At 45.3% G+C, this 50,068-nt stretch carries 39 protein-coding genes; 13 read left to right on the top strand and 26 right to left on the bottom strand.

The window, feature by feature from the left end; all coding sequences use genetic code 11:
- Positions 1 to 116: 116 nt before the first annotated feature.
- From MHN09_RS14465 to MHN09_RS14435, 7 genes are all read right to left on the bottom strand, one after another.
- On the bottom strand, positions 117 to 560 hold the full coding sequence (locus MHN09_RS14465) for a helix-turn-helix domain-containing protein (protein WP_014950967.1): 444 nt from the start codon (positions 558 to 560) through the stop codon (positions 117 to 119).
- Positions 561 to 569: 9 nt separating this feature from the next.
- The gene (locus tag MHN09_RS14460; protein WP_061096005.1) at positions 570 to 911 is read right to left on the bottom strand and encodes a DUF4258 domain-containing protein; all 342 of its coding nucleotides are present in this window, start codon (positions 909 to 911) and stop codon (positions 570 to 572) included.
- Positions 912 to 1,042: 131 nt separating this feature from the next.
- Complete coding sequence (locus tag MHN09_RS14455) at positions 1,043 to 2,044, bottom strand: hypothetical protein (RefSeq protein ID WP_014977571.1); 1,002 nt, start codon at positions 2,042 to 2,044, stop codon at positions 1,043 to 1,045.
- A 110-nt stretch (positions 2,045 to 2,154) separates the two neighbouring features.
- Positions 2,155 to 2,361 (bottom strand): hypothetical protein, encoded by a 207-nt coding sequence (locus tag MHN09_RS14450; RefSeq protein WP_014977570.1) that lies wholly within the window; start codon positions 2,359 to 2,361, stop codon positions 2,155 to 2,157.
- A 47-nt stretch (positions 2,362 to 2,408) separates the two neighbouring features.
- The gene (locus MHN09_RS14445) at positions 2,409 to 2,720 is read right to left on the bottom strand and encodes a helix-turn-helix transcriptional regulator (RefSeq protein WP_014950963.1); all 312 of its coding nucleotides are present in this window, start codon (positions 2,718 to 2,720) and stop codon (positions 2,409 to 2,411) included.
- Positions 2,717 to 4,984, bottom strand: a complete 2,268-nt coding sequence (locus MHN09_RS14440) for a peptidase domain-containing ABC transporter (RefSeq protein WP_239241197.1) — start codon at positions 4,982 to 4,984, stop codon at positions 2,717 to 2,719. The genes MHN09_RS14445 and MHN09_RS14440 overlap by 4 nt, the downstream gene beginning before the upstream one ends.
- 2 nt (positions 4,985 to 4,986) lie before the next feature.
- On the bottom strand, positions 4,987 to 6,240 hold the full coding sequence (locus tag MHN09_RS14435) for an HlyD family efflux transporter periplasmic adaptor subunit (protein WP_014977568.1): 1,254 nt from the start codon (positions 6,238 to 6,240) through the stop codon (positions 4,987 to 4,989).
- Between the two features lie 418 nt (positions 6,241 to 6,658).
- Here MHN09_RS14435 and MHN09_RS14430 point away from each other — a divergent pair, with 418 nt between their 5' ends.
- The gene (locus MHN09_RS14430; RefSeq protein WP_014977567.1) at positions 6,659 to 8,203 is read left to right on the top strand and encodes a hydroxymethylglutaryl-CoA reductase; all 1,545 of its coding nucleotides are present in this window, start codon (positions 6,659 to 6,661) and stop codon (positions 8,201 to 8,203) included.
- Positions 8,204 to 8,241: 38 nt separating this feature from the next.
- Here the strand turns inward: MHN09_RS14430 and MHN09_RS14425 are convergent, their stop codons facing one another.
- The 8 genes from MHN09_RS14425 to MHN09_RS14390 all read right to left on the bottom strand — a co-directional run bounded on the left by MHN09_RS14425 (position 8,242) and on the right by MHN09_RS14390 (position 20,079).
- On the bottom strand, positions 8,242 to 9,192 hold the full coding sequence (locus tag MHN09_RS14425; RefSeq protein ID WP_239241195.1) for a VWA domain-containing protein: 951 nt from the start codon (positions 9,190 to 9,192) through the stop codon (positions 8,242 to 8,244).
- Positions 9,192 to 10,250 carry a vWA domain-containing protein gene (locus tag MHN09_RS14420; RefSeq protein ID WP_014977565.1) on the bottom strand — a complete coding sequence of 353 codons (1,059 nt, stop codon included), beginning with the start codon at positions 10,248 to 10,250 and terminating at the stop codon, positions 9,192 to 9,194. Before MHN09_RS14420 ends, MHN09_RS14425 begins: the two co-directional genes overlap by 1 nt.
- A gap of 15 nt (positions 10,251 to 10,265) precedes the next feature.
- The gene (locus MHN09_RS14415; RefSeq protein ID WP_014977564.1) at positions 10,266 to 11,036 is read right to left on the bottom strand and encodes a MotA/TolQ/ExbB proton channel family protein; all 771 of its coding nucleotides are present in this window, start codon (positions 11,034 to 11,036) and stop codon (positions 10,266 to 10,268) included.
- 125 nt (positions 11,037 to 11,161) lie between these two features.
- Positions 11,162 to 13,144, bottom strand: a complete 1,983-nt coding sequence (locus MHN09_RS14410) for an SUMF1/EgtB/PvdO family nonheme iron enzyme (RefSeq protein WP_239241193.1) — start codon at positions 13,142 to 13,144, stop codon at positions 11,162 to 11,164.
- 11 nt (positions 13,145 to 13,155) lie between these two features.
- Positions 13,156 to 14,604 carry a hypothetical protein gene (locus MHN09_RS14405; RefSeq protein ID WP_069945062.1) on the bottom strand — a complete coding sequence of 483 codons (1,449 nt, stop codon included), beginning with the start codon at positions 14,602 to 14,604 and terminating at the stop codon, positions 13,156 to 13,158.
- 77 nt (positions 14,605 to 14,681) lie between these two features.
- Complete coding sequence (locus MHN09_RS14400) at positions 14,682 to 15,938, bottom strand: hypothetical protein (RefSeq protein WP_014950954.1); 1,257 nt, start codon at positions 15,936 to 15,938, stop codon at positions 14,682 to 14,684.
- A 22-nt stretch (positions 15,939 to 15,960) separates the two neighbouring features.
- Positions 15,961 to 16,506, bottom strand: a complete 546-nt coding sequence (locus MHN09_RS14395; protein ID WP_014977561.1) for a hypothetical protein — start codon at positions 16,504 to 16,506, stop codon at positions 15,961 to 15,963.
- A gap of 237 nt (positions 16,507 to 16,743) precedes the next feature.
- Positions 16,744 to 20,079: an amidohydrolase family protein gene (locus tag MHN09_RS14390; RefSeq protein ID WP_239241191.1), complete on the bottom strand. Its 3,336-nt coding sequence runs from the start codon at positions 20,077 to 20,079 to the stop codon at positions 16,744 to 16,746.
- A 170-nt stretch (positions 20,080 to 20,249) separates the two neighbouring features.
- Between MHN09_RS14390 and MHN09_RS14385 the strand changes: the two genes are divergently transcribed.
- From MHN09_RS14385 to MHN09_RS14375, 3 genes are all read left to right on the top strand, one after another.
- Positions 20,250 to 21,380, top strand: coding sequence for a PepSY-associated TM helix domain-containing protein (locus tag MHN09_RS14385; RefSeq protein WP_171337415.1), 1,131 nt, complete (start codon positions 20,250 to 20,252; stop codon positions 21,378 to 21,380).
- A gap of 89 nt (positions 21,381 to 21,469) precedes the next feature.
- Positions 21,470 to 23,587, top strand: a complete 2,118-nt coding sequence (locus MHN09_RS14380; RefSeq protein WP_239241189.1) for a TonB-dependent receptor — start codon at positions 21,470 to 21,472, stop codon at positions 23,585 to 23,587.
- Positions 23,588 to 23,717: 130 nt separating this feature from the next.
- Positions 23,718 to 25,934 (top strand): molybdopterin oxidoreductase family protein, encoded by a 2,217-nt coding sequence (locus tag MHN09_RS14375; RefSeq protein WP_239241187.1) that lies wholly within the window; start codon positions 23,718 to 23,720, stop codon positions 25,932 to 25,934.
- A gap of 76 nt (positions 25,935 to 26,010) precedes the next feature.
- Here MHN09_RS14375 and gorA read toward each other — a convergent pair whose 3' ends face one another.
- From gorA to MHN09_RS14350, 5 genes are all read right to left on the bottom strand, one after another.
- Positions 26,011 to 27,360 (bottom strand): glutathione-disulfide reductase, encoded by a 1,350-nt coding sequence (gene gorA, locus MHN09_RS14370; protein ID WP_239241186.1) that lies wholly within the window; start codon positions 27,358 to 27,360, stop codon positions 26,011 to 26,013.
- 244 nt (positions 27,361 to 27,604) lie between these two features.
- Positions 27,605 to 28,912 (bottom strand): response regulator, encoded by a 1,308-nt coding sequence (locus tag MHN09_RS14365; RefSeq protein ID WP_014977555.1) that lies wholly within the window; start codon positions 28,910 to 28,912, stop codon positions 27,605 to 27,607.
- A 70-nt stretch (positions 28,913 to 28,982) separates the two neighbouring features.
- Positions 28,983 to 30,650 carry an ATP-binding protein gene (locus tag MHN09_RS14360; protein ID WP_239241185.1) on the bottom strand — a complete coding sequence of 556 codons (1,668 nt, stop codon included), beginning with the start codon at positions 30,648 to 30,650 and terminating at the stop codon, positions 28,983 to 28,985.
- A gap of 10 nt (positions 30,651 to 30,660) precedes the next feature.
- Positions 30,661 to 31,485 carry a phosphate/phosphite/phosphonate ABC transporter substrate-binding protein gene (locus MHN09_RS14355; RefSeq protein ID WP_156078908.1) on the bottom strand — a complete coding sequence of 275 codons (825 nt, stop codon included), beginning with the start codon at positions 31,483 to 31,485 and terminating at the stop codon, positions 30,661 to 30,663.
- 23 nt (positions 31,486 to 31,508) lie between these two features.
- Entirely contained in the window at positions 31,509 to 32,069 is a 561-nt protein-coding gene (locus MHN09_RS14350; RefSeq protein ID WP_014977552.1) for a response regulator, read from the bottom strand.
- 316 nt (positions 32,070 to 32,385) lie between these two features.
- On the opposite strand from MHN09_RS14350, the gene prlC reads away from it, so the two are divergent.
- From prlC to MHN09_RS14310, 8 genes are all read left to right on the top strand, one after another.
- Positions 32,386 to 34,422, top strand: coding sequence for an oligopeptidase A (gene prlC / locus MHN09_RS14345; protein ID WP_202285959.1), 2,037 nt, complete (start codon positions 32,386 to 32,388; stop codon positions 34,420 to 34,422).
- A gap of 6 nt (positions 34,423 to 34,428) precedes the next feature.
- Positions 34,429 to 35,130: a DNA-3-methyladenine glycosylase I gene (locus MHN09_RS14340; RefSeq protein ID WP_239241184.1), complete on the top strand. Its 702-nt coding sequence runs from the start codon at positions 34,429 to 34,431 to the stop codon at positions 35,128 to 35,130.
- A gap of 172 nt (positions 35,131 to 35,302) precedes the next feature.
- Entirely contained in the window at positions 35,303 to 36,100 is a 798-nt protein-coding gene (gene ubiE / locus MHN09_RS14335) for a bifunctional demethylmenaquinone methyltransferase/2-methoxy-6-polyprenyl-1,4-benzoquinol methylase UbiE (RefSeq protein WP_014950941.1), read from the top strand.
- The gene (locus tag MHN09_RS14330) at positions 36,100 to 36,735 is read left to right on the top strand and encodes an SCP2 sterol-binding domain-containing protein (protein WP_239241183.1); all 636 of its coding nucleotides are present in this window, start codon (positions 36,100 to 36,102) and stop codon (positions 36,733 to 36,735) included. The genes ubiE and MHN09_RS14330 overlap by 1 nt, the downstream gene beginning before the upstream one ends.
- A 23-nt stretch (positions 36,736 to 36,758) precedes the next feature.
- Positions 36,759 to 38,387 (top strand): ubiquinone biosynthesis regulatory protein kinase UbiB, encoded by a 1,629-nt coding sequence (gene ubiB, locus MHN09_RS14325; RefSeq protein ID WP_239241182.1) that lies wholly within the window; start codon positions 36,759 to 36,761, stop codon positions 38,385 to 38,387.
- 293 nt (positions 38,388 to 38,680) lie between these two features.
- Positions 38,681 to 38,890: a cold-shock protein gene (locus MHN09_RS14320; protein ID WP_012519905.1), complete on the top strand. Its 210-nt coding sequence runs from the start codon at positions 38,681 to 38,683 to the stop codon at positions 38,888 to 38,890.
- Between the two features lie 402 nt (positions 38,891 to 39,292).
- Complete coding sequence (locus MHN09_RS14315; protein ID WP_239241181.1) at positions 39,293 to 39,931, top strand: hypothetical protein; 639 nt, start codon at positions 39,293 to 39,295, stop codon at positions 39,929 to 39,931.
- 79 nt (positions 39,932 to 40,010) lie between these two features.
- Complete coding sequence (locus tag MHN09_RS14310) at positions 40,011 to 40,493, top strand: Lrp/AsnC family transcriptional regulator (protein ID WP_239241180.1); 483 nt, start codon at positions 40,011 to 40,013, stop codon at positions 40,491 to 40,493.
- Between the two features lie 41 nt (positions 40,494 to 40,534).
- Here MHN09_RS14310 and MHN09_RS14305 read toward each other — a convergent pair whose 3' ends face one another.
- The 4 genes from MHN09_RS14305 to MHN09_RS14290 form a co-directional block, all read right to left on the bottom strand.
- On the bottom strand, positions 40,535 to 40,699 hold the full coding sequence (locus MHN09_RS14305; RefSeq protein ID WP_014950935.1) for a hypothetical protein: 165 nt from the start codon (positions 40,697 to 40,699) through the stop codon (positions 40,535 to 40,537).
- A 392-nt stretch (positions 40,700 to 41,091) separates the two neighbouring features.
- Complete coding sequence (locus MHN09_RS14300) at positions 41,092 to 42,099, bottom strand: cytochrome d ubiquinol oxidase subunit II (RefSeq protein WP_239241178.1); 1,008 nt, start codon at positions 42,097 to 42,099, stop codon at positions 41,092 to 41,094.
- Between the two features lie 11 nt (positions 42,100 to 42,110).
- Positions 42,111 to 43,484 (bottom strand): cytochrome ubiquinol oxidase subunit I, encoded by a 1,374-nt coding sequence (locus MHN09_RS14295; protein ID WP_239241176.1) that lies wholly within the window; start codon positions 43,482 to 43,484, stop codon positions 42,111 to 42,113.
- A gap of 11 nt (positions 43,485 to 43,495) precedes the next feature.
- Positions 43,496 to 44,053, bottom strand: a complete 558-nt coding sequence (locus MHN09_RS14290; RefSeq protein ID WP_014999724.1) for a MarR family transcriptional regulator — start codon at positions 44,051 to 44,053, stop codon at positions 43,496 to 43,498.
- 225 nt (positions 44,054 to 44,278) lie between these two features.
- Between MHN09_RS14290 and MHN09_RS14285 the strand changes: the two genes are divergently transcribed.
- Positions 44,279 to 47,002, top strand: a complete 2,724-nt coding sequence (locus MHN09_RS14285; protein WP_239241175.1) for an ATP-binding protein — start codon at positions 44,279 to 44,281, stop codon at positions 47,000 to 47,002.
- 247 nt (positions 47,003 to 47,249) lie between these two features.
- Here MHN09_RS14285 and MHN09_RS14280 read toward each other — a convergent pair whose 3' ends face one another.
- Together MHN09_RS14280 and MHN09_RS14275 are read right to left on the bottom strand one after the other, a co-directional pair.
- On the bottom strand, positions 47,250 to 48,275 hold the full coding sequence (locus MHN09_RS14280; RefSeq protein WP_039226834.1) for a transporter substrate-binding domain-containing protein: 1,026 nt from the start codon (positions 48,273 to 48,275) through the stop codon (positions 47,250 to 47,252).
- Positions 48,276 to 48,530: 255 nt separating this feature from the next.
- On the bottom strand, positions 48,531 to 49,892 hold the full coding sequence (locus tag MHN09_RS14275; protein ID WP_239241199.1) for a M28 family metallopeptidase: 1,362 nt from the start codon (positions 49,890 to 49,892) through the stop codon (positions 48,531 to 48,533).
- Positions 49,893 to 50,068: the final 176 nt, after the last annotated feature.

Raw genomic sequence — 50,068 nt, 5'->3', positions numbered from 1 at the left:
ACATTAAAAAATCCGATACCAGAGACTGATATCGGATTTTGAAGCCTTAAAAAGATCGGTCAACCGATCATGAAAATTTTCTTAACTGATCGGCATTAGACGTTAAGTCGGCTTTTTTACCATTCTACTTTTTCCCAATGGTCTTCGACTTCTTCAAGACGAATTATTTTTGCAGCTTCTTCCGCTTGGGTATTTGCTAGTAAATCAAGAAAGTAACTTACGGGATTATTCTTCTCTTGGCTTTCCATGTATAAGGCTCTTAAGGCAGCATCTGTTGTCCGTGGAATTTTTGTTTGACCTTTCTCATAACGCGCAATGGTCTGTTCATCAACACCAAAACGATTCGCCAGCATTTTTTGAGAAACATTTAGTTCTACACGTAAGAATTTAAACTCATCATGAGCAAGAGGCTTGTTGGTATTAACAATTGTCTGTGCTATCGCACTATGAAGACCGTTCATATCGTCAATGCTTGTATATTCTTCACCGTCTACAACTTCAACGGTAACACCGTTTTTCAGGTATACATTTGATAACCCGCTTTCAGTGTAATGGTACATTTTACCCTCTCAACTTATCCATACAGTAATTAGAAATGACATTGGACTATCATGATGATTTTTAAGTGCAACAGTGAGTTCGATAACTTTGCCCGCAGCTAAACCTTTCAAATTAAATTTCCAGTCTCCAGAAATATCAAGATATGGCCCCTCTCTAAATACTGAGTGCTTACTTTTTAATAAAGTGATCACCTGACCTGTAGTGATTCCTCGCTCATGCATGCGCTGTTTAACATGTTTAGTCCACCGAATCCGGTGAGTATAGTTTTCTGCAAGGTCATTCATTATTTTTCTGGCAGTTTCCTCTGTAAGAGGGAATTCATTAATTCCTTGGGGATTGTGATTAGCCATGAATGCCTTTTGAAATTCATCCTATCATATTGATAGGTAGCTGGGGTATTGTCAATGATTGCGTAAAGGCTTCTAAACAATCGCAAATTTGTTTTGGAAACCCAATTAGCCTCTAAACGTCCTGCTTGCTACTACGAAGTCTTCACCAGCAGTGCTACCAATTTTTCTGTTATATCTAGACCGGTATCGTTCTCTACTTTTAGGAAGTAAGGGCTGGGGTTTGCCTCTAGAAAAAAGTATTTTCCCTTCGCACTTTTACGCCAGTCGATAGCACACCAGTGCATACCTAATGCTTTGCATATTTTGATAGCTAACTGCTTAACGTCGCTGGGGACTAGGATCACCGATACGCTCGCATTGTCGTCATTCCTGTAATCTAATTCACTTGAGTCGATTTGTACGCTGAGTACGTCATTGCCAAGCACATAGCTTCGTACATTCACGCCTGCAATATATTTTTGAAAGGTAACAGGGCGCTCACCTAAAAGCGCATTGAGTAACGGGCGCATGTTTGGTTGTTTATTCACAAACTGCGCAGTTCGACCGCCGCGTACGGGCTTGTAAATAACGTCTCGCATATTGTTACAAAACTGCGAAGCAACCTCGGGTGCATTGCCAACAAAGGTGTAGGGAATATGTGCTCCTAGTTTGCCAGCAATACGCGATTGATAAGGTTTACACTGGTGGCTTCGAACAGCGTCGATAGAGTTCACCCATTTAATGTCGCTATAGCTGAACCAGCAAAGTAGCGTACTTGCTCGCTCCTGCTCAACCCACCCTGCGTTTTCTAGCAAAGTAGATTCACCATCATGAGGTCTATCACCTTGTGTTTGAGCATCTGCACTGGCATCGTTTTTAGCATTATCACGAGGGGCTTTTAGCGGTATGCCAGGTAGGTACTCATGCCAATAAGCGGCCTGGGTATTCGAGAACGTAACTCTAGGTTGGTCGCAAAGTGAAGGCGAATTGAAATGAATTAGCCCGTCATCGAAGTCAGGGTCATAGCTGATCTTCCAAGTAGAACCAAAATGTTGCGTATTGGCGAAATAAAAGGGCGTGTTATTTTGGTGAAGTGCTTTGGCTATATGTTGAATTTGTGGGTCTTGCTCACTGCCTAGTAGTGCGACGTGCATTTGCGTTCCTTGCTAGCGTTTTAAGTGTTCATAGAATCTAGTAGCCCTTAAAGCAACACATGGGATACTGTCTAAACCGTATCCATGTGTTGACTTTGATAAGCGGTAAGTTACGACAAAATATCAGGTAGTTTGCCGCCGCCTTCACCAATAGCCATGGTTATGTAAACGGGCTCTTTAGGTGTTGGACCGACTACCGGCACACTTTCACTTAGGCGAGCTCGTAGTCCGCCGGATACCTCAAATAGCTGAGATTCAGCAACGGTAGCAAGCTTAGTATTTGCTGGTTGGTTCTGAGTTAATGGATGGTTTTTCATAATGTACGCTCCTTGTAGTGGCGTGGTGAGTAATGAAGTGGACACGCTTACAGCGAAGCCACTTCTTGGTAAAGGGTTCTAAAACAGCAGGCAATAAGCACAGAACGGTTGCTAATGTTGAGCTTTTTGTAAATGTTGGCGCAGTGAAATTTGACGGTCCTTTCACTGATGAATAGCTCTGAGGCAATAACCTTATTTGAGCGTCCTTCCATTATTTTGTGTGCAACTTGTAGTTCGCGTTTTGATAAACAGTCAATGGGGATAACGCTGTTCCGGGCGGTAATGCCGTTCGCATCTATTTGCATGCGTTCAGCTGCTGTCATCAATACTGCGGGTTCTCTGATTTCATGTGTTTTCATAGTGTTTCTCCGTGTTTACCTGATGTTGCGCTTCCTGTTACTTCAGTGGGAGGGCATAGATGTAAGTTGCCGTTTTCCAGACGATAAACCTTGTCTGCCATGGCAATTGATTGAGGCCGATGTGCCACAATAATTCGCGTCATATTTAGAGACTTAAGGTGATGATTTATCTGAGCCTCGTTTTCCATATCTAGGTGACTGCTTGCTTCGTCTAAAAATAAAATGTCTGGCTCTTGGTAAAGCGCTCTTGCTAGAAGCAGGCGCTGTTTTTGACCACCACTTAAGCTGCTACCCATATCACCGACCAAGGAGTGGTATTGCATAGGCATTTGCATGATTTCTTCATGGATACAGGCAAGCTGAGCGACGTAAACCATTTTCTTGAGGTCGGGAGCTTCTTCAAAACAACAGATATTTTGCGCGATGGTGCCGCTTAAACAGGTATCCTCCTGAAGCACTGACGCGATGACTGGGTTTGTAGAGCTTGGGTGTTCGATATTGCCTTCTGAAACAGGGTACAGTCCCATCAGGCACTTAAGCATTGTGCTTTTTCCACAGCCGCTATCGCCTGTGATTGCGACGATCTCTCCGCTATGTACCGAGAACATTAGATTTTTAAACACCCACGCATTGGTTTCACTGTAGCGATAACTGAGCGCCGTCGCTTTAAGCGCTACAGGGCGAGTTTTGGCATCAAGAAGCGAGGGCGTACTTGCGCCATCAGGTGTTAAAACGTTAGGTGCAAGTGAGTTGGACGTGGATGAGTTGGGGACGTCTGCATTGCTAAAATGAACGTTTTGTTTTTCAAATGTATCGTCCTTAGTTTTTAACGACAGAGGCTTCTGCTGTGATGGTGTAAGTAAAATGTCGCTTAAGCGGTTGAAGTGAACACCTAACATACTAAGCTCAATCAGCTTGTTAACTACGCCATCTAATGCGCTGACAAAGCGAGCTTTGTACGCCATAAATGCCAGCAGCATCCCTATCGAAAGGGTTCCTTCCATAACCAGGCTGGCACCAATATACACAACGACCAAATTTTCAGCGCCAAACAATAGCTGATTGGTCAGTGCGCTGCCTATGCTGATTTTTCCAAGAGTGATGTCTTTGTTTAGCGTGGCGACAAGCTTGTTTTGCCACTGCCCGTGGCGCTGTACTTCTTGGCTGTATACGCGAATAGGTAGGATAGCGCGTACGCTTTCCATAAAGTGACTTTGTTCTAATGCTGCAAGCGCAATGCGTTCAGTTGTAAGACGTTTAATAAACGGCAGCAGTCCAAGACGAACGGCGAGGTAGGCAAGCATGATCGCCACTACAACCAGAGTGAGTTTGGGCGAATATAAAATCATTACTGCTAGTGTGATCACTGCCATGAGCCCGTCTAACAGCGCAGTAACCAGGCCGGTGGTTAGGAACTCACGAATACTCGCCAGTGAGCCAAAGCGGGATACCACATCGCCAATATGTCGCTTGTCGAAGTAGTCCAAGGGAAGCGATAATAAGTGCTTAAATACCGACGCCGACATTTGAAGCTGAAGGCGAGACGACACCGACAGAATAACGAACTTTCTTATCCCGCTAGTAAAAGTTTCTATTATTAGTAGCAGGGCAAACCCTATTGCCAGCGCTTTCAGTAATGCATCGTTGTTGTAAATCAATACATCATCTACGACTGTTTGCATGTAATAGGGTGAAGCAAGTGCAAATAACTGCAACACAATCGATAACGCAAAAAGGGTTAGAAGATTGCGCTTAAACCCTGTTGTTCGAGTGAAGAATTGACTAAGACCCAAACGTGGCGCGGACTTCTTGGGACTAAATGTGTCGCTAGGCGTGACTTCAAGTGCAATACCGGTAATGTACTTCGACGCCTCAGAATAAGTGAGTTTTCTTTCTCCAAGCGCGGGGTCGTGAATGGTAAGGGTTTTTCCTTTCACTTTAGTTAACACAACAAAGTGATTCATGTTCCAATGTAGAATTGCAGGGCAAGATAATTGCGCTAAGTGCTCCATTTCTATCTTGATGGCGCGGGTTTGGAAACCCAAATCACTTGCAATGCGCATTACGTCTTTTAACGTAGTGCCTCGTAGCGACACAGACACAGTCTGACGTAGAGCATTTAGATCACGTTTATCAGAATAGTACTGCGCAATCATAGTCATACAAGCAAGTCCACACTCAGCTGCTTCGCTTTGCAGTACAACGGGCACACGCTTTTTTGTATAAAGGATTTGCGTTGAAAGTGGGTGTGTAATGTTCATCATGATTACAGCTTCCCAGTAATGCTATACAGTGGTTCCATTAACCACTCCATCAACGTACGTTGACTTAAATCTACGTCTGCAGAAAATGTCATCCCAGCTTTCAGTGAAATATTGTTTCCATAAGCCAATATTTCTTTTGTATTTAGCGTTGCAGTAACAAGATAAGCGGGTTCACTAATAGAAATAGGGATGTCGGTAAGCTCACCAGGTAGCACCAACGAAGGTGAAATGTTCACTATCTCGCCTGACTGCACACCAAATTTTTGATAAGGAAATGCGTCGTATCGAATATGCAGGGCTTGGCCTTTGCGTAAAAATCCAGCAGACCGCACGGGAACTGCAATACGCGCTTGAATGTCAGCATTTTTAGGCAGTAAGGTAAGAAGCGGGCGAGAGCTATCGATGGTATATCCCGCCTTTACTTGAAGGCCGGATATCACGCCATTGTGAGGCGCATAAATCGTTTCTTCTGCGTTACTCTTGTGACTTACTATTTGCTGCGTGAGATCGCTCAAGGTGTTCTCCACGTTTGCCATTTCATTGGCCTGCTGTTGAGGCAAAGTGGCAAGTTCATGGTGGAGAGCAGCGATATTCGCCTTTTCGTCATTTTGGTCTTTTTGGGCCAACGTAAGCTGTTGTTCGGCGGTCAATCTTTGTAGCGTATGGTTTTCATAGTCTGCTTGGCTAATGTGCCCTTGATTAAGTAAGGTTTGCGCTTTCTCCCACTGCTTTAGTGCTAGTGCCCACTGGGTTTGCGACAATTCAACGATGGCGTCTAAAGCCGTTAATGCCCGTTTGGCTTGGCTTAGTTGTTCTTCTAAGCCTTGTCGCTGCGCTCTATGCAACACATCAAGACGTTGAATACTTTGACGTGTTCGATGCTGCTTTGCTTCAAGCTCAGCGAGCAACTGCGTGCTAACTTTATTACCTGATGCATCATCGCTACTGTAGTTGATCTTAATTAGCGGCGCGCCCTTACTCACTAATTGACCTTCACTGACCAATACATCAAGCACTTTGCCGCGCCTTGCATCCGCATAGAGCTTAAAAACGCCATGACTGGGTTCCAGCCATCCACTCACTGATGCCTTTCGTGCGTAGCTTCCCGTATTTAGATAAATAATCACTGCCAAAATCCAGACCACAAGCAGGCCAGCTATTGCAGAATAAACAGGTTTTGGGGTCATTAAAAAACGTCCATCAACAGCATTTGATTGCTCATCAATGACTTCCTTTCTAAACAGTCCTGTTCTCATCTCCATTCCTTTTTTGTTTATGCATTTGCGTTGCAGTGCTTATCTAACTTTGTTTGGGTCACGTTAAAGGTATCTGGCCGCCACTTCCGTTTAGGCTTTTTCTCCTTGGCATCACAGTCCTTGACGCCTCCGTTTTGTTACTACCAGATACCTTGTGGTCAACATTACTGCGGTGACGGTGTTCACTTTAGGTGGGTTGGGAACTTGATGAATTACTGCTAAGGTCTATATTTCAGTAGCACACGGTTTCACTGGTGTTGGCGCATTTTTGAAAGCGGCTGGCTCAAATTTAGAAGTGATTCAGACACAAATAATTGCCAGTAAAATACAAAGAAGTCATAGAGCTGTATAAAGAATGTGCTATAAAAAACAAAGGAATATGAAAATAACACGGTAAAAACACACAGAAGGAAGCCTCATGTTTGTGCCCAGCATACTTTTAAAGCAACTCTATACACGCGCAAGTCTTACGAAGACAGATAAAGGCTTATCTTTTTCTCTGAAAAACAGATTGAAAGACGCAACCATTAAAGAAGTAAAGTGGATATCTCTTGATGGCGAAAAAATTCCAGAGCATAAAATTTCACTCCAGTTAACTCCCGACTCCAGTATTTCCATAGAAGCATTAAATAAATCAGACGGAGAGCCCTTTGGCTTGCGTCAAACCATTACCGTGCATTTAGATATTGATGAAGCGCCGTGCCCAGAAAAGCGAAAACTGGGTATTTGCTTTTCTGCTTCGCCTTTTGGAAAGCTTAAATTTGAAGTGGAAGACAATATTACTGCGCCAGGACAACGCAGCGCTTTTATTCCTCGTGACGACATGGATGACTACGGCGAAAGTATTATAAAAACACGCCAAGAATATTTCGAAAGCGCCACCGGAAAGAAAATTGATCACGTAGGTAAGTACTCAATCGACCCACAAGCGCTTAAGGGGAATATTGAGCATTTTATTGGCGTGGCGCAGGTTCCTATTGGTATTGCAGGGCCGTTGAAGATAAACGGAGAGCATGCACAAGGGGAGTTTGTCGTGCCGTTAGCGACTACCGAAGGTACGCTGGTGGCATCGTACAACCGAGGCATGAAGCTGCTTAACATGAGCGGTGGCGTAACGGCAACGGTCGTCGACGATGCTATGCAGCGAGCCCCTGTATTTATTTTTGAAAATGCACGAGGTGCCAGAGATTTCGTTAAATGGATTAAAGCAAACTTTGAAAAGATTAAGGAAGAAGCAGAAGCGACCTCAAGTATTGCTAAGCTGACGTATATCGACCATTTCCTATCGAACAAATTTGCGTTTTTGCGTTTTAACTTTAAGACCGGTGACGCAGCGGGTCAAAACATGGTTGGCCGTGCTACCTTCGCAGCATGCGGGTGGATACTTGATCATTATGAGGGGATAGAGAATTTCTACCTTGAGTCTAACTTTGCTACAGACAAAAAGGCCTCTCAAATAAATATTATGCGTACCCGTGGTAAACGGGTGACAGCTGAAGCCACTATTAAACGCGAACATTTATTAGAAGTAATGCGCGTAGACCCCAAACAGATAGATTATCACGGCCGTGTAGCTGGCGTAGGATCTTTCTTGTCTGGTGTGAATAACACGGGTCTGCATTCACCAAACGGTATTACTGCTATGTTTATCGCCACAGGGCAGGATGTTGCAAACGTATCTGAATCGTCGGCGGCAATGATGTATTCAGAATTAACAGACGACGGTGACCTGTACGTGTCTATTACCATTCCATCGCTCATCGTAGCGACGTATGGCGGTGGTACAGGAATAGGTACACAGCGCGAGTGCTTAGAGTTGCTGGATTGCTACGGGCGAGATCGCGTGTATAAATTTGCAGAAATTGTGGCGTCTGTGGTGTTGGCTGGAGAGATATCACTAGCATCAGCCATTAGTTCGTCAGACTGGGTGTCGTCACACGAACAGTATGGCCGAAACAGATAAAACCTTGGCCAACGAGGCGATTCATCGGCCAATAGAGACTAAAAATATTGGCCGATGAAAGCGCCGCGGTTTCGCTTCGCCACCGCCTGCATAAATGCACTGAAGCGCTGTGCGTTTCCATTACTTCGGCTAAAGCCTACGCCGTGTATACGAATAACAGGCTGTCCATTGGCACCCTGGTTAGCTTGGGTAATCTGACTTACAACCTGATCTAAATTCGGCCTTTGATAATCATCACCAAACACGTAAAGACTCACGCGCCCCTTGGTGTTTTTATACAGCTTGATGGCTTTAAGGATCCCCGCTTCAGGCTGACTCGCCCCTCCTTTAAAGCTCTTCATTTGGCTCATTGCGGTATCTCTCATTGTTTGTCTGTCATCTAGCCATTGCCCAGCTCTACTGGAAAACATAAAGCTTCCGTCAGCAGACATAATCTGAAAACCTTTCATTTTAGGATGGTTTTTTAAAATGTCGTTTACGATGGTGATCACGCGATTCCAACCACTGCCAGAGGACATGGAACCCGAGTTATCGATAGCAAAAATAACGTACTCAGCATCGGTGGGAATTCCACCAACATCATCGTCAGGGGTATCTGTCGGATTCGGCGTATTTAACATAGCGGTTGCTTGGCGTATTTCGTTACGCAGCGACGAAGCTTTGTCTTTCAGTTGATTAATGGTTTGTTGTGCGCGTGGTATCGATGAGTCTAAATTGTCTTTCTGTTCCGTGACGGAAGCCGTTTTGCTTTGTGCTGCTTTCAGTTCTTGTTGCTTATCTGACAGTGCGCCTTTGAGCGTTTCCACATCAACTTGAGCCTGTAATACCTGGTCAATAAGAACGCTTACGTTACTAGGGCCGCGCTCGGTGTCTTCAGTACCGTTTTTGGCCAGAAGCACCAGCATAACTACGGCGCCGAAAGCACAGGAAATTATGTCGAGAAAGGCAATGTTGAATACCTCAACGGGGGCTCGTTGAATTTTGCGCATTAAGGCCACTCCGGAGCAGGTGATAGGAAAGTGCCGCTTGTTGCGCGGGTCCATTCCCAGTACATAGGTGAAGCAAAAGGATCGCCCTCAATGGGCAGCAAAATCACATTGTAATGCACGCCTTTCTTAGCGCGCTTAACGGTTTCAACAAATAAGGTCTTACGGCAATCTGATGAAATTGACTTTTTACTACTAATGAAGCTTTTGCAGCTCATAGGTAGTCCGTCACCCAAGGTAGGAAGGCCATCGGTGACAATATACACATCGGTGATGTTTGGGTTAGCTTTAAATAAAATGCTTAAACCTTCTTGAAGATTTGTTCCTCCATTGGGGACGACAGCACCGAGGTCTTTAACTATTGCGTTCATCGAACCGCTGACTTTGGCACTATTTACATCACGAAGGCCTAGTGTGGTAGCGGTGTCTGAAAAAGTCACTACGGTGACTCTTGATTCTAAAGGGACTCGCGCGAGCATCCATTGGGCTACCCGTTTGGTGCGTATCCACTTCGGCGTAGAGACCTTCTGGCTATCACTCAACGCTAACTTGCCTAAAATATCCACCAAGTTGTCGCCCATCATTGACGCACTTTTGTCAATTAGCAGACCTATTTCCGGGCCCTCTATTTTCATGCCAGTGATGTAGTTCTGTTCGCCGGTACCTTGCATTTGAATGTTGGCTGACTTTTCTACTTCTTTAGACAATGCGGCTAGCTGGTTTTCAAGATCAGCCACTACTGCCATTTCTGTAGAGATATCTTGCAGTAGTTTTGACTGGTCTTGCGTTGTATCTGCTTGCGCTTGCTGAGCATCGTCTTGCTTCGCTGACTCAAGGGCAATTTTATCGTTTAATTCGTCAATCGACTTTTTGAGTTTTTGTTGTTCTTGCTCTGCGGCGGCGAGTTCCTGCTCTAATTTTTCTTTCTCTTCAGTTGGTGTAGGTGTAAACGCTTTAAAGTCGACCAGAATGAAAATAAGAATAACCGCGCCAAGGCCACAGGCCATAACGTCTAAAAACGCCAGGTTAAATCCGTCTTCGGCTTTACGCACTTTAGGCATTACTGTCTCGCCTAATTAGTTGTGAAGGTGTGACAGAAGGTGGTGTTCACAAGACTCTTGTGTGCGAATTACCATAGTGTCTTGGCGACCATTTAACAGGTGCATTAACAACATTAATATAAGCGATATAAAAAGCGCGACGAGCGTAGAGTTGAACGCAACGCCCAGCGAAGCCGTCATTCCCGCGATATCACCATCTAGGGCTGCGTCTGCTTGCGCAAGGGCTGCGCCAATACCGCGAACAGTGCCAACGAAACCAATCGAAGGAATAGCCCAGATTATGTAGCGAATCACGTTATTACCACTTTCAAGCTGGGCAGCAATATTTTCTACCGAAGCGTGGATTGCATCGGCAGCATGCTGCACGTTCTGTGTGTTTTTAAAGCGTCTAATGCAGTTTATCCACGTGCTGTATGCGGGGGTGTCGCTATAAGATGAAGACGAAAGCTCATCTAACGCTTTATCTACATTTAGTGGCGTATCTTTGTTGTGCTCAGGCAGTAAGTCTCGTGAGTAAATCTCTTCTTCATCCAGCAGCTTCCAAAGTTTGTAAACCATTAGGAAAATGCAAAACAGCATCAGCGAGATACAAACCTGTTGCTCGATATCTTTAAGAATAACCCAGAAAGAGGATAGGGACGCTGTGCCAGCCGTTGCCATGACTTTTTCGGCCGCGGGGCGAATGACACCGGCAAATAGGAAATGTACCAAGGCAAATATAAATAGAAAGACCCCGCCACTTACAAGAAAGCTGGGGTTCATTGACAACGTATTCTCTTTATTCATCATCATTCCTTGATAGTTAAATGTTAGTTGGAAAGTCTTGCGGCGAATCTAACGATACAAAGTACGCACTTGCGGTGCCCGCAATGGCCAACAATACTGCAGCAATGATCAGTTTCTTTTTCATATTAATTCTCGTATCTCGCTATGCGAAAGCCTATATCGTCAGCAGGTTCAGTCTCACCGCTGCGCGCGCTTGCGCGAATATTTTTAAGCCGACCCGTTTGAAACGACGCGCCTTTTACTACGTGTTTACCTTGTCCAACAGGGCCTAGGTAGTCGTCAAAAGTACCAGACTGGTTTGATGGTGAATTCTGGTAAACATCGTGGACCCACTCACGCACATTGCCATCTAAATCGTAGAATCCACCGCGTTCAGCTTTGAACGAACCAACAGGGGCTTTGTCGACAAATCCGTCATCGTAGTCTTTTAAAATGAAGGTCTGTTTCCCACTTAGCGATGCATCAGCGAAGTTACCTTGTTTATCGCGAAGCCTAAACTGATTACCCCAAACAAAGATTGTTGGTGATGCTCGGCGATTCATTTTTGCAACGAATTCCCACTCGGCTTCCGTAGGTAAACGATAGCCTTTCGAGGTTTTATCAATACCCGTTACTCTGCCATTTTGAACAACATAAAACGGTGTTAGTCCTTCCTTCTCGCTTAGCCAATTTGTAAACGCAACCGCATCACTCCACGAAACATTCGTGATCGGTAGCTTGCTGCTAGGCCCTTTCCCTGCGAACGCGGCGAACTGCGCCTGAGTAACCTCGTGATTAGACATCCAGAATTTACGCGAAAAAGATACGTCTCTTTGCGTTTCATTGCGCTGGCGATCCTTTTCGTTTGCAGGAGAGCCCATAGTGAAGGCTTTGGGTGTAACAAGCGAAAGTTGAATACCCAGTGTATTTGCAAAAAGCGGCTTACCTTCACGCCGTCTTGCTTCAAACTCTGTAAGCATATCAGCGTGCACTTTCACCGGCTTGTTTGCGCTAGGTGTAATAGTCTTGGTAACACTGCGATATCCTTCACGTTCGAATGTTACTGTGTGCGGTAAAGCTTGAAGCGTTAAATTAAGCGGCGTTTGACCTTTAGGTGAACCGTCGATGAAAACTTTTGCACTTAACGACGCGCTTATATTCACTTGTCCTCGCTCTTCTTGAAGGTTGAAGGTAAGCGCTTTGTTCTCGCCGGGAGCTAGCGTGATCCGCTGGCTTTGTGAAATGAATCCGGTTTTTTCATACTTGACGATATGTGGCGTATTCGCATCCACACGAGATTTTGTATCAGTCGGTTTATTATTTACTGTAAGTACGCCGCCTTGAGGGTCTGTCGAAACTGTTATCTGTGCTTGAAGGGGTTGAAGGTTATAGTTTCTTGTCGGGTTAGGGCGTTGGCTAGTGACTTCAATGGTGTCTTCCAATGGCTCTAGCCCTGACTTCGTCACGACAATTTCGTACTTACCGCCATTCATATTAATAGAAAGTGGCGTGACACCCATATCTTTACCGTCAAGGGAAACATTGGCACCAGAAGGGCTTGAGTTTATGCTAATTGCGCCCTTAACTGGAGAAAGTGAAATAACTTGTTCAATTTCCTGCGCGATATCTGCATCAAATTGGATCTCACCCGTTTCATAATGCGGATGACTGGCGCTCGCTCTGTAGCTGCCCTTTTTTAATTCCGTTACGTAGGTTCTCGATACCGCTACTTTCTCAGCGTTTAAATGCCAGGTTATTTCACTCAACGAAGGGGAGGTTGATAGGGTGACTTTTGCCGGTAAAGGAACGAGCGTAACATTAATAGTGCTTGGCGAGTTGTTGTTAATAACAACCGTGGCGTCTTGATATTTTGGGGCCGAAACCTGGACTTTGGCATGGCTACCAAACACGTAAAGCTTGTCACTGATGAACATCGCACTACCACTTAAAACAGCAAATTGCGGATTTTGTGCTGCACGTTCTGGAGAAACCGCAAAGGCATAACCTTTGGTTAGAAACAGCCAGCCAAAATAAACAACGAGAACGGCGGCCAGTCCTATTAATGAAGCTATAGCAACGCCCTTTCTTCGCTTCTTTCCTTTGGCAATGGCGTCATCAATACTGCTCACTAGATAGGTCCTTATACTTTTTCAGTACATACAACATGTACTGATAGGTTGGTGTCTGACGGTGAAACAACAATCTCTTGAATGGTTGAGCGATAACCTTCGCGGCTCCCTTCAATGCGATATGTACCAGGTTTCAGCTGAATGGTTTTTGTTTTTACTTCCCCCACGAGGCCTACTCCAAGTACCTTAATATAGGTATCGTTATCCGACGTTATTGTTACGGAACGGGGCTGATTGATATTGTCGATCACTTGCTCAAGTGAAGATATTTGGGCACGCAGTTTTGCGCTCTTTTCTGCATGTGAACCTGCTCGCGCAATGTCTTGCAGGGCTAGATTTCTGACGTTGTTATCCGATAAACGTTCTGGCCGCCTTTGGTAAGCGCTCAAGCTTTTTTCTGCATCGAGTATGGCTTCGGCATTTTGTTTTGCCTCAAGTAAAGCAGGGCTGGCTGGAAAGCTAGCGAGGCCTTTATTAGCTAGCAGCTTTACGGTTTGCCATTCATCTGCGCTGACAAACAAGGCGACTTGATTTTCAATTTTCTGCTGCTCTTGTGAAGCAATTAAAGACGCGAGCTTTTTACTAATGGTGGCAAGCTCACTGCTTGAAGCTTTTAGACTTTTGGCGTCATTGAGGAATTCTGCGGCAGCAGGGTAGTCACCTTGCTCGATAGCTCGATTTGCCTGAGCTAGCAGCGTATCAAATCGGCTGTCTTGCAATTGCCGGTTAATAGCATCAAGTGCTTGCTGTGCGTCTTTACGGGCAGGATCTAACTGTACTATTTTTGCGTACGCTTCGCGCTGTTTGCTGATGTTGTTCTCGACCTTACCAATGCGCGCCTGCTCGTAGGCGTCTTGCACCTCGTCAAATACATCAATGCGTTGCTGCAAAATGTTAGCTTTTTCGAAATCAGGGTTTATCGTTAACGACGTTTTGTTTAGGTTAAACGCGCTTGAAACATTCCCGTTATTGAAGGCAAGGAGGGCGTCTTCATAAGGTTGAGTATAGGCGTTTTCGTAGTCAGTATTTATTGTGTCAACTGAGCTCTTTATATCATCCAGTGCATTTATAACTGCGCTGTAGTTGGACGCGCCATATTCATTAAACGCAGTATTCAACTTGCGCTCAACTTCACTCGCTTTTTCTAAGAACATCTGGGAGTGTGAAACGCGACTAACCAAGTCGTTTACACTTTGTTTTGACTCGCTAAGCGCCATTTGAAGGGCTTTTCGTTCTTCTGCATTAACTTCCACAGCGGGTGTAGCTTTTGCGGTTTGGGGTACTGCCGTCGTGTCATCCGTGGCGTCCGTAACGTTCGATGTGACAGTAGGCATATATGAGATAAGGAGCACGCCTGCGACGCCTATCAACATGACCAGTGAAAAACCGAGCAGTGACTTTTTTATGAGTGCCTTTTTCTTTGCTCTGCTTTGCTCTATTTGTTGCTCAACGCTTGGCATGCGTAACCCTTTACTCTCTAACTTAACAATAGAATAGATATCTTATTTAATGGTTTTGATAACACCAACGACTGGGCTTATAGCGCAGTCATTGGTGTGGATTCCATGTCATAGATATCTTTAAGGCGAGCGCGAAGCTGGTAGTATTGTTCGCTTGCTGTGCCTTGAAGCTCAATTCGTTGATTGTCTATTTCAACAATTTGATCGGCTACCTGAATATCAAGGTTTTGACCCATTTCATCGAATAGATCCCGTTGGGCGTGAAGCTCTTTGTTAGTTTTGATTGCTTCGCTCAGTGTACCAATTGCGGCAATACCAGCACCTGCAGCGGCTACTTGACCAGCCGTTGAGCTAGAGTTAGAGCCTAAAAGCACTGACGCGACTGCGAATAACCCTGCCGTGACTTGTTGTGTGGTGCGCTCTGCTTCAAGTTCTCTGATTTTCTTGGCTTCAGGAAGTGTCTCTTTCTGGTACTTACGGTATGGCTCTTCAGTGGTTACCCAAAAAGAATCATAGGTTTCTTGAAGGCTATCTATAAATTGTTCATCTTTTGCCTGTATGGCGCGCACGCGACGAAGCATTGGATCGCTATCTGAAGGCGCACTTACTAGCTCAATCTCACCTCTTCTGCCTTGAGTAAGGTATTGGCTAAACGACTCAGGGCTATACATTTGTGCGTAGCGCAGGTCTGACACCATTTGCACTTCTTGCTTGTAGGCATCGGATTTCTTTATAAGCAAATCATAAACGAATTTTGCAATTTGCTCGAAAACTGGGCCGTTAGGGTTTTCGCCGCGAGACATGGCATCGCGATACCAGCCTTCACTTACGCGGTATTCAAATTCTTCTTCACCCCATACTGTGTTTTTAGCGTCCATCACTTTCACGCCAATTTCTACAGTTTCAGTATCTGAGTAATTAATTTTGCCCAGCACGTAAACATCGGCAAGTGCAGAAGCATCTGGCGTTACGTTAATGCTGCCGAAAGATTTGGTTTCACCTAGGGCTTCTTTGGTTGCTATCGCAAAGCGGTTAGCTTCTAAGCGACGCACTTGAGGCCAAATCCCTTCCTCTTCTATTTCATCGTAATCGATAGTGCCATCACGTTCTGTAGGAAAGCCCGGGTCAAACACAGGTATGGCAACATCCATATAAATTTCGGAGTTGTAGTTGTAGGTATTTTTTTGCGCGCCTAACGCCTGACCGCCCCCTGGGCCTACCATAGATGGTCCTACACTGGTGACATTAGTCTGCGTTGAGCCACATCCGCTCAAGAGTATAAACGATGCTGTTGCGACCACGGTAAACAGGGCCTTGGGTTTAAATGAAGACATATCCTTTCCTTCCTCTGATTTTTTATTTACAACCGTATTGCTCTTTTAATGCTTGGAAATGCGCCTTTTCAGACTCAGTTGTTGCTCCTTGCAAGCCGGCAATTACGGCGTCACATACCGCTGAACTTCCACCTTTCGCTTGTCCTCCAACAGACTGTTTTGAAGGATCAGAACTTGAAGTGGTTGTTTGTGTATTCGTCGATGATTCTTGAGACGCAGTGCTGCTTTGTGAGCTAGACTGCCCAGCGCCTGCCCCCGAAGATGATGTGCTCGAGGTATTACCCGCACCAGCGCCTTGCCCTGTACCTTGACCCGCCGCGCTAGCTACGCTTTGTGCGCTCGATTGCGCCGCTGAGTTCATGCATTCTTCGCTTTGGTTTAGCGCGCCAAATAAGGAGTCGTCTAACGCTTGTATTTTCTCCGCTTCTGTCATCGTAGATAGATCTTGTTCGCCAAAATCGAGAACGGCGCAATCTTGATAATAGGTAGGGGCTTCGCTCGTTTGAGCGCCAGCTGAAGCAAAAATGAGTGCGTTAAGCAGTAATGCTAGTGGCAAATAATACTGCATGGCGAATAAGTCCTTTTAATCTGATTTGGGGTGGTTCATATATTACCCTCCATCCTTAAAGCAGTTATACCACTCTTTTACTTAAGACTAAACTCAGTTTTAAACATGCACAGGTAAGTTTTCATATTCAGAAAATAAAAAGCCGACGAAACAGGAAGCTTTCGTCGGCTTTAGCGTTGGGTTAATTAAGGCCTACTAGTTTATGTTATTTATTGCTACAGGCCTTTGGACGCAGAATTAATGCTCCCAATGATAGTGGTGCGCTTTCGCTTCCACATCATCTGCCGTTTGTTGCGGCATAAAGGTGGCATTGTCTTGTTCAAAGAAGAACGGTTTGCGTTTTTTCTTACTGCCCACTTCGTTCATGGTGGCCGACTCGTATACGCGTCCATTTAGTACAGTGTATTCTACGAATTCACTCTTTCTAATGTCGCTTAATACGTCGCCATCAATCACCACTAGGTCAGCAAGTTTACCTTTTTCGATACTGCCAAGATCTTTGCCCATACCTAGGTGTTTCGCGCCATCAATAGTACCGCCGCGTAGCGCTTCCCAAGGCGTAAAGCCGCCTTGTTCCATGATCCACAGCTCCCAGTGAGCAGCTAAGCCTTCACGCTGTCCGTGAGCACCAATATGTACACTGACCCCATTATCTCGGAGCTCTTTGGCGTAGCTTGCTACGTTTTGGTGGTTGTACTGATTTTCTGGCGCAGTAGGTCTTCGGATCGCACGGCTGTCTAGAATCGTCGACGGGGTATAGCGAAGAAGACGCGGGTTCTTCCACACTTCAGTTTTGTCGTACCAGTACTCTTCACCCATCATGCCGCCGTACGATACAACAAAGGTTGGCGTATAGCCGAACTCCGTGGCTTTCCATAGTTGAGTGACGTCGCTGTAGCCTTTTTCCACAGGAATGCTGTGCTCAAGACCCGTATGGCCATCTACCAACATAGTCAGATTCTGCTGAAGCTTACCGCCTCCTTCAGGCACTACCATCATCTCTTGATTTTTTGCTGCCCACAGCACTTGCTGACGCTGGTCACGACGCGGCTGATTGTAGCTTTTCACTGAAATAGCACCGGCTTCTTTCAAGCGCTCTACGTGGAAATAGGCATCTTCATAATTGTTGATAATCGCTTTGTAACCTAGTCCTTCTGCACCGTATAAAATCGTGCCGGTGGAGTAGATACGTGGCGCAACAATATCGCCTTTACGCTGTAATTCTGCCGCAGCAAAAATTTCTGTCGTGTCGTTTGAAGGATCATGAATGGTTGTTACGCCGAACGACACATTCGAGTACTGACTCCAGTTTTGCTGAGGAATAATCTCATTGCGGCCCTGCGAGCCGTGAGCGTGCGCATCAACAAGCCCTGGGATAATGGTTTTACCCGTTGTGTCTATTTTCATTGCATCATCAGGAATGGTCACATCGCCACGTTTACCCACTGCTTCAATGCGGTTGTCTTTAATCAGCACAACGCCATCTTCAATCACCTCTTGGGTGTTGTCGGCATCGCGCATGGTTACCACTTTACCGCCAACCAAAGCTTTGTAACCAGATGGCTTGTCAGCTTTAGTGGTAAACGACAAATCCATACCTTCAGCTACCGGCTCAGGCAGCGTTTCCGCTGCGCCATCAACAAAGGCAAAGGCTTCATCGAGTGAACGGCTAAATAGCGTAGGGCCGTTAAACCAGCTAAGGGTTCTATTGTCAGGCGACCACGTTAAGTATTCACCTGCACGGCTTGAGAGCTGCGTTACCGGCAGTGAGGTCATGTTCGGGCCTATGGTGATGCGCTTGCCATTTTCGACAAACGGCGCCACGTACGTTTTGAATTGGTAAACAAACGCAACCCATTTCTTATCGTGTGAAAGTTTGTACTCACTTACTTTATCTGCACCGTAAAGGTGAGTTCGCTTGTCGTTACCCTTAAGGTTAACGCTTGAAAGCTGGGTTTCGTAGTAAGCTTCGCCGCCCGCTGATTCGGTGAAATACACTCGGTCGTCGTTACCCGCGAAATGCGCGTTGTAGCCGCCCTCAGAGACTTTTTCTACGGTGTCTTCTTCAAGATCTGCTACGTAAATTCCTGGCTCAACCGAGTATTTGGGGTCTAATAAGTAGCCGCCCGTAAACTTGCGGAAGACGACTTTCTCGCCATCGGCAGAGAACGACGGCTCAATGTAGTGACCTGGCTGCTGGGTAATAACCTTTCCTTTCCCGCCACGAGCAGAAACCACGCGAACGGTGCCTAGGTCTTGGTCATTCCATGTCGTATAAACAATCGACTTTCCGTCGTTAGAGAAGCGCGGATAGTATTCGTCATGGTCGTTTTGTTTCGTTAAACGCTTAATTTTGCCAGATTTAACGTCGCGCACATAAAGTTTACCTAACGCTTGGAAGAGTACGGATTTACCGTTGGGCGACATTTGAGACCAGCGGATCATGCGAACGTCAAATTCATCAGGTGCGACATCTACGTCAAAACGTAACGCATCGGCAAATTTCACCGTGCCTTCAACGGTCACGTCCATGGTGCTGGTGGTTTTACCTTTCACGTTGATAGTGTGGAACTTACCGCCTGTCCAATATACGATTTCGCTGCTGTCTGGCATCCAGTCGAAGTAGGCAAAGTAACCTTCCGAACCAAAGCCTTCCTGCATATCTCGCTCTAGTTCTAACGTCAGTGGTGTTTCTACACCTGTCTTGATGTCTTTAATGAAAAGCGCGGTTCTATCTTTAACGCGACGCACAAAAGCGATGTATTTACCGTCAGGTGAAGGCGTAGGAACCACAGCGCCGCCCGTACCGCTAATATAGCGGCTCTCTTCGCCGGTTTCGCGGTCGTAGCGAGTGATAGCAAAAATGCCTTCTAACGGGTCGCGGTTATATTCAAAGCGGGCGCCCGGAACCGTATTTTCGGTAAAGTAAATATACTTGCCGTCATGAGAGAATACAGGGTCAGCAATGTTTTGTTGGTCGCGCTTTCCGCTGTTACGAGCTTTAATTTGTAGGCCGTCACCACCTGATTTGTGGTACATCCAAATCTCGCCCGCAGGAATACTACGGCTAGACATGATGCCTTTGGTTACCACTAGGTATTCGCCGTCTGGGCTCCATTTAGGAGAGTGGATAAGATTGCTTTTCTCTTTGGTTACCTGACGAAGATTACTACCGTCAATGTCCATAACCCATACGTTACTTAACCCATCTTTATCCGAGATAAATGCGATCTGTTTACCGTCTGGAGAAATTGAAGGGTGAATATTCCATGCGAAGTCTTGGGTCAGCGGGGTCGCATCGCCACCACTCATGCTCACTTTGTACAAGTCACCCAGCATGTCAAAAACCATAAACTCGCCGTTTGGTGCAACGTCTAAGCTAGACCACGTGGTTTCGTTTGTTTTGATAGTGACTTCGTTTAATGCATAAGGTGGGTTGCTGACTTCCCACGTTTCAAGCTCGGATTCTGTTTTTTCTTCACTGTCGTTTTGGGCGTATAAAGTAGGTGCGACGCCCAAGCCCAGGGCGCTTACTAGCGTGATGGCCAGTAAACTTTTCTTTGTCGTTATCATAATTGTGTTTCCAACCGCTTGTTATTTATTTTCTGTCTACATCAGAGTACATGACTTAACATGAAGATACGTACTCTTGAATTGTAAAACTAAGGTTAATCTTACTGCAAAGTAGGATAGATTCATTTAGCTTATGCGATTGTAAGCACGATTTTAGCGTTTAACTTTCATTGACCAATTTTCGAGAATCGTTACTATTCGCGTTTATTTCGCAATTTGTGAGCGCTGTTTTGAAACTTTGGGTACGACGACTGCACCTTCTATTAGCGCTGGTATGTGGGTTATTTATTATTTGCCTTAGCATCACCGGTGCATTGCTAATTTATGCAAAAGATATCCAAACCTTTGTCCAACCAGAGAAGTGGACCATAGAATCTCACGAATCGCCCTTACCCCTTTCTTACATAGTGAATGCGCTGGAAGACGAGACGGGTCAGAAAGTCGAGCTTTTAATGCCCGAGTCAGACCCTGAACTCGCTTGGCAAGGGAAGCTCAACAATGGCGAATACGTAAGTGTAAACCCCAACTCTACCGAAATACTTCATAGATACGATTATTACAGCACGTTTTATGGGTTCACCATGGCTATCCATCGATGGCTGTTGTATCAAGATGGTGACAACGAAAGGCCACTTAGAAATTGGGTGTCTGTTAGTGCCTTAGTTCTACTTCTTGAAGTAATTGTGGGTTTTTACCTTTGGGTAAAGCCAAAAAATAGAATAAAACGCCTTGCGATTAAACGCCGCGCCAAGTTTCGAATTCTCATGTATCAACTTCATACAGTGCTGGGCGTTTATTTGGCTATACCACTAATACTCATCGCTTTTAGTGGCATGGCGTTTAATTGGAAAAGCGCTACGCAGCAGGTGGTGGAAACCGTTACTTTTTCAAAAGTTGAGAAAAGGCCAGTACCTGAACCGTTATCCCACGATGCTAGTAGTGCTTCAGTGGCTATCGATACATCTTATCAAAACGCCATAGCGGTGTTTCCCAATGCGTCACTATTTCGCATTTACTTCCCAAAAAATTCAGGCGAACACATAGGTTTCAGAATGCAAAACCCCGGCGAGTCTCACGCCTACAGCTGGGTTTGGACAAACCCTCAAAATGGAGAAATAACGGGTTATTACGATGCATCAAAAGCGAATGTAGCGACGCAGGTTTGGAACTTCAAATACAAGTTTCACATTGGTGATTTCGCGGGCCCATTGCTTGAATTTATCTGGTTATTAATCGCATTACTCCCTGCGTTTTTTACGATAACAGGGTTTTACTTTTGGTATAAACGCCACTTTAGATAATGAGAATAATTTTCATTATCTTTACATTGTTCTTCTACACCTTTAGTATAACGCGCCTTTCGTAACCTTATTTTCTTAAAAGAGTTTTCATGTTTAGACCATCGCTTACGCTCATTGCCTTAGCCGTTAGTGCGCCTTCTTTTGCTAATGATGCCCAAAAGGATATGGAACGTATTATCGTTTCTGGAAGTCGTGTTATTGAAAGTATTGATGAAGTACCAGCGTCAATCACCGTTATTTCAAGAAAGCAGATTGAAGATCACCTAAAGGTAAATCCCGAGTTACAGAGCTTGTTAGCGCAGATGGTGCCGGGCTTAGCTCCAGATACAGGTAGTTCGAGCAATACTGGCCAGTCTTTGCGCGGACGAGCTCCGCTTGTGATGATTGACGGTGTGCCTCAGTCCACGCCGCTTAGAAATGGCTCGTTAGGTGTGAAAACGATTGACCCTAGCGCGCTTGCTAGAATTGAGGTAATTAAGGGCGCTACGTCTGTTTATGGCAATGGAGCGTCAGGCGGTATTATCAACTACATTACCAAACAAGCAACAGCGCAAGACACGCATGAGGGCCAAGTAAGTTTGTCTTCACGTTTCAGCGCAGTGAAGCTTGAAGAGTCAGCCGGTGCGCGTATTTCAGCTGCGATTAACGGCAAGGTGGAGAATTTCGATTACCTTGTTACCGCCAGTTACGAGGAAAACGGCGTTCAGCGCGATGCTGAAGGCGACATCTTAGGTTTGCAGTACGGCCTGTCAGACGCTGAAACACAGAACTACTTTACCAAATTTGGTTACGATTTCGATCAAGAGAAACGCCTTCAATTTAGCTACAACTACTTTAGCTCTCAACAAAAAACTGATTTGGGAGATGTTCCCGGAGACATCAACGAAGGCGTGAAAACCTACGCTATCCACGTACCTGAAGCTCTGCAAAAACGCGGTAAACCTCAGGGGCCTGACGGAAATGAGAACATCACCTTGAAATACACAGACAGCAATATCTTTGCAAACAGTGAAATGACGCTTGATGTGTACTCGCAAGATATTGAGAACGTATTCTTCTTTTCGCCTAACTTAGCTAACCCCGATGAGGGCTACGACGGCGGCCAGTCTATTATTCGCTCTGAAAAGCGCGGCGCTCGCGCGACGTTTAATACTGCCATTGATTTCGATGGCGTAGAAGCCACGTTTATCTATGGTATCGACGCGCTAAAAGACACTACCTCACAACCGCTGGTTGATGGGCGCGTGTGGGTTCCTGAAATGGAAATGGACAGCTTAGCTGGCTTTTTACAAACAAAATGGGTAATTCACGACGACGTTATTGTAAAGGCAGGTGTGAGAAGGGAGAGTATCGATTTATCGGTTGATGACTACGAAACACTGAAGCTGTGTCGCTCTGCAACTCAATGCTCTGTTCCTCTTCAAGTTAAGGGGGACACTATAGATTATGACGCAACCACTTATAACATTGCAATTAAGTATAACTGGAGCGACAGCTTTAGCCCGTTTTTCAATTACTCGCAAGGTTCAGATATCGCTGACATTGGCCGCCTATTGCGCGCTGCAACGGTAGATGATATTGGTCTTATTCAAACGGAAGCTTCTATCATCGATAACTACGAAGTGGGTTTCACTTCTCTTTTCGACCAGGTACGCCTTGAAGTTGCGGCTTACAGAAGTACATCTGAACTTGGTACGACCAATAGTTTCAACGAAGTGACAGGTGTGTATGAGCCTGTACGCGCACCACAGGAAATTTGGGGTTATGAAGGCTTAGTAGACTATCGAATCTCTGAAACGCTCAATGTGATAGCCACATATAGTTACGTTGAAGGGAAAAATACCGAAGCTGATGTGTACCTTGGCTCTCGCCAAATTAGTCCACCCAAAGCAACGGCAAACGTAAACTGGAAGCCATCAGACACTTTATCGTTAACAGTTAGCTATCTGTATGTGGGTGATCGTAAACGCTTCTCGCCAAATGCTGACGGCGACTATGTGGGCGATCAAGGACCTATATCGAGCTATAATATTGTTAACCTAAGTGGACAGTACCAGTTCGCTGAAAACTGGAACGCGTTTATGGGTGTCGAAAACCTGTTTAACAGCGACTACTATCCTGCGCGCGCTCAGTCATACACCTACGGTGGCTACAATATTAAAGGATTAGGCACCACAGCAACCCTTGGTGTGACTTACTCTTTCTAACCAATAGCACCTCGTCTAATTGTGGCGAGGTGCCTTCTCTTTATCATCACTTTCAGTGATGCTTGTCTATTACAGCAATAATCGATAATTTCGTAACAACTCATTAACAATGAATTGTGTAGGAATTACCGTGAGCAACGCTGAACAACAATTGCATTATTCTACTTGTACGCTTTGTGAAGCAATGTGTGGTATTGAGGTAGCGACGAAAGGCCGTCAAATACTGTCAATAAAAGGGGATAAAGAAAACCCATTTAGCCAAGGTCATATCTGCCCGAAAGCGAGTGCGTTAAAAGACTTGTACGACGATCCTGACCGCTTGAAGCGCCCGGTAAAAAGGGTACGAATTGACGGCGAAGACAGCGCCTGGGAAGAGATAGGGTGGGATGAAGCTTTTGATTTGGTCGCAAACAATTTACACCACATCCAGCAGGCACACGGCAATAATGCGGTAGGTGTGTATTTAGGAAATCCCAATGCGCACAATATGGGCTCAATATTATTCGGACCGTATTTCTATCGTGCCCTCAAGTCGCACAACCGCTATTCCGCTACCTCCGTTGACCAGTTGCCCCATCATATTGTTAGTCGACGACTGTTTGGTCATATCTCCCAAATTCCCATTCCTGACATTGATCACACGCAGCACTTTATGATCATCGGCGGGAATCCGCTGGCCTCTAATGGCAGCATTATGACCGTGCCAAACGTGAAAAAGCGTTTAAAGGGCATTCAAAAACGTGGAGGGAAGGTCGTCGTTATCGACCCTAAACGCAGCGAAACTGCCGATATCAGCTGTGAACATCACTTTATTCGTCCAGGCAGTGACGCGCTGTTACTGCTAGCTATGCTGCATGTATTGTTTGAAAAGCAGTTATACAAGGCGGATGAAATTTTACCTTATGCCGAGGATATAAAAGCGGTCGAAAAATACGTTCGCGATTATTCACCACAAAAGGTGAGCGAGCTTACCGGTATTACAGCTTCACAAATCACTCAGCTTGTTTTGGACTTCTGCAATGCTGAGTCTGCAGTTTGTTATGGAAGGATGGGGGCTAGCGTACAAGCGTTTGGTACGCTCACTCAGTATCTCATCATGCTGTTTAATATGCTCACCGGAAACCTAGATAAGCGGGGTGGCATGATGTTTACTCAGCCAGCCGCTGACGTATTACCTGTATCAGGCAAGGGCAGCATGGGCGGATTTACCTCTCGCGTAAGAGGGCTTCCGGCGTTTGCTGGTGAGTATCCGGTGGCGTGTTTAGCCGAGGAAATCTTAACCCCGGGAGAAGGACAAATTAAGGCCATGGTAATTGGTGCAGGTAATCCCGTGGTCACTACACCAAATGCAGAACAGCTTGATAAAGCATTTCCTCAACTCGATTTTATGGTTGCGGTGGATTTTTACGTTACCGAAACCTCCCGACATGCAGATGTGATCCTTCCTCCGGTAACCGCGCTAGAACGCGACCACTACGACATTGTTTTTCACAACTTTGCCGTGCGAAATTTCGCTAAGTATTCGGAAGCGGTGGTGGACATTGACGAATACCAGCTTAGCGACTGGCAAATATACCTTTCGTTAGCAGAAAGGCTCGATGCGCTAAACGGAAAAAACACCGCACACTATGCTGCGCTTTGGGACAAGCAGCCTAAAGGTGTGGTCGATGATTTGTTGCAAGCAGGTCTTTATGGTCGAGCAGCAAGTAAAAAAGAGGGCGCTGATGCTAACTTAAGCGAAACTTCAACCGCTATCCCGGAAGGCGGGTTGTCGATTGATACGCTTAAAGCACACCCACACGGTATCGACTTGGGGCCGCTACAGCCGTCTTTGCCTCATGCCTTGTTCCATGAAGATAAGAAGATTCACTTAGATTTTGATTACTTCATGGCTGATTTAGACAGGGTTAACACGCATTTTTTTGGAAAAGCGAACCATGGTACGCCGCAAAATCAGCCCGTTGTTTTGATAGGGCGCCGGCATATTAAAACTAATAATTCGTGGCTGCATAACAGCCCTCGTATGGTGAAAGGTAATAACCGCTGTACGCTGCAGCTTCACCCTGATGACGGGGCTAAATATGGCATTACAGATGGCGATGAGGTAAGTGTGAAATCGCGGGTTGGCCGGCTAACCATAGAGGCTGAAATCACAGATGCAATTATGCCTGGCGTGGTATCTATTCCCCATGGATGGGGGCACAACAAAAAAGGCATAAAGTTGTCTGTGGCAAGTCAGCACCCTGGGGTAAACACCAATATTCTTACTGACGATTTACAGGTAGACGAATTATCGGGAAATGCGGTGCTAAATGGCGTGCCCGTGGAGCTAGAAAAAGTAAGTTAAACACATAAAAAAGCCGGCATTAAATAAAAAGCTAATGCCGGCTTTTGTGAGAAAGTGCTCAATTGAGCGCGTCTCTCTAGGTCATAGTAACAAATTCTTCTGCACTGGTTGGGTGAATAGCTACACACGCATCAAAGTCAGCTTTGGTCGCACCCATTTTTATGGCAACGGCGAAGCCTTGCAGAATTTCATCCATGCCGTGCCCAATACCGTGAAGGCCTACCACTTTTTCGTCTTTACCCGCGCATACCAACTTCATCTTGGTCATTTGACGGTGGCGGGTTACCGCGGTGTACATAGACGCAAAACTAGAGGTGTACACTTTAACGTTGTCTTCACCGTATTCTTCAATAGCTTCTGGCTCGGTTAAGCCAATAGTGCCAATGGGTGGATGACTAAAGACCACGGTTGGAATCATTGAATAATCCATGTGAGCGTCTTTTTTGCCGTTGAATAAGCGTTCGCTTAGCAAGCGACCCGCTTTAACTGCCACCGGAGTAAGCTCTGCTTCACCGGTAATATCACCAACCGCGTAGATATTCTTCGCCGTGGTGTTTTGATATTTGTCTACCTTAACCGTGCCGTTGTCGTTCAGTTCAACGTCGGTATTTTCAATATCAATTTTGTCGGTAGAGGGTTTACGGCCAATCGCCCAAATCAAGCAGTCAGCTTTTAACACTTCGCCATTGGTTAAGTGTACTGATAGCTCGCCATCTTCAGCTTTTTCCACTTTCTCTACGCTAGCATGGTCGTGCAATTTGCAACCTTCAGCGTGGATCATATCCACTAAGGTTTCGTGAATAATAGGGTCGAAATTTCTAAGCGGAGCGTGTTTGCGAACTACCAGATGCGATTCTGTGCCAAGAGCGTGTAGTACGCCGGCTAATTCCACTCCAATGTAGCCTGCGCCAACCACGACAGCGCGCTTCGGCTGCTCTTTTAAGGCAAAGAAACCATCAGAATCAATACCGTACTCAGCACCTTCAATATCTGGGATGATTGGGCGGCCGCCTACAGCAATCGTAATATGATCAGCCGTGTACTTTTCGCCGTTGACTTCTACTGTGTTGTTATCGATAAACTTCGCGAAACCGCGAATTAAGGTAACGTCATTTGCGGTAAGAGCGCGGTCGTAAGAAGCATGAATACGCTCAATATAAGCCTGGCGGCTGGCAATTAGGCTGTCCCAGCTAAAGTGATTTACCGACAAATCGAACCCGTATTCAGGTGCATAGCGATGTATCGCTTCAGCCACCTGTGCTCCGTACCACATGGCTTTTTTAGGCACGCAGCCAACGTTCACGCAAGTACCGCCAATATCTTTCGCTTCAATGATGGCGGCCTTCTTTCCATGTTTAGCTGCACGGTTTGCAGATGCGATACCACCGCTGCCACCGCCAATACATATATAATCAAAATGTGTCATTCAAAAAGCCTTCTTTGTCGGTTAGGCGAACGTAAACGATAAGCATAAATGCCTTCGGAAGGTTCGCACAGCAAATCATTCTCTATCGGTCTTGTCATAAAGAGTAATCAAAAGACCGAGATTTGCTTTAGGGAATTTCATTTAGTTTATCAATGGGGACAGTGCAGCCTAATTAAAAGGCTAAGACAAAGCGAAGCATATTCATGCATCGCTCATCCTGCTTTCAGCACGTAATCTTTAAAGCTTATTCACTTATAGTAGCAGAAAGCTCTTCTGGTTCTATTTGAATACTAAACGCTTTTCCACGTTCTTCTTCAAAGTGTACGAGTTTTTGAATGGTGGCATCACTAAACACATGTCCCTCGGGAAGGATAAGGATGTGACTATCGTTATACAAATTTTGGGCTAGTACCATGCCTGCTTTGAGCTGCGAGGCTTTCAATGATGTAGAAAGCAGTTTAGATGTCGTTACATCTTCTGCTTCGAGCAACAGGTCCAAAAATTCACCGTCATAGCGGGTGTTTCTGTGCTTTTTCATTTCTAGTTTGGCATCGCGAGGGCTCATTTCGATGCCGCTCATTCTGCCAGTTACTAAGCGCCAGTAATCTCGGGCTATGGCCAAGATACGCGCGCCAGCAGGTATTTCTTTTGCAACTTTGTTATACAAGCCTGAGCCATTATAGTGCTCGAACTGAAATTCAATAATGTCAGAAACTTGATGTAGTTCGTGAGCCGGAGCAAGTATTAACGCAGCCTGCTTGGTTTGCGATAGATAGTTTTGCTGCTGTTGATATTTAAGCTTTGAAAATGGCGCCTTAAAATCTTCGCTTTCAAGCCCTAGTAACCCAAGCTCGCAGATAAGGCCAGCATAACGCACCTGTTTGATTTCTTCTTTCTCTAACCGAGCAATACGCGCCAGCTTTGATGCCAACTCGCTAACCTCAATGGCAAACTTACCATTAATGTCAGGGTTAATGCTTATCACGTTGAACAGCACCTGCTCCATTGCAAGGTTGTGTTTTTCGATTTTATTTAGCGCCGCTTTTATTTGGCGCGTGCGCTTTTGAACCACTTGTTCTAGTGAGGCATTTACGTCGCGTAGCTTTTTATTTTGCAGTCGTGTTAGTTTTTGTAGACGAAGGTTTTCCGCCTTTAACTTAACTCGCTCTAAGCCTTCTTCTACAACAGCGATAAGCTCTTGGTTGTCCCATGGCTTTTGCAGGTAACGGTGTATCTTGCCTTGGTTTACAGCTTTAATTGTTGACTCAATGTCGGCATAGCCAGTGAGCACAACTCTAAAAGTCTCGGGATAATTGATAGCGACCTGTTCGAGTAATTCCGCACCTGACATCTGCGGCATTTTCATGTCAGAAATAACTACATGAACATCGTGTTTACTCATTAGATCTAACGCTTTGGCACCACTATCAGCAAGCAGTAAGGTGATGTCCATAGTGAACAGCGCACGCTTAATAGCGCGAAGGATATTCGGCTCGTCGTCGACAAATAGAACCGTGTAGGTCGTGGCTTGTTCTGTAGTAGGCTCTGTCATAAATTATTATCCTTATAAGCGACGTTACAACTATTACACGCAATGCTGCTTGATAACACTATTAGTTGCTTCATCCTTCGCTCTCTAATGTTTTGTCTGAGTGTGAAACAAGGGGGAGCGCTAACGTAAATATGCTTCCTTCTCCCTCTTTGCTGGTGGCTGAGAGCGTGCCGCCATGCTCTTGAGCAATGCCAAACGAAATTGAAAGACCTAAGCCAGTGCCTTGCCCTTCAGGTTTAGTTGTAAAAAATGGATTGAAGAGTTTGTCTAAATGACTTGATGGAATACCGCAGCCAGTGTCTTCTACACGAAGCTCGACAAACTTGCCCGCAGTACAGGTGGTAATAGTTACCTTACCGTTCTTACCCGTGCTCTCTATCGCCTGCCCCGCGTTAATGAGTAAGTTGGTAACAACTTGAGAAACCTTGCCTACATTCATGGCAACGTCAGGGACTTTGCCCAAATGCGTTTCAACAGTACAAATATACTTTAATTGGTTGTTCACCATGGCAAGGGTAGTGCGTACACAATCATTAATGTTGTGCTGCTGCATGTGGTCACTGTCTACACGAGAGAATAGCTTTAACCCTTTTACAATTTCAGCAACCCGACTTAAACCGTCTCTCGAATCGCTGAGAAGGTCGGTGATATCTTCATTGATAAACGCCATATCTTGATTAGCTAACATTTTTTCTAGTTCTGATAAGGCAGAAGCACGCTTACCCTCGTCTTGCTCATTAAGCACCGCGTTAATTTGTGAGAATATCATTTGGTAGGTAGCAACGTACTCGCTTAAGGTGGATATGTTGCTGCTGACAAAACCGACAGGATTGTTAATTTCATGGGCGACCCCCGCTGCTAGCTGGCCAACTGACGCCATTTTCTCAGCTTGAAGTAGTTGTACCTGGGTCTCTTTTAGATCTTTATTGGCCTCTTGGAGTTGATAGTTTTTCTGATGCAGCAATGCGGTTCTATCCTGAACCTTTTCTTCAAGTAGCGTGTTAAGCTCTTTAAGCTCATCTTGCGCGTATTGACGCTGCGCATGTTCTTCCTTTAAACGCTCAACCAGTTGATTAAATGCCTCTGCCAGTTCGCTTAACTCATCAGTGCCGCGCACGGGAACAAAAACATCTTGATAGCTGTTGTTTTTCACTGCATCACCTAAACGTTTAGCGCCTTCGTGTAATTGATGAAGTTGCGACATCAGGTAAGAACCGAGTAAGTAAGAGCACAATCCGACCAAAATAAATTCTAGAAAAGCCAGTGTAACTGTCCAGTTTCTCACCCTTGACACAGATTCAGTTACTGAAGCAATGTTAAATCCAATCTCTACATAGCCGTACAAAGTCCTGTTTACCATGATGGGGGCTCGGGTGTCGTAAATACCATCATCAGCGTCTGAAACACTTGTGTCGGCAGTAAAAGGCCGGTTTAGTGCGTTGGTGTTACCCTTTTCTACGAAAACTCTGCCTAATTTGTCTTTAACTTTGACGTAAGCAATATTGGGGTTGGTAAGGATTTCTGAAACGTCGGCATCTAGAGCTGCAAGGTCGTAGCTTAAAAAGGCATTTTTTGTCGTCGAAACAAAAAGGGCAACCGTGGTGTCGGCTGACTTTTTTATGTTACTGTCGACAAGGTCATTAAGTAGCTGAAACACCGTCACAATGAGCACTAGCAGCAAAAGCGCTGCTATTGATGCGATGCCTGTTATTGTTTTTATACGCAACGACAGTTTCATACGAGTCTACTCATAAATGCGGCCTCGATAGCGACGCTATTCCCAATGCTCTCACGTCGTCCCAATCACTGTCGTTTGACGCTATAAAGCCGTTAAATCCAATACCTTTTAAAATCCAAGACTTACTTGTGTCATTCGACAAAGCAAGTAATGCATTAAGAATAGCTTGTCTGTCAGCGAGTGCCATATTTGGATGGGTTGCGATAGCATGAGGCGTATAACCTTTGCTCTTCCAAAGGACACGTAATTCTTGTTTAACGTCGTCAGGTGAACTGTTAAGCGTACGGACAATGCCACCCCCAGCATTGAAAAAGCCCCGTTGTACTGCGAGGTACACAGAGTCATGAGAATTGACGTAGCGCGGTACAAAAGCAATGCTTTTCATCCGCAAGTGAGCGCTTGTGATAATTGTGGCAGCAAACGCAGCTGGCGCTGGGAAGGCTACTTCAGTACCGCTTAAGTCATCCAGAGAGCGTATGGGGCTGTCTTTATGTACAACAAGTAAGCCGCGAATTTCTTTATCGCGTTGGCGCGCAAGCGCGCGGTATCCCGCAGATTCATTAAAGACCACAAAGTGGTAGGGGTTCATGTAGGCAATATTATATTTGCCGTCGGCGAGATTAGCCTCGAAGGTGGGAATGTCTTTTGCAGTTTTAAAATCAATCTTAAAACCGGTGTAATTGCTCACATAGTCGATTAAGGGTTGCCATGTTTCAGCCATTTTCTTGGCAGACTGCTGAGGTACAACAGCAAAAGTAAGGGGTTTAGCATTTGTCGGTAATGCGCAAACACCAGCAAGCAAACTTAAAAGAGCCAATCGCGATAACCAGGCCATAATGTCACTCCCTTCAAATCGATTTACATCGACATAAACTGCTCAAGGACCATTGTTAAGTCATGATTTGAGAACGGCTTTTGTAAGGTGGCATCAGCCCCTATCTCAAGCGCGCGCTCCAAGCTAATTTCATCGAGTGCCGATATGACCACAATTTTGAGATCTTTATATTTACTCTGATCTCGCGTGAATTCGATAACGCTGTAACCGTCCATGCCTGGCATACTTAAATCGAGGGTCATTACTTTGGGCTCGTATTGGCTTAGCATAATCCCCGCTTGGAAGCCGCCTGTAGCGATATACGACTCATAACCCGCCCGTCTGGCCACGCGCTGAATAGACTTGGCAACTGGCATTTCATCGTCAACAATTAATATTGAGGGCGTGGCAATGCCTTTCAATGAATCGGGAATTGGCATGTCGTGTCGTTCAAGAAAGGCGACAAAATCTTCTACTAATACTCTGTTGTTTCCACGCCCAGGAAGTTTGAAGCCTTTCAGCTTACCGCTTTCGATCCATCGAATTACGGTGCGCAGATTTACATCGCAATACGAGGCTATTTCGCCTGAGGTCAACGTTTTCATATCTATGCCTTGTAGATTTATTAATCGAAATTATAGACGCTGAACAGCGAAGGGACAAAGTAGACAAAAGGATGAAATGTGACATTTGTGACAGCGCTTGGCGGAGGCGGCTGTGTTGTTCAGTTTTTATGAGGGGCATTAAGAAAAACGGTGCAGCGGCATTCATTGAATTCGTAAATATAGGCAATAATCATGATCCATGCACGTTAACGGCTAGTAAGTTCAAAATAGGTCAACAGTGGCTAAAACAATAGCTTGCTTTTAATCAGCGAAGCCCCATCATTATTCTATCAAAGTGTTAAGAGTGAAAAAGATTATGACAACCCCTGCAATTGAAATGGTAGATGGTCTACCAATTTTTTCTGCTATTGAACCTGCCTCTATTAAGCCTGCAATTGAAAAAGCCATTGCGGCGTGCAAAAGCGAAATAGATGAGGTCGTGGCGTCGAAAGATTACTCTTACAAAAATCTAGTGCTGCGCCTTGAAGAGGTCGATGATCGTTTAAGCAAAATGTTCTCGCCGGTTTCTCATATGAATAGCGTGGTGAGCAGCGATGAATTGCGTGAAGCTCACGATGCGTGTTTGCCATTACTATCTGAGTATGGGACTTGGGTAGGCCAGCACGAAGGCCTTTACAATGCTTATGCTTCCCTCAAAGCGTCTGACGAATTTGCGACCTTAAGCGAAGAGCAGCAGAAAGTGATAGAAAACGCCGTTCGCGATTTCACATTGTCAGGTGTAGCGCTTCCCGCAGAGCAAAAGAAGCGTTTTGCAGAGATTCAGGCAAAGCTTAGCGAGCTATCGTCAACCTTTTCCAACAATGTGATGGACGCCACTATGGGCTGGACTAAACACATTACCGATGAAGTTGAACTTGCCGGTATGCCAGAGTCAGCCCTTGAAGCAGCGGCGCAAGCTGCGCACCAAAAAGACTTACAAGGCTGGTTGTTTACGTTAGACATTCCGTCTTATTTGCCAGTCATGCTTTACGCCGATAATCGCGAACTTCGGGAAGAAATGTATCGCGCCTATGCAACGAAAGCGTCTGATCAAGGCCCTAATGCGGGTAAGTGGGATAACACCGATATAATCAAAGAAACCTTAACGCTGCGTACTGAACTGGCTGAATTGTTAGGTTTTTCAAGTTATGCAGAGCGTTCACTAGCGACTAAAATGGCGGATTCTACCGATCAGGTCATCGGTTTCTTGCGTGATTTGGCGGCTAAGTCTAAGCCTCAGGCAGAGAAAGAGCTTGAAGAAGTACGAGCGTACGCGAAAGACAAGCATGGTGTCAGCGAGCTAGCGGCATGGGATTTACCGTATTACAGCGAGAAACTGAAACAGGAAAAGTACACGATTTCTGATGAAATGCTTCGCCCTTATTTCCCCGAAGATAAAGTGCTGTCTGGTTTATTCGAGGTTGTACATCGCCTGTACGGCTTAAAAATTATTGAGCAGCCTGGCATCGATACGTGGCATAGCGATGTACGTTACTTCACCATTACTGACGATGCCGATGTGATGCGCGGCAGCTTTTACCTAGACTTGTACGCACGAGCTAAAAAGCGTGGCGGCGCGTGGATGGATGAATGTCGCGTACGTCGTGAAAAAATGAATGGCGAATTGCAGCTACCCGTTGCGTACCTTACCTGTAATTTCAACGCACCTGTAGGGGATAAGCCTGCGCTATTTACCCATGATGAAGTGGTGACCATGTTTCATGAGTTTGGTCATGGGATCCATCACATGCTTACTAAAATGCGCGTAGCCGGTGTATCTGGTATTAACGGTGTGCCATGGGATGCGGTTGAACTGCCAAGTCAGTTTTTAGAAAACTGGTGCTGGGAAGAAGACGCACTTAATTTTATCTCTGGTCACTATGAAACTGGCGAACCGCTTCCTGCTGATTTACTGGAGCGTATGCTTGCTGCACGGGATTACCAGTCAGCGATGCAGATGGTACGCCAGCTTGAATTCAGTCTTTTCGATTTCTTACTGCATAGCGAAAAGGGCAGTGAGGTAGACGTACAGGGCACATTGGATAAAGTGCGTGAAGAGGTGGCCGTGGTCATCCCTCCATCGTTTAACCGTTTCCAAAACGGCTTTGGTCACATATTTGCTGGTGGATACGCAGCGGGCTATTACAGCTATAAGTGGGCAGAGGTGCTTTCTGCCGACGCGTACAGCAAGTTTGAAGAGGATGGCATCTTTAACCGCGATACGGGCAAAGCGTTCTTAGAAAACATTTTAGAAATGGGCGGTAGTAAGCCTCCTATGGACTTGTTTGTTGCTTTTAGAGGGCGCGAGCCCCAAGTTGACGCTTTGCTTCGTCACAGCGGTATTAAAGGCTAGGCACACATGAAAGAGTCTAAGTTAGAGTCTTTTCAATCTATCTACCTCCGAGCGTGCGAGCGCAAAGGCGGTGAAAGGGTGCTTGAAGCCATGCTCCAAGCGCCACTTTCTAAAGCGCAAATTGAAGCAATTCCTGACGACCGCTTTTTAGCGGCGATGACCAAAAAAGTGTTCCAGTCGGGCTTCGTGTGGCGAGTTATTGAGCAAAAGTGGCCCGACTTTGAAACCGTATTTTTCGGGTTCGACATTGATAAAGTGTTGTTGATGCCTGATGAAATGCTAGAGCAAAAAGCGTCAGATAAGCGCATTGTTCGCAACTATAAAAAAGTGATGACAGTGCGTGACAATGCCATGATGATCAAAGACGTAGCCCTGGAGCACGGTAGCTTTGGTAAGTTCGTAGCAGGCTTTGAAAAAGACAATATCACTGAGCTTTGGGCGTTTTTGAAAAAACGCGGTGCGCGATTAGGCGGTAACACCGGCCCCTACATGCTTCGTGCACTAGGCATAGACACGTTTTTATTCTCACGTGACGTGGAAGATTACTTGCGAAAGAATGAAATTATCGACGGTGGCTTAACCTCGAAAAAGTCGCTGTCGGCGGCCAATGCGGCATTTGCGCAATGGCATGAGGAAAGCGGCCGTTCTTTGCAAGAGATCAGTGCCATTGTTGCCTTTAGCTGGGGCACAAACAATCAGGTAGCGTAGAGCAAGCTGCTTTAGTCTTCTAAACAAGCGAGCTTGTGCCTTGCAGGCTCCGCTTTTGTAAAGGTCAAAGGCTTGATTTACATCAGGAGACAGTCAGGCATAAAGCTTTTGCTTGAGCACACAATCCTATACACTTCGGCATTAATAAAAATATTCAAATTACAGGACTGTCATGAGCGACAATCAAACTCCCGCTACGCAAGCAGACTCTGCAATCGACAATGCTACTGAGCATACAACGCACTTTGGTTTCAAACAGGTGGATAAAGGGCAAAAAGCCTCTTTAGTTGCTAATGTTTTTGACTCTGTTGCAGCAAAGTACGACGTAATGAACGATCTTATGTCGATGGGAGTGCATCGTTTATGGAAGCGTTTCACAATAGACTGCAGCGGTGTTCGCGCTGGCAATAAAGTATTGGATATTGCCGGTGGTACTGGCGATCTAACCGCTAAGTTCTCTCGCTTGGTAGGTCCTACAGGGCGCGTAACCCTTGCCGATATCAACTTGTCTATGCTGAAAGTAGGCCGTGATAAGCTTCGCGATCGCGGCTTGGTAAGCAACATCGATTATGTGCAAGCTGACGCGGAAGCACTGCCTTTCCCCGACAACCATTTTGATGTGGTGACCATGGCATTCGGCCTCAGAAACGTAACGGAAAAGCAAAACGCGCTTAATTCTATTTTTCGCGTGTTAAAACCAGGCGGCCGTTTACTGGTATTAGAATTTTCTAAGCCTACGTCAGAGCAGCTCAGCAAACTTTACGATATGTACTCGTTTCACATTTTGCCAAAAATGGGTCAGCTAGTGGCGAACGATGCAGAAAGTTACCAATACCTTGCGGAAAGCATACGTATGCACCCAGATCAAGAAACCTTGAAGGGGATGTTCGAGCAGGCTGGCTTTGAGCAATGTGATTACCAAAACCTGACTGGCGGTATTGTAGCGCTACATAGAGGTTATAAGTTTTAATGCCTACTTCTGCGCTGGTTACCGCAACGGCTGAATCGGTTTTAAACAAGTTGCTGTCTTTAGACGAAGACAGCGAAGCAAGGCTAAAAGCGCTTGCTGGCGCCAGGCTTACCGCGTTCATTTCGCCGTTTCCTTATGGTATTACGCTGTCGTTTTCTGACCGTATTGACGTACTCAGCGAACAAGGCTCGTTTGAAGACGCCGTCGCGTCCCTTGGGCCGAAAGACTGTTGTATTAAAACGTCGCTACAAACCTTGCCAGAGTTAAAAGAAACCAGCCAGTTGACTCGTCTTATTCAGCAAAAGTCCCTCTTTTTGGAAGGAGAGCTCAATGTTGCTCAGCAGGTCAGTGCCTTGTTTCAGCAGCTCGATATCGACATTGAAGAGTTGCTGGCCCAAAAGACCAACGATGTTATTGCCCATCAGACCGTGAAAACGGTGAAAACCGTGCATGAGAAGTCGATGTCAGCACTAGCGTCCATGGCGAAGGTATTCGGCAACGCCGTAGTAGAAGAAAAGCAGCTTGCTGCACACAAGCTGGCGGTTATGCACTTTAGTGACGAAGTTAATGCGCTTCGCGATCGAGCAGAAAGTGCCGATGCGAGACTGCGCCGCCTAGAAGAAAAATTTAAGTAAGATTGAGAGAAACAGGCTCATAAATGCGTATTGTTAGGTTATACCGAATTAACAAGGTATTGTTGGAACACGGCTTAGACGAACTTATTCCAGCAAAGTGGTTACCCTGGTACGCGCGGGCTATGCGTCATACCATTTTTTGGGTGCGAAACAAGCACAAGGGCAAGTCAGCCGGCGAGCGTATTACCCTTGCACTACAAAACCTTGGGCCTGTTTTTATTAAATTCGGCCAGATGCTCTCTACCCGCCGAGACTTGCTTCCCCCTGCCATTGCTAACGAACTTGCCCGTTTACAAGACAAAGTTCCGCCGTTTCCATCTGACGCTGCACAAGACATTATCAAGCAAGCGTTGGGGCTTTCTGATTTAAGCGAATTATTCAGTGAATTTGAAAAAGCGCCGCTGGCGTCTGCCTCTATAGCCCAAGTTCACGCGGCAAAGTTGAAGCATAACAACGAAGACGTCGTGGTAAAGGTATTGCGCCCAGATATTCGCGATACCATCGTGGCGGACATGGAGCTTTTATTTAGCTTGGCTAACGTGCTTCAACGCTGGCTTCCTGATGGCAAACGGCTGCGTCCTGTCGAAGTGGTTGTAGAATACCGCAAGACCATTGTTGATGAACTTGATTTACTGCGTGAATCTGCGAACGGTATTCAGTTAGGGCGTAATTTTGAAGGTTCAGACGCGCTTTATGTACCTAAAATTTACAGTGACTATTGCCGCAGTAATGTGTTGGTTATGGAGCGTATTTACGGTCTTCCAATCTCAAATATAGACGCATTACTTACCCAAAATACCAATATGAAAAAATTGGCCGAGCGCGGTGTGGAAGTATTCTTCACTCAGGTATTTCGCGACAGTTTTTTCCATGCAGACATGCACCCGGGCAATATCTTTGTATCTACCGAACACCCTGAAAACCCCAAATATATCGCCATCGATTTTGGCATTGTGGGTACGCTCAACCGTGAAGATAAACGCTATCTGGCTGAGAACTTTATTGCCTTCTTCAACCGCGACTATCGCAAGGTTGCCCAGCTTCACGCCGACTCAGGCTGGGTACCGCAAGATACCAATATCGATGAGTTCGAGATGGCCATCCGCACGGTATGTGAACCTATATTCCAAAAGCCATTAGCTGAAATATCCTTTGGTAACGTGCTGCTGCAGCTATTTAATACAGCACGACGTTTCAATATGGTTGTGCAGCCACAGCTTGTGCTACTGCAAAAAACATTGCTGTATATAGAAGGCTTAGGCCGTCAGTTGTATCCTCAGCTCGACCTTTGGAAAACCGCTAAGCCGTTTCTTGAAAACTGGATGAAAGAGCAGATTGGCTTTACCGCCATGATGGGGAAGGTGAAAGACAACTTACCTTTCTGGTCTGAAAAACTACCAGAAATGCCAGACCTGCTGTACGACAGTTTACAGCAAATGAAGCGCTTGCCATTGCAACAACAAAGGGCACATTTGGCACTGCTCCAAGAGCAAAAGAAAACAACTCAGACCACTCATTTAAGCGTAGTGGGCGCCACCTTTGTGTTAATGACAGCAATACTGCCAATGTACGATTTATCTTGGTATTTCCCAGCAAGTACAGGCGTAATTGGCGCAATTTGCTGGTATTTAGCCTGGCGGAAAGGGCATTAATTTTTGTTACGCTGCGGTGAAATATTTATGAAATCCGTAGTTTATCAATTAATTTGTATATTAATCGTCCCGAAGAGTGTTATAGTGGCTTTGGCTTTTAGCCAAAGTCTTTAAAGAGACGCGATTTTGTATTATTTGCTATATGTTAAACCACTCGAGTTACCCGGTAATTTGTTGTAAGTTGTTTGTCCATTCGTAAGTAAGACCCAATACTCCGCCAATTTAAAGACTCTAAAGAACTTAGTTACACGCGCTTATGCGCAATTTAATACGATATTTGAGGTCTATACGACATGTCTAAAGTTACAGGCACAGTTAAGTGGTTCAACGCTGATAAAGGTTACGGTTTTCTAACTCAAGATAACGGCGGTAAGGACGTATTCGTTCATTTCCGTGCGATCATCTCTGACGGTTACAAAACGCTTCCAGAAGGTCAGCGAGTAGAATTTGAAGTTGAAGAAGGTCAAAAAGGTCTTCAAGCTGCTAACGTGCAAGCTATCTAAGAATTCAAAAACGGCGGTCATTTGACCGCCGTTTTTCTTTCTATTGTCTGCATTTCCACACTCACGCTAAACGCGCGACAAAGCTTTTAGTCCATACCGCTATTGGTATATATCATTTTTAACGAATAACGCTTTCATCAATAGCTAGTCTACTACGTCGCTATCGTCATCCTCTCTCGGCTACACCACATAAGCACTCGTTCACTCCAATAAATTTGAAGCTCGCAGCATATTCCTAATATCAGTACGCCACGGTATTGCGTAGTCATAGCGTTTAATGCTTTACTCATTACAACGCCCATTTGGGTAATACCAGTCCGCACAGTTAATTACCCACTCAGCGAGACTCAAAGTGTTCGTAATCGCGGCGATAAATACGTCTACAGGGAGTGCTTAATGCGCATGACATCAACTATTCGATCTTCATTGGCCACCGCGCTACTTATTCTAAGTTCAAACCTTGCTTATGCTGCTCAGGCAAATGGACAAGTCGGTGAGCAGGGTGTTTTAGCAATGGTGCTTAATACTGAAATCCGTATGGCAGACGTCGTGCCCAGTGAAGAAGAACGTAAAAACTTAAAGCAGCAAGCGAAAGACAATTACGCAGGTATGCTTGATTATGTGGTCCGTGTAAATGCGTCTAACAGAATTTATGAGCTTGTTTTAGAGGACTATGCAAAACAAAAAGGCATAACGGTTAATCAAACACTGGTAAGCAAGTTTATCGAAAAGTTTGAAGGTCAGGTTTCAAGTGAAACGGCAACGAAACCCATTAAAGAGATAGCGGCCAAGCAGGTTATGCAGTTTCAAACAGAAAAAGCGATGTATGAAGAATTTGGAGGGCGTGTTATCTTTCGCCAGTCTAACCCGCAAATGCCGATTGACGCCTACAATACACTGCTATCTCGCTATCGCGATGCAGGTAAACTTAGCATAATAGACGAGGACTTGCGGGATGCATTTTGGGATGTATTCACGCCTCCCTTTCAGTACGAAATTACACCAGAAAATGTTGACTTTAATCAGCCTTGGTGGCTTTAAATAGCCTCCATAAAAGTAAAGCGCCTGACGTAATTCGCTGAAAAACTAAGAACATGGAAATAAAGGGCAACATCTCACTATGCGTAGTGAAAAAACAAGCGGTATAGACACAATAGATAAAGCCATTTTGGCCATGCTACAGAATAACGCTGACACGCCTGTCGCAGAAATCGCTGAGCAAATTGGGCTTACGGTAACGCCCTGCTGGCGGCGTATTCAAAAGCTAGAAGAGAAGGGCATAATCTCTAGGCGAGTAGCGCTGTTGCAAGCAAAACACCTGGGGCTGGCCATGACCGTTTTCGTGCAAGTAAAAGCGGGCAGACATGATGGAAAGTGGCTGGCAAGTTTCGCTAAACACGCCGCATCATTTGATGAAGTTGTTGAATGTTATCGTATGTCTGGCGAATACGATTACCTGCTAAAAGTCCTCGTTACCGATATGGATTGCTTTGATCATTTTTATAAGCGATTGGTTAACGGTTTAGAATTTTCCGACGTCACTTCAAGCTTTGCAATGGAGCAGATTAAGTACACAACCTCGGTACCGTTAAACCACATTTAAAATCCAAAAAAAAGGGGCCGGTTTGATGGGCCCCATATAAATTAATGATTTTGGTCTTCAACGTGCTGGTCGGCGAATATCTTGGATTTCTTTTTGATTTTACATCCTAAGATACGCTGCGCATTTTTACGGCCGATATAGTGAGCGACTGTGTAGGGGTGCGCGCGCTTGAAGAACCGTGAGAACGAATGGAATACATTTTCCATGGTATTGGCTCCTTCTATTAAAAATTGCCCCAAATAAAATATAGTAATATTACAGTTTGATGTCAACAAAATATTTAACGGTAAGTAACGTTTAAATTTTGTTCACACCTAAAGGGTAGACTAGCTAACGCTAAACACCCTCTAGTCATTGGTATACATTGTTCGAGGGAAAGGATCATATTTTGATCGCAAGTTTTCAGATCGAGTTCGTGGGTAGGTGATACTGGTCACCGCAAATGCCCCAAGCACAGGAAAGGCCGCGGGAACCGCAAGAAACTCGCAATGTAAAGCGTTTAGTATAGCGCTGAATAGAAAGTGAACACCATTGAATTTCAATGATGTTCACTATTGTTTTAAGTAATTGGGATCTGTTGCGATCCCATCAACAAAGGCTAGTAGTAAGAAAGCTTCTCTGATTTACCGGAGAATATTTTATATACCATGGCCGTATAAGCCAAAATAATAGGTACAACAATAACTACGCCAACAAGCAAGAAGCGTAGAGAGCTTGCATCACTAAGCGCATCCATCACTGTCACCTGTCCAGGGATAATAAACGGATAGTAGCTTATGCCAAATGCGGTGAAACAAAGTAAAAATACGAGAAGGGCAATAAAGAACGGAAGCCATTCGCCTTTCCCTTGTGCATCGGGTAGTTTTTTAAGCAACACACCGCATATTACTAAAAGCGCAAAACACGCTACTGGAATAGCGAAAAGCACATAACCCCAAGGAGGTGACAACCATAAGTCTCGCACGTCATCGTGTAAGGTTAGGTTCGCGATACTTACCGCGACAATCCCTACCGCCAGTACCCCTAAACCTCTTCTGGCCCAGTAATACGCTTTTTGTTGAAGCTCACCTTCGCCTTTAAGTATTAACCAGCACGAGCCAATAAACGCATAGGCAGCCGTAACACCGAATGCAGCGAGGAGTGCAAAGCCTTGCGCCCAAATATCTGTGCGAAGCCCCGTCACGTATATACCCAACATATACCCTTGAGCTAATGTGGTTAATAGCGAACCGTATTTGAATACCATGTCCCACTTACGCTTTTTCACCTGCACAACCTTGGCGCGAAAATCAAACGCTACGCCGCGCAAAATAAGCCCTAATAACATGAAGGTGGCAGGCAAGTACAAGGTTTGTAAAAACTCACTATGGGCTTCAGGGAAGGCAACAAGCAGTAGACCTATGGCGAGCACAAGCCACGTCTCATTAGCATCCCAGTAAGGCCCTATGGAGGCTATCATGTCATCGCGAAACGCTTCTGTTCTTGGCGGAATAAGCACACCCACACCCAAGTCGTAGCCATCTAAAATGGCGTACAGCAATACAGATAGACCAAGTAAACCCACATAAATATTTCCGAGCATTTCTGCTGATACATTTTCAAACATGTTTGCTCTCCTTAAACCGTGCTTGGGTCTGGGTCAGTAGGTTGCATTTTTGCCTTGGCAATTTCGCGCTCTTCCGTCGTTATCTCTTCAATTTCAACGGCTCTTCTGCACATCAACATAAGTGTTCCCATATATGCGATTAGAAGCACCGTATAAATAACAAGATAGAGCGTGAGTGACAGAGCAATATTCGCCGGTGGTAACTGGGTAACGGCATCAGCGGTTCTTAATACACCGCTTACCAAATAGGGCTGACGGCCTATTTCCGTTACGTACCAGCCTGCTAACGTAGCAATCCAGCCGCTAAACGCCATGCCTGCAAACGTGCGTTTAAGCCAAATTGGGAAGTCTTTTTTGCGCATAAGATAAAGACTGCCAAGCCATGACACAGCAAGCATTAACATACCCATTCCCACCATAACCCTAAAACCGAAGAAAACAGGAGCAACGGGCGGATGCTCTCCTTCAAACTCATTTAACCCTTTAATCTCGCCTTTAAGTTCGTGAGTAAGAATTAAACTCGCACCATAGGGAATGGGAATTTCAAAATGATTCTCTTTGCTTTCTTCGTCAGGAATTGCAAAAAGCAACAAAGGTGCGCCTTCAGTGGTTTCCCAAAGTCCTTCCATCGCCGCTACTTTCTGAGGCTGATGCTCAAGCGTATTTAAACCATGCATGTCACCAGCAAAAATTTGTAGCGGGATTAACACTGCCGCCGTATAGGTGGCGGTTTTAAGCGCGAGCTTAGGTGCAAGCTTGTCGTCGCCTTTAAGCATGCGGTAGGCCGAAAGCCCAGCTATCAGGAAGCTGGCCGTCAGTCCAGACGCTAACATCATATGTACAAAGCGGTAAGGGAAAGACGGGTTAAAGATAATTTCTTTCCAGTTTGTGGCATACACCACACCGTCGACCACTTCAAAACCCTGCGGGGTTTGCATCCAGCTATTTAAGGCTAATATCCAGAACGCAGAAGTAGTGGTGCCAAGCGCAACAATAAGGGTTGAAGCCGTATGCAGCCAGTTCGGAACACGGCGTATGCCAAACAGCATGATGCCTAAAAACGTGGCTTCTAAGAAAAAGGCGGTAAGTACCTCATAACCGAGTAGTGGCCCCGCCACATTACCTACTTTCTCCATAAATCCAGGCCAGTTAGTACCAAACTGAAATGACATGGTGACGCCGCTTACTACACCCAAGGCGAAGCTTAGGGCAAAGACACGTACCCAAAAGCGATACATACGCATCCACACAGGGTGACCTGAAATATTAGAGCGCAGCTTAAAGTAAAATAGAAACCAGCCCATCGCCATGGTGATGGTTGGAAACAAAATATGAAAACTAATATTTAACGCAAATTGTAAACGAGACAGCAAGAATGCATCCACAGAAGGCCCCCTTAGTTAACGCTGTTTTTCCCCGGAAGTAGCTTGTCCTTAAGCTCAAGCATACGGCCCACGCCAGAACCCAACTTCATCAACGTGTTTAACTTTTCAGGTCCAAGATTTTGAAGCTCTTCAGACCATGCCGTAATTGATTCGAGTAAATCGTGAATTTCGTTCAGTTTATGTTGTGCATTCGCCTCTTTTTCATTGGCAGGTGCGTCAAGCAACAAATCACGCAGTAGACTCATTGTTGGGTCTATCTCGCGCTTTCTTCGTTCTTCAAACACTCTATTGGCCAGTGTCCAAATATCGCCAGCCGGAATAAAGAACTCTTTTCTCTCACCAGGAACAAGATGCTGTTTAACTAAGCGCCATGACTGAAGCTCTTTTAAACCCATGCTGGTATTGCCTCTGGATATGTTGAGCGCATCCGCAATTTCCTGCGCCGAAATGGGCTCTTCGTTTAAAACAATAAGCGCTAGAATTTGCCCAACTGTTCTGTTGAAACCCCAACGACTTCCCATTTCACCAAAGTGCATAACCGCAGATGTAATTAAAGGCGTCATTTTCATTTTTGCCTTCCAGAAGTTTCAGAAATTACTGAAAGTTTATTGCTTAGGATCAAGAAACACAAGTTTTATTCGTGATATTGCGTACGAATTTTTGAAAATTTAATATTCTTCTTATTAAGCGCTGCAGTGATTTGACATGCTTCTTCAATAGAAAATTGGTATCTTATAGAGTAAGTCTAGGAACACACTGCGAAAATTCGCTTTATTGATATTTGGCGCAAAGTAATGCAAACAATTGACCATACCCCTACAACGCTTCAAAACTGTGAAGATGAAGCAATTCACTTGATTGAAAGCGTGCAGAGTTTTGGGTATGTCATTGCCATCAATCCTAGTACTAAAAAAATTCAGGTAGTGAGCGAGAACATTAATGACATGTTCAAAGTAGACGTCGTTCCCGGTGAAACACTTATCACTGAACTAATTGACATTCCCACTCCTGAAGCGCGCACATTCCAGACTATTCATGATGCTGTAAAAGGCGGAAATGTACGCCACGCCTACCAGTGGAAGTTTGCTGAAAATGCGCTCCATCTCAAAGATTGGGAGAAAGAAGGGAGTGGCGTTGCCTTCGATTCTAATGGGCTGTTAGTTATTGAGCTTGAGCCAACCCCTCAACTAAGCTTTGAGGCGGCGCAGCAATGGGTGCCAATGGATGTAGATATTCGCGCATTGTTACCCAATGTCGATGACCGCGACTCCATAGGCGATGTTGCCGATGCTATCGCTCAGGTATTTAAGCAATACATAGGTTTCGACTCGGTCATGGTTTATCAGTTTGACAAAACCTACTGTGGTGAAGTAATTGGTGAAGCCGCAAGTACAGATTCTCGCTCATTCAAAGGGTTGAAGTTTCCGGCTTCGGACATCCCCAGTCAGGCCCGTGAACTGTATCTAAAAAATCGAGTGCGCTGTGTCTACGATGTAGAAGAGCAAGTTATAGGCCTTAAGCCTTCGGTTAAAGAGGCAGAACGTCCGCCATTGGATTTATCAATGTCAATGGTTCGCTCTGTTTCGCCTATGCACATTGCCTACCTTAAAAATATGGGGATCCGCTCTTCATTTTCAGTTTCGCTTGTTTTTGAGGGTAAGCTGTGGGGATTGTTAGCATGCCACAACAGTGAACCTGCTTACATCGACCAGAAGAAACGTTTAGTTTGCGAATCATTAGGTCACCTTTATGCCTGGCAGCTTCACACGAAAGCACTGCATAAAAAGAAAGAGCAATTTCAAATTCGCCAACGCAAGCTGAACTATATTGTTCATCAGCTTACTTCATTCACGAACCCGCTTGAGGCCATCACGCAGAAAGAAGGAGACTTACTGGATGTTGCTGATTCGTGCGGTATGGCGGTGGTTACCCCTACGGGCAACTATCTGGTTGGTAAGACTCCCACAGAGAAAACCTTGGCAAAATTACTCGAAAAATTTGCCATTAGCGGCTCTGAGCAGTCCATTGCTATAAACCGATTAACAAACGAAATTTTAGATAGTGGCGACCTAAACGGCATTCGAGGCATGTATATTTCCTGCGTGTCTTCAAAACTGGGCTACTACACGGTTTGGTTTAGGGAGCAGAAAGACAAGACCATTCGTTGGGCGGGTCGCGATGCAGCCAGAAAAGATATTGGAAAGTCTCTTACTCCTCGTAATTCGTTTGATATGTATTTGCAAAGTGTCGCTGATGAATCGGTAGAGTGGACCGAAGATGACCAACTAATCATTGAAGGTTTTGATCATCTGTTTATACCTTACGCGCTAAGCTTAAAAGCGTCGCTCGATAAGCAAATTAGTAAATTAGAAGAGCTGGATAAAGCGAAAGATCAGTTTCTTGCCAGCATTTCTCACGAGCTACGTTCACCACTTAACTCCATTGTGGGGTGGACCGATTTAGCGCTTATGGATGTCGGCAATGTGGACAGAATGACTGATGCCCTTGGCGTGATAAAGCGCGCGGCATCAACTCAGGCAGCACTGATCAACGACATTCTCGATTTATCCCGTATTATTTCAGGTACGATGAAGCTCAGTACCCATTCGCTTAATATCGCAGGGTCCATATCTGAAGTTGCCAAATCTTTTGAGGCTGGGTTTGCGAGCAAGAATATTCAGCTATCGATAAATTGCGAAGACGATCACACGCAAATTCTGGGTGACAATCTCCGTATAAAACAGGTTATCAATAACCTGTTGAGCAATGCGCTTAAGTTCACGTCGAAAGGCGGTACTGTGCATGTAAGAGGTCGAAGAGAGCATTCAAACTACCTTTTCCGCGTTAAAGACAATGGCAAAGGTATGACGCGCGAGCAGCTATCTCATGTTTTCGAACGTTTTTATCAAGGTAAAAACGAGCACAACAAACATGGGTTGGGCTTAGGCCTGTCTATTGTGAAAAGTTTAGTGGAGATGCACGGTGGTGAAATTTATGCTGAAAGCGACGGACCTAACACGGGAACAACGTTTTACGTAACGCTCCCGATTGCGCCGCTTAATTTGCACGACGACATTATTGAAACTAAGAACTCTGAAATTAGCGACCTGACTGAGTCTTTGCGTTTGAACGGCTTACGGATTTTAGTCGCAGAAGATGAGCAAGACGCCCGTGATTTTATAAAGCTGTTTCTAGAATCTAACGGCGCGCGAGTTAATGTTGTAAAGAACGGCCTGTTAGCATGGAAAGAAATTAACGATATGCCAGAAGCCTTCGATCTTCTGCTATCGGATATTGGTATGCCGGAAATCGATGGGCTGGGTTTAGTTTCAAAAATAAGAGCCAGTGAAATACCAGAAATTGCAAAGCTTAATGCCGTAGCACTGACCGCTTATGCCTATACATCTGATCGCGTTAAAGCACTTAAAGCTGGCTTTAACAACTATGTGTCAAAGCCAGTCGATGGCGAAGAATTGCTGACAATTCTGGAAATGTACTTACCAGAAACGTCACACTAACTCTGACGACTCCCCGTCTTCTTTGCAACCTTTGATCAGCGGTATTACGAAGATAGAGCGCGAAAATAGAGCGCGAAGATAGAACGTTAACAAAGCTGACGCATATCTTTGAATAGGTCGTTTAGTTTAAGCAACGACAGGTATGCTTTGTAGTGTAGAAGTCGCGTAGTCGACTTCGTGCTTCTCTACCTAATTTAATGCCTTTCAACGCTCATTGCTTTCAAAGTTCACCGAAGTCAAAATTCATCTACCAGCGGCGGAGTAATAGCTGGTAGGTGGTTTTATCTAACAGCGACTCGCGGGGCGACGAACTTTCTTTATCGGGAAGGGCAGCACGCGCTTCCTCAAGCGATGCATATCTATCCCCGTCAATATAAAACGCGCTGGCTTCAGATGTAGGTTTACCGTCAAGGGAATAGGTGGTGTTTAACAAGTCTGACGTGGTAGTTATGTTGCTGTGCCCGATAAAGTCGGCAACGCCATCGCCATTCACATCTTTGGTGAGCCAAGCTAGCTCAAGTGGCTGATTCAATTCCCCCGAATTCTGCATTGTCGACACAGCTTGATTGAATTGCGCAATAATCCTTTCAGCGTTAGCAACATTTTTGCTGATAGCTATTTGAAATCCGGTTTTTGCTAAAGGTTTTGCTGAAAAGTGCAAGGTTTCTTCATTATCGTTAGCCAGCAGTATGTTTAGCTCTCGCGCAAGCAGCTGGGTGGTAATTAAGTAAGGCGCTCTATCGTCGGCAAGTTGTCGAAATGCATCAAACGTAGTGGGGTTGCGTGACCACTTTATATCTTTCAGCAGTCTGAATGAGGGCGTATTCGCAAAGCGATTTTCAATAGCGACCCGGTTGTCTTTTAAATGAGGAAAAAGCTTTATTGCCTCAACGTCCGCCTCTTTGCTTACCGCGTAAAGGTAAATGGGTAAGTAGATATCGGATAGAACATAGTTGCTGCTATCCTCGCCCAAATTAACGTAGGCAAATTCACCGTCTAGCTTACCTGTCAGTACAGAACTGCCCAAAAAAGCTTGTCGCATAACCTGAAGTTGGATATCCAACTCCGCCTTCTGAAACACCTTTTCGAGCAGTGTGTTAACTCGAGCAGGCTCCCCATCGTCGCTTATGTAGGTCTCGAAGGAAGCTGCACCTAATTTGGTAGGGGCGGCATGTAATTGCGAAACATTAAAACAACAAAGGGCTAGGCTTATGCCTAATAAAGAAAGACGTTGAGTGAAAATAGAGAGCGAGAACGCGCTGAATCTTACCAAAGGTGAACTCCGAACTGCCGTCATACATTTACTACACTGTAATGCAGTTAGTCGCTTAATTCCAATAAACACATTCTGGCTTAAATTAACAAAATGTAAGCGACATCAATATATTGAGTGTAGTGTCCACGTTTATACTAGCTTTTATTAAGTAAAGTCATTCGTGACGATAAGCCGGTTTCATTACCAGCTTAACGTCACGAACTTGATTGCATGCATATACGCACGCTTAATATAGGCGCTCAATAAAAACGCTTATTCTCCAAAGCTTCCCGCAGGACCTGGATAAACCACTACGCTTTCAACACCGTCCTTGTTCACGCTGGCTACGCCAAAGAAGTAGTTGTCGATAACAACGTTCTCAAGCATGGCCTCGGTGACGTTACCCACATATTTACTGTATTCCCATTGCGGAGCATCAGTATGACGCCAGTATACTTTGTACCCTTTAAGCTGCGGGTTCTCTTCAGCGTCTAGTGCATCCCACTTTAAAAATGTTGAAGGTTGAACTGCACCGGCAATTTCTACATTTGCAGGTGGGTTCGGTGCCCACGCCATCGCAGCAAGAGAAACAGCATTAAGGCCAGTAAGTTTGGCTGCGTAATCAAAGTCGACGCCATCCAAGGTGTCACCATATGCAACACCGTCTTCTACGCGAAGATCTTGATGTTGGCGGGTGTAGTTTTCGTTAGTTTCCATAATACGAATACCCGGGTAGCCCAAGTCGTTGAACGGGCGGTGATGGCCGCCACGACCAAAACGGTCCAAGCGATAAATCACCATTGTGTCTAGGTTCTCAATATACTGATCGGCAATTTTATCGATGTAACGGGCAAGGTTACGGCTTGGTGAGTCAACTTCACCCCCGGTGAAACGTCGCATGCGTGCTTCTTTATCCGTTTCGGTTACGCGTGTGCCTTCAGCAAACAAGCGAGCGGTGGTGTTGTTAATCACACCGTTAACCCCTTCGATATTGCCTATCATGTCATTATTGAGCACGGCTTTAATTCGCCAGCCGTCTTCCTTGGCTTGGTTTGCCATAATACGCCCGCCGAAAAGCCCTTGCTCTTCGCCAGATAAAGCAGCATACACGATACTGCCGTTAAACTTGTATTTGGATAGTACTCGCGCAGCTTCTAGGGTACCGGCAACACCAGAGGCGTTGTCGTTTGCCCCTGGTGAGTCAGAGGTGAAGTCCATTACATCAGAGACCCGTGAATCGATATCGCCTGACATGATGACGTAACGGTCTGGATCGGTGGTACCGCGTTGTATCGCGATAACGCTAACCACTTCTACTGGGTCGGGAATACGTTTTTCTCCGCTGATGACTTCCGACTGGTAGTACACTTCTAAGCAGCCACCACACTCGGCTGAAATTTTATCAAATTTAGATTTAATCCAACGTCGCGCAGCACCAATACCACGTGTATCAGACTCGGTTTCAGAAAGGGTATGGCGTGTACCAAAGTTCACCAGCGTAGTAATGTCTTTTTCAATGTTTTCAGCGGAAACATTTTTGGCAATATCATAAAGTGCTTGCTGCTGCTCGCTTTGTGCGTGAGCGGCGAATGACGCTGTGCTACTTACCAATACAGCTGATGCCAGTACTTTCATTAATTCAGTTCTTATTTTTGCACTTATACTAGCTAGTGCGGGTCGGTTTTTTATCATTGTTATCTCCTGTTTTTATTGGGTAAGCGGATTAAATGGTTGATCTTACCTTTGCATGAGAGTGAGACAGACCGGCATCTCATCGGATTATCTGGTTGATGCTTCACCTACTGCTGGTG

The sequence above is a fragment of the Alteromonas sp. MmMcT2-5 genome, from assembly GCF_022348315.1.
Classification (GTDB): domain Bacteria; phylum Pseudomonadota; class Gammaproteobacteria; order Enterobacterales; family Alteromonadaceae; genus Alteromonas; species Alteromonas macleodii.
The sequence above is the reverse complement of the archived record's forward strand: the minus strand, read 5'-3'. Positions and strand labels throughout refer to the sequence as shown.

Excerpts from the sequence above, each read along its gene's own strand:
- MHN09_RS14455 (WP_014977571.1), bottom strand. The coding sequence starts at position 2,044 with ATGCACGTCGCACTACTAGGCAGTGAGCAAGACCCACAAATTCAACAT.
- prlC (WP_202285959.1), top strand. The coding sequence starts at position 32,386 with ATGACAACCCCTGCAATTGAAATGGTAGATGGTCTACCAATTTTTTCT.
- MHN09_RS14400 (WP_014950954.1), bottom strand. The coding sequence starts at position 15,938 with ATGTCTTCATTTAAACCCAAGGCCCTGTTTACCGTGGTCGCAACAGCA.
- MHN09_RS14425 (WP_239241195.1), bottom strand. The coding sequence starts at position 9,192 with ATGCGCAAAATTCAACGAGCCCCCGTTGAGGTATTCAACATTGCCTTT.
- MHN09_RS14340 (WP_239241184.1), top strand. The coding sequence starts at position 34,429 with ATGAAAGAGTCTAAGTTAGAGTCTTTTCAATCTATCTACCTCCGAGCG.
- MHN09_RS14460 (WP_061096005.1), bottom strand. The coding sequence starts at position 911 with ATGGCTAATCACAATCCCCAAGGAATTAATGAATTCCCTCTTACAGAG.
- ubiB (WP_239241182.1), top strand. The coding sequence starts at position 36,759 with ATGCGTATTGTTAGGTTATACCGAATTAACAAGGTATTGTTGGAACAC.
- MHN09_RS14415 (WP_014977564.1), bottom strand. The coding sequence starts at position 11,036 with ATGAATAAAGAGAATACGTTGTCAATGAACCCCAGCTTTCTTGTAAGT.
- MHN09_RS14435 (WP_014977568.1), bottom strand. The coding sequence starts at position 6,240 with ATGAGAACAGGACTGTTTAGAAAGGAAGTCATTGATGAGCAATCAAAT.
- MHN09_RS14320 (WP_012519905.1), top strand. The coding sequence starts at position 38,681 with ATGTCTAAAGTTACAGGCACAGTTAAGTGGTTCAACGCTGATAAAGGT.
- MHN09_RS14330 (WP_239241183.1), top strand. The coding sequence starts at position 36,100 with ATGCCTACTTCTGCGCTGGTTACCGCAACGGCTGAATCGGTTTTAAAC.
- MHN09_RS14420 (WP_014977565.1), bottom strand. The coding sequence starts at position 10,250 with ATGCCTAAAGTGCGTAAAGCCGAAGACGGATTTAACCTGGCGTTTTTA.
- MHN09_RS14310 (WP_239241180.1), top strand. The coding sequence starts at position 40,011 with ATGCGTAGTGAAAAAACAAGCGGTATAGACACAATAGATAAAGCCATT.
- MHN09_RS14290 (WP_014999724.1), bottom strand. The coding sequence starts at position 44,053 with ATGAAAATGACGCCTTTAATTACATCTGCGGTTATGCACTTTGGTGAA.
- MHN09_RS14445 (WP_014950963.1), bottom strand. The coding sequence starts at position 2,720 with ATGAAAACACATGAAATCAGAGAACCCGCAGTATTGATGACAGCAGCT.
- MHN09_RS14380 (WP_239241189.1), top strand. The coding sequence starts at position 21,470 with ATGTTTAGACCATCGCTTACGCTCATTGCCTTAGCCGTTAGTGCGCCT.
- MHN09_RS14365 (WP_014977555.1), bottom strand. The coding sequence starts at position 28,912 with ATGACAGAGCCTACTACAGAACAAGCCACGACCTACACGGTTCTATTT.
- MHN09_RS14395 (WP_014977561.1), bottom strand. The coding sequence starts at position 16,506 with ATGCAGTATTATTTGCCACTAGCATTACTGCTTAACGCACTCATTTTT.
- MHN09_RS14350 (WP_014977552.1), bottom strand. The coding sequence starts at position 32,069 with ATGAAAACGTTGACCTCAGGCGAAATAGCCTCGTATTGCGATGTAAAT.
- gorA (WP_239241186.1), bottom strand. The coding sequence starts at position 27,360 with ATGACACATTTTGATTATATATGTATTGGCGGTGGCAGCGGTGGTATC.
- MHN09_RS14450 (WP_014977570.1), bottom strand. The coding sequence starts at position 2,361 with ATGAAAAACCATCCATTAACTCAGAACCAACCAGCAAATACTAAGCTT.
- MHN09_RS14355 (WP_156078908.1), bottom strand. The coding sequence starts at position 31,485 with ATGGCCTGGTTATCGCGATTGGCTCTTTTAAGTTTGCTTGCTGGTGTT.
- ubiE (WP_014950941.1), top strand. The coding sequence starts at position 35,303 with ATGAGCGACAATCAAACTCCCGCTACGCAAGCAGACTCTGCAATCGAC.
- MHN09_RS14440 (WP_239241197.1), bottom strand. The coding sequence starts at position 4,984 with ATGATGAACATTACACACCCACTTTCAACGCAAATCCTTTATACAAAA.
- MHN09_RS14390 (WP_239241191.1), bottom strand. The coding sequence starts at position 20,079 with ATGATAACGACAAAGAAAAGTTTACTGGCCATCACGCTAGTAAGCGCC.
- MHN09_RS14465 (WP_014950967.1), bottom strand. The coding sequence starts at position 560 with ATGTACCATTACACTGAAAGCGGGTTATCAAATGTATACCTGAAAAAC.
- MHN09_RS14300 (WP_239241178.1), bottom strand. The coding sequence starts at position 42,099 with ATGTTTGAAAATGTATCAGCAGAAATGCTCGGAAATATTTATGTGGGT.
- MHN09_RS14305 (WP_014950935.1), bottom strand. The coding sequence starts at position 40,699 with ATGGAAAATGTATTCCATTCGTTCTCACGGTTCTTCAAGCGCGCGCAC.
- MHN09_RS14285 (WP_239241175.1), top strand. The coding sequence starts at position 44,279 with ATGCAAACAATTGACCATACCCCTACAACGCTTCAAAACTGTGAAGAT.
- MHN09_RS14360 (WP_239241185.1), bottom strand. The coding sequence starts at position 30,650 with ATGAAACTGTCGTTGCGTATAAAAACAATAACAGGCATCGCATCAATA.
- MHN09_RS14430 (WP_014977567.1), top strand. The coding sequence starts at position 6,659 with ATGTTTGTGCCCAGCATACTTTTAAAGCAACTCTATACACGCGCAAGT.
- MHN09_RS14275 (WP_239241199.1), bottom strand. The coding sequence starts at position 49,892 with ATGAAAGTACTGGCATCAGCTGTATTGGTAAGTAGCACAGCGTCATTC.
- MHN09_RS14405 (WP_069945062.1), bottom strand. The coding sequence starts at position 14,604 with ATGCCAAGCGTTGAGCAACAAATAGAGCAAAGCAGAGCAAAGAAAAAG.
- MHN09_RS14315 (WP_239241181.1), top strand. The coding sequence starts at position 39,293 with ATGACATCAACTATTCGATCTTCATTGGCCACCGCGCTACTTATTCTA.